Origin of the sequence: Paenibacillus solisilvae (genome assembly GCF_042656405.1) — a bacterium.
Lineage (GTDB): Bacteria > Bacillota > Bacilli > Paenibacillales > Paenibacillaceae > Paenibacillus_Z > Paenibacillus_Z solisilvae.
The window spans coordinates 72,804-130,474 of sequence record NZ_JBHSOW010000028.1; the positions used below are offsets into that span (position 1 = coordinate 72,804).

The following is a 57,671-nucleotide window of genomic DNA, read 5'->3' on the forward strand; positions in this document are numbered from 1 at the left end:
TAACTTGACATTATAGGTGGCACATTTATCACGGAACTTCTTTTTTGTATTATCTGAAGCATCGCCTGCAGTTATAACAAGCTTTGCCTTCCCTTGCTGTACGGTTTTAAGCACGGTTTCATCTCCGGTGACGAGCATTCCCGCCCTCATCGCCATGCCAAGAAGAGATAATGCTTTATGCTTCATCATCATCATCCACCCGATCTTTGCTGGCTATAAACGCCTCTTCCACAGCAATAAAATCCTGTTCGAGTTGGTCGTATATTTCCGCACCTACCGGCTGTTTGAGTGCTCGATCCAGCGCCTTACTCTTCTTGGCCAGTTTAAAGCAGCTCACTTTGCCGCATAAATAGGCGCCCCGTCCCGGTTTCTTGCCTGTCAAGTCGATTAATATCGCACCATCAGGCGTTCGAACGACGCGAATCAGTTCTTTCTTCGGCATCATTTGCTGACAAGCCACGCATTTACGCAGCGGAACTTTTCTAGGTCTCATCGTTCATCCCTCCCCATCCAAGATGCGCGACTAATCGATGGAAACTGAATCCTGATGCATCGTATTCATAGGTGATTTAGGACGGCCGTATTCTTGCTCCGCCTGTGTCTCACTTTTGATATCAATTTTCCAGCCGGTCAGTTTTGCTGCTAAGCGAGCATTCTGCCCTTTAATCCCGATCGCTAGTGAAAGCTGATAGTCCGGAACGATAACACGCGCCATTTTCTCTTGCTCAAACACGATAACTTCAATTACCTTGGATGGGCTTAGAGCATTTGCCACATATTCATCGACACTTTCCGACCAGCGAACGATATCTATCTTTTCACCCTTCAGTTCCGTTACGATCGTTTGCACCCGCATCCCTTTTTGCCCGACGCAAGATCCAACCGGGTCGACCTCGGAATTGCGTGAATATACAGCAATTTTGGAACGAAAGCCAGCTTCTCTGGCAACCGAGCGGATCTCTACTACACCATCGTAGATTTCCGGAACTTCAAGCTCAAACAGCCGCTTAAGTAAACCAGGATGTGTACGTGAAAGAAAAATCTGCGGTCCCTTTGTTGTGTTCTCGACTTTCGTGATAAAGGATTTCACACGATCGCCATGCTTAAACTTATCAGTCGGCATTAATTCGGTTAAAGGTAAAACAGCTTCTACTTTACCCAAATCGATGAACAAATTCCGTACATCCTGACGCTGCACAATTCCGTTGACGATATCTTCTTCTTTATCAATAAACGCATTGTAAATAAGTCCCCGCTCGGCTTCGCGAATACGCTGAGTGACGACCTGTTTAGCGGTTTGAGCGGCGATTCGGCCAAAGTCACGAGGCGTTACCTCGATTTCAGCAACATCGTCCAGTTGGTAATGCGGGTTAATCTCTCTGGAAGCTTCAACCGAAATCTCAAGACGCGGATCCAAAACATCTTCAACTACTGTTTTGCGTGCATAGACTTTAATCACGCCAGTGAACCGATTAATGTCGACCCTTACGTTCTGGGCCGTATTAAAATTGCGTTTATAGCTGGAAATAAGGGCAGCTTCAATAGCTTCCAGCAAGATATCCTTGCCGATTCCCTTTTCCTTCTCTATTTCCGTTAGTGCTTCTATAAATTCCATACTCATTGGAAATAAGTTCCCCCTTTCAATTGGTTCCCTATCGTTATATTCATGCCAAAACCTTCAATTAGAAGACGATGGCTAAACGGGCGCTCGCTAATTTGTCATATGGAATCGAATGCTTCTTCTTACCGATTTCAACCGTCACTTCCTCCCCATCAAAGGAGAGCAGTTTACCTTCGAACTCTTTCAAACCGCCAATGGGCTCATAGGTGGTAAGGAAGACATGTTTCCCGACCGCTTTACGTACATCATCAGGCTTCTTAAGCGGACGTTCCGCACCCGGGGAAGATACTTCGAGGAAATAAGCTTCTGTAATCGGATCATTCTCGTCAAGTTTATCGCTTAGATACTCACTAATCCGGCCGCACTCATCGATATCGATGCTGCCTTCTTTGTCTACAAATACGCGCAGAAAGTAATTGCTGCCTTCCTTTACGTATTCAACATCGACGAGTTCAAATCCATTGTCGTCCAGAAACGGACGTACCATTTCTTCAACGACCGTCTTGATTTTTGATGTGCTCAAAAAAAATGTACCCCCCACTGCAACGTCTCATCGCCGGTACACGGGACCTAAGTTGCAGTTAATTTTATGACCTCAGTCGCTGTTCGAGCGACACGGCTGGTGATCATGCAGACGTAAAAAGGTGTAGACAAAACGTAAAGAGTGGGTTTCCCCACTCTTCTGCGAAAAAGTCGTATCATCAGCATTACCAGAAATATTATACCATAACCATGATGTGGTGACAAGATAGGGGTCGGCGCTGGAGGACTCGCTGACATTGGTCCGCCAAAGTCACGCCAGCGTCCGCTGTTTTGTGACGCTGAGAACTCGCTGACATCGCTGTTCCAAAGTCACGCCAGCGTCCGCTGTTGGAATGGTGATGCCTTGACTAGACTTGGCGGTGCATCACCATTCCAAAGCCGGTTCGTAAACTCTCCGGCTGGCTGTGTCTTTGACTCCGCTTCACTGCTCGTCGGCTCGTTGGGGCGACAGCAGAATAAGAACATCTCTAGAACAGTGACAACTGATTCGACTCCGGGAGACCTCGGAAACAGCCCATTCCGTTCAGTACTTCGATAATGGTTTTGGACGCTTTTGATTTTTGTTGGAAATCCTCTATCGATAGAAATTCGCCGTGATCTCGGGCTGCTGCAATGTTGCGGGCCGCGTTCTCGCCTATACCGCCGATAGCTCCGAATGGAGGAATAATGGAATCACCCTCGATAATAAACTTTGTTGCTTCGGAACGATAAAGATCAACACTTTTGAAAGAGAAACCGCGCGCGGTCATTTCCAATGCCATTTCCAGGAGAGAGATACTGTTTTTTTCTTTCGGCAGCGCCTGGAAGCCTTTCGCTTCAATTTCAATCAATCGGCGCAGGATCGCATCATACCCTTTGCACAGAAGCTCCAAATCAAAATCATCCGCACGGACTGTAAAATACGTTGCGTAATAAGCAATCGGATAATACAGCTTGAAATAAGCTGTACGAACAGCAGAGATAACATATGCCGCGGCATGCGCTTTCGGGAACATATACTCGATCTTCAGGCAGGAATCGATATACCATTGCGGCACTTTGCAGCGCTTCATTTCATCAATCCACTCTGGAGTAAGTCCTCGCCCTTTACGAACGCTCTCCGTAATTTTGAATGCCAGACTGGCATCCATACCTGCTTTATAAATGAGGAATAACATGATATCGTCACGACAGCCGATTACCGTCTTGATTGTACAGGTTCTATTCTTGATCAGTTCCTGTGCATTTCCCAACCATACACCGGTACCATGGGATAACCCCGAAATCTGCAGCAAATCGGCAAAAGTCGATGGTTTCGTCTCTTCGAGCATCTGGCGAACGAACTTCGTTCCCATCTCCGGCACTCCGTAAGTCGCTACAGATGAACGGATTTTCTCCTGAGTTACGCCGAGCGCTTCGGTGGAGCTGAACATGCTCATGACTTTGGGATCATTCATCGGAATAAGCGTTGGATCGACACCTGTGAAATCCTGAAGCATCCGCATCATCGTCGGATCATCATGACCAAGTATATCGAGCTTGAGCAGATTCTCTTCAAAGGCGTGATAGTCAAAATGTGTGGTCTTCCACTCCGCATTCACATCGTCTGCCGGATATTGAACAGGCGTTACATCCTCTACCTCAATATAATCGGGCACAACGACGATTCCGCCCGGATGCTGACCCGTACTCCGTTTAACACCTGTAAAGCCGTTAGCTAAACGTGTAAGTTCAGCTCCGCGCCATTTCTTCCCGTAATCCTCTTCGTATTTCTTGGTGTAGCCATATGCGGTTTTCTCTGCAATTGTACCGATGGTGCCTGCGCGGAAGACATTTTTCGGACCGAACATCTCTTTCGTAAAGTTATGCGCAATCGGCTGGTATTCGCCTGAGAAGTTCAAATCGATATCGGGAACCTTATCCCCCTTGAAACCAAGGAAGGTTTCGAACGGAATATCCTGTCCCTCGCCTTTAAGAGGCTTGCCGCAGTTCGGACAATCTTTGTTTGGTAAATCGAATCCGCTGGGATAACTTCCATCCAGAAACCATTCACTATATTTGCACGCTTCATTAAGGCAGGTGTAATGCGCTGGAAGCGGGTTAACCTCGGAAATACCAAGGAAAGTTGCAACAACGGAAGAACCGACAGATCCCCTTGAACCTACCAGATAGCCATCCCGATTCGATTTTTTAACAAGGCGTTCAGAAATCAAATAGTTGGCAGAAAATCCTGCTTTGATGATCGGCACAAGCTCTTTCTCCAACCGCTGCACAACGACATCAGGAATCGGTTCGCCATACAGCTTCTTTGCAGTCTCGTAGCAGGTGTTCCGCATTTCATCGTCTGCACCTTCAAGAATAGGAACAAAGAGCTTCGGCGGGAACATATCAAAAGGCTCAAATCGCTCCGCTAATTGAACCGTATTCTTGACCACTACCTCGTACGCTCTGGCCTCACCGAGAAAAGCGAATTCTGCCAGCATTTCATTCGTTGTACGGAAATGGGCATCCGGCTTCGTAATATCTTTGAGCGGGCTGAAACCGGTTATCCCATGAATCGTAATATCCCGGAAAATTTTATCTCGCTCATTCAAGTAATGAACATTACCGGTTGCAATGATCGGCTTGCCCAGCTTGTCGCCGATTTCACAAACGCGGCGGATCGCTTGCTCGATCTCAGCACGGCTTGCCACAAAGCCTTTTTCAACGAGATGCATGTAGAAGGTCACAGGCTGAATCTCAAGCACATCGTAATAACGGGCGACCTCCTCTGCCTCCTCCATTGATTTGTTCATAACCGCCTCGAAGAACTCGCCTTTCTCACAGCCAGAGATGATCAGAAGTCCCTCGCGCAAATCATTCAGCTTGCTCTTCGGAATCGTTGCAACTCTCTTAAAATGATCCGTATGAGATATAGATACAAGTTTAAATAAGTTCTTCTTGCCCACTGCGTTAAGTGCATAGATGCAGCAGTGAAACGGACGCATGTTCGATAAGTCAAGACCAACATAATCATTAAGCATCTGCAGTCCCGTTATGTTACGCTCTCCGGCATCTTTAATCAATCCGTATAAAACCCCGCCCAAAGCGATAGAGTCGTCGATGGCGCGGTGATGGTTCTCCAGGCTTACTTTATACTTATCAGATAATGTATTCAGCCGGTGATTCTTCATGGTCGGATGCAGGAATCGGGCAAGCTCCAACGTGTCAAGAACCGGATTATTGACCTCTGGCATACCATGCCGCTTACATGCAGCTTGTATGAAGCCCATATCAAATCTAGCATTATGCGCAACCAAGATAGCATCTTCAATGAAATCGACAAATTCTCGCAGCTTCGGTTCAAGCTCAGGGGCATCTTTCACCATCTCATTCGTTATGTTGGTGAGCTGTTGAATGTTATACGGAATATCCTCATGCGGATTAATGAAAGTAGAGAATCTTCCAATTTCTTTGCCATCCTGCATCTTAACGCCAGCCAGCTCGATAATTTTGTTATTCATAACAGAAAGACCGGTAGTCTCGATATCGAAAACGACATAGACCGCTGTTTGCATAACTTCCGTTCTCGGATTGAGCACCATCGGGATCGAGTCATTAACCACGTTAGCTTCCAGACCGAACAGCACCTTGATGCCATTCTTCTTGGCTGCCTTCGCCGCTTCCGGATAACACTGAATATTACCGTGATCCGTAATCGCGATCGCCTGGTGTCCCCATTTGGCAGCGCGCTTGATATAAACATCAACTGGTGTCACCGCATCCATAGTGCTCATTGTGGTATGAAGATGAAACTCCACGCGCTTCTCCTCGGCATCATCCTTCATTTCTTTAGGAGGGACAACCTCATGAAGATCCGAAGGCATCATGACGAGCTCCGGCTCCTGCATGAACCGGTCATATTCAACACGTCCGCGGGCCTTAACCCATTTGCCGTTGGCCAGTTGGTTGAGTACCTTTACATCGTCCTTCGTCTTAGCAAACATCTTCATGGCAATGGAATCAGTGAAATCAGTCACATTAAAGGTGAACAGCGTGCTTCCGTTGCGCAGCTCCTTCACTTCGAGATTGAAGACCGATCCTTGGACAGTGATTTTCTTCTCTTCTTCAATGATGTTCATGATCGGCACTGCTTCCTCGCGGATGTCATACCCGACGACAAGCCTTACATCGCCTTCTTCAACCGGTGGAGCTTCAGATGCTGAACTGCTCATCATCTGTTCAATAACTTCCCGTTCTTCTTGATCTCGTTTCTGAGCGAACTGTTCGTAAACCTCTTGATTAGACTCTTTTTCGCCTACCAGCAGCTTCACCCGACAATTGCGATTAAATTGCTCGGAGTAAAATTGAACGACCAGTTCGTCAATTTTCTTCTTACGCGCAAGCTCAAGTCCCATATCATCCATCATCGCAAGGGTAACCAGTTCGCCAGCGGCTTCCATCTTCGACTTCCCAAGCCATCCATTTACCGATGGGTTATGCTGCTGCACCCATTCTACAAATGCAGACCAATATTCATGCAGCAGTTCATCGGTCTGAACATCTTCACCATATTGAAATTTAAAAGAGACTTGAGCGATATGAGCAAATTTGGTTTGAATTGTCCTGCAAAAAACACTAAAAGCCGGTAAAGGAACTAAGGACGTTTTGCTGATGCAAAACGTCCATTCCCGGTTGCTCCGGCTTACGATCACTTTATCTATATATCCATCCGCAAAATGCTCGTCCGTCAACTGCTGCGGCAGCTCTGCCTGCTTCATAAGAAGCTCAAAACGATGCCGCTTTTCCCCGGTTTCGTTCATTATTTCCTCCATTATTGTCCAAAAAATAAGATAAAAGAAGGAAGAAGCTTAGTAAGCTCTAGCAAAAACTACTGAATGCTCGGCTTTCTCCCCACACACCAAACATTGCTTCTTTTGCTCAGCAGGCTCAAATGGAATATTACGGCTAGTCGCACCTGTTTCTTCTTTAACCTGTTTCTCGCATGATTCGGAGCCGCACCATCCGGCAATCACGAAACCGCGTTTCTCTTCCATGAGCGATTTCATTTCATCCAATGTTTCCACAGAATGGGAATGATCTGTACGGAATTGCTTCGCACGTTCGAACATGTCCGAATGAATTTCCTCCAGCAAACGTGTAATCTCTGCTGTCAGATCGCTCTGTTGAACGACACGCTTCTCGCCTGAAATACGTGAAACCAGAACCACTTGTCCATTCTCCATATCACGCGGTCCGAGCTCCAGGCGAATCGGTACTCCGCGCATCTCGTATTCATTGAATTTCCAGCCTGGACTGACATCGCTGCGATCGTCAACTTTAACTCGAATGCCCGCCTTCTTGAGCTCAGCATACAGTTCATCTACTCGGCCTACCACCTGTTCACGCGTCTTAGGCGGTCCGATTGGAATCATAATCACTTGTGTTGGTGCCACTTTCGGCGGCAAAGCAAGCCCGCGGTCATCACCATGAACCATAATTAAGGCACCAAGCAGTCTTGTTGAAACTCCCCATGAGGTAGTATGAACGAACTGCTGTGTATTCTCACGGTCCAGATATTTAATATCAAAAGCAATCGCGAACTTGTTGCCAAGGTAATGGGAAGTCCCGGCCTGAACGGCACGGCCGTCTTTCATCATCGCTTCGATGGAATACGTATCAACTGCCCCGGCAAATCGCTCCGAAGGCGTTTTCTGTCCCATTATAACAGGAATAGCTAAGAAATTTTCTGAGAAATCCCGGTAAATGTCCAGCATCTGATTCGTCTCTTCGCGCGCTTCGGTCTCAGTCTCATGAGCCGTATGTCCTTCTTGCCACAAAAATTCAGTTGTTCTTAAGAATGGAAGTGTTCTTTTTTCCCAACGGACCACGTTTGCCCATTGATTGATTAGAACAGGCAGATCGCGATAAGACTGAATCCACTTGGAATACATATGGCCGATAATGGTCTCAGATGTCGGTCGAATTGCCAAACGTTCCTCAAGCTTCTCGCCACCTGCTTCTGTTACCCAAGGAAGCTCCGGATTAAATCCTTCAATATGATCTTTTTCTTTCTGAAAAAAGCTCTCCGGGATGAACATCGGGAAATAAGCGTTACGATGTCCGGTTTCCTTAAATCGACGGTCCAGCTCATCTTTCATATGCTCCCAAATCTCGAAGCCCTCTGGACGAAACACGATACAACCGCGTACCGGCGAATAATCCATTAATTCTGCTTTCTTGATTACATCGATATACCAACGGGAGAAGTCTTCCCCTTGTGGTGTAATCTCCGTCACAAACTGCTTCTCTTTCGCCATGATTAAACTAGTTCTCCCCTCGTACCAATCGCAATATATCGTTATACGTAACGGCCAGCATCAGCAGCATCAGCATTGCAAACCCGATGAAATGCACCATGCTCTCCCGGTTTGGATCCACGGGTCTTCCTCTTACAGCCTCGAGCCCCAAGAAGAGCAGCCGGCTTCCATCCAGCGCGGGAATAGGCAGCAGATTGAAGATACCCAGATACAAACTAAGCAGTGCAACCCATGAAGTCAGCTCGGTTAATCCTTGATCCGCAATTTGACTTGTAACTTGCGCGGTTCGAACCGGTCCACCCAGGTCATCCAGCTTGAAGTTGCCAATAATCAAATTCTTGAATCCGTCAAATATGGTTATGGTCATGTTTTTCATCGCAATACCCGAATATTTGAATGTTTCCAAGAAGGTTACAGGTCTTGTAGGAACAGCGGCTGAAATCCCGATTTTGCCCACTTTCGTTTCCGGATCCGGAAGCGGCGTAATGGTAAAAGAAATCGGTTTGCCATCCCGAACAACGGTGAAAGTAAGCGGGACATTAGCAGATTTCTGAATGATCGAAATCATCTTTTCAGAGTCCGTGCCAATTTTGATCCCATTCACCGAATCAATGGTGTCGCCAACCTTCATTCCCGTCTCTGCTGCAGGCATATCCTTCCCTATGTTGCCAATTAGCAAGCGGTCTGGATTATCTGCTGCAACGCCTGCCAATTGAAAATAAACGCCAAAAAGCACGAATGCCAAAATGAAATTCATTACGGGGCCGGCAAAAATAGCCAATGCACGCTGCCCTACCGTCTTGCTGCCGAACTGACGATCGATCGGAGCAATTTGTGTTTCTCTTCCTTTGCCGATCATGACAGCCTGCGGATGGACGGAATAGGTTTCTGAGATTCCATCAGCAAGAAGCGAAATGCTCAATTTTCTTTCCAAATCAAGATGATCCACTTCGCCGCGTACGACATTGGAACGGTCATCCAAACGATCCAGGTAAATCCTCGTAACTTGATTGTCCTTGACGCGAACAGCAACCGTTTGACCAGTTTGGATCTCTACAAGCTCTGGATCCTCACCTGCCATCCGTACAAATCCGCCTGCAGGAACTAAGCGCAGTGTATACCGTGTTTCGCCGCGTTTTATTGAAAACAGCTTCGGTCCAAAACCGATGGCGAATTCCCTAACCAAAATGCCGGCGCGCTTTGCAAAGTAAAAGTGACCCCATTCATGAATAGTCACGATTACGAAAAAGACCATCACCGTCAAAAAAACAACTTGTATCGTGTGCATCGTATTGTCCTAGCCTCCTGTTCGTAACGGCCTGTACTTAGATTATCATTATTCTCCCGTTCGATACAAGAGAACCGTCACGTTAGATCAATGATGCTTCTTTTCTGGCCCAAGCATCGACCTGAGCAATGGACTCCACATCTGGAACATCTACGATTTGGTGGCGGTTCAGTACTTTCTCAATGACACGCTCAATATCAAGAAACGTAATTTGACCTTCTAAGAAACGGGCAACTGCAACTTCATTGGCTGCATTGAATACGGTTGGCGCCGATTGGCCAGCCCTGCCGCTGTCAAAAGCCATTCTTAGGCAAGGATAACGATCATAATCCATTTCACGGAAATGAAGAGTGCCAAGCTTAGCCAAATCCAAAGAATCAGTCGGTGTAGGGCGGCGATCCGGATAAGTAAGTGCATACTGGATAGGAACTCGCATATCAGGCATTCCAAGCTGAGCGACAATGCTGTTGTCCACAAATTCAACATAAGAATGTATAATGCTCTCCGGATGAAGCAGAACCTGGATTTGATCATAATTCAAGTCAAACAGCCAATGAGCTTCGATGACTTCCAATCCCTTATTTGCCATTGTGGCAGAATCAATCGTAATTTTGGCTCCCATCGACCAATTTGGATGATTCAGCGCTTCCGTGACCGTTACACCTTCAAGCTCAGCTCTTGTACGATCTCGAAATGAACCGCCAGATGCCGTTAGCGTTATGCCTTTTACATCCGTACGATTCTCCCCGTTCATACACTGAAAGATTGCCGAATGTTCACTGTCAATCGGTAACACCTGCACCCCTTTGGCAGCTGCCTGCTTCATCACGATATGACCAGCTGTTACTAGTGTTTCCTTATTAGCAAGACCTATATCCTTACCTGCTTGAATGGCGGCAAGAGTCGCATTCAAGCCGCGACTGCCCATAATTGCCGTTACAACGGTGTCTGCATCAGTCGAAGCTGCAATTTCAATTAACCCTTCTTCCCCGTATAAAATACGGGTCGCAGAGGGAAGCTCCAGCCTTAACTCGTCTGCCAGCGACTTGGTAGAAACACAAACAACTTTAGGGTGAAACTGTTTCGCTTGTGCCACTAACAATTCAAGATTAGAGCCTGCTGCAAGGCCATGTACTTCGTACGCTTCCGGATCATGATGAATCACATCCAATGTTTGAGTACCAATTGAACCGGTTGAACCAAGTATGGTCAGTTTTTTCATCTTATATCTAACCCCCGAGCGGCAGCAGTTGCGTCATAATTAAGAAAGGAAATACGATTATCCAGCTGTCGCAGCGATCAAGAACACCACCATGACCTGGGAGAATGGTTCCTGTATCTTTGATGCCGCGTATCCGTTTATAGGCCGATTGAATCAAATCACCCAACTGTCCTGCGACAGCTGCAATCAGACCGATACCCAGAGCGCGGCCAATTGAAATAATATCCGGATATACGAAAGAAAATAGTACTGCAACAATGAGCGAGAGAACAACACCGCCCAAAGATCCTTCAATGGTTTTATTCGGACTTATGGAAGGCCAAAGCTTGGTCTTCCCAAATGCCTTTCCGCAAAAATAAGCTCCGATATCAGAGGCCCATATCGATCCAAATGCCAAAAAGGTCGCAAGCAGCCCATGCGCCTCGGCATTGCGAACTTCAAACATAGCATAAAAACCATAACCAACATAAAGTACGCCAAGCAGCATTAATGCCGCATCGTCAATCGTCATTTTGTTCTTCGTAAGGACGGTGATCGTCAATACCAGAAACATGAGCAACCAAAACATATGTATCCCATCTGGCTGATGGACATCAAATTCATTCCATGGAAAAAGCAGAACAAGCACCCCTGCAAAACCGATAAGAGATGCTGGATGCTTCCATAATAAACCGTTCATTCTTGTATATTCAAAGAAACCGATCAAGGCGAGTAAGAGTAAAAGTCCATAAAAGAACCACCCGCCAGCAACGGTTAAGGCAACAAATACCGCACCACCGATCAGGCCGGTAATAATACGCTGTTTCAAGTTGTAACACTCTCCATTAGAGCCATTTACAGACCGCCGTAGCGGCGAGCACGCCTTTGATATTCCTGAATGGCTTCGTGAAAATGCTCTTCTGCAAACTCCGGCCAGTAAACATCTGTAAACCACATTTCGCTATAAGCCAACTGCCAGAGCATAAAATTGCTTAGCCGCAGCTCACCGCTCGTTCGAATAAGCAAATCGGGATCCGGCATACCTGCGGTAAGTAAATGGTTGGCTAAATGCGATTCTTCAATTTCATCCGGCTGCAAGTCTCCTGCTTGAACGGAATAACCAATCTGCCGAACGGCTTCAATCATTTCTTTCCTACTTCCATAGTTAAGAGCAAAATTAAGAACGAGACCGGTATTATTAGCTGTTTTACGTATCGCCTCTTCAACCGCATGCAGTGTATGATCAGGCAAATCACCTTTATAGCCCATCATTCTTACTTGTACATTCTTCTCAATCAGTTCATTTAGCTCAATCGACAGAAACTCTTGTGGCAGCTTCATTAAAAATTCAACTTCAGCCTTGGGACGTTTCCAATTCTCCGTTGAAAATGCATAAAGTGTCAGATACTTTACACCTAGCCGTTCAGCAGCCATCGTAATACGCTTGACTGTCTTCATGCCGGAGTGATGCCCGGCCATACGCGGCAGACCTCGACTTTTTGCCCATCTTCCATTTCCGTCCATAATAATCGCAATATGCTGCGGTATGTTTTCAGTATCAAGCGTCTGCGATGTTGTCGCCGGCGCTTTGCTGAAAAAAGCTCTCAGTCGCTGAAACACGTATTCGTCCTCCCACCGCTAACGTCAATTTATGCAACAAACCCCACCTGTCGGAGGGGCCGGTGAGCTTGCATTATACTTCCATGATTTCTTTCTCTTTTGCTGCCAACACTTTCTCAACTTCGGCAACGAATTTATCAGTAGCCTTCTGAACATCATCCTGATGACGGCGTGATTCATCTTCAGAAATATCCGTTTTCTCCAGTTTCTTGATATCATCGTTCGCATCACGGCGGATATTACGGATAGCAACCTTTGCTTCTTCGCCGAATTTCTTAGTCATTTTCACAAGATCTGTACGACGCTCTTCGGTTAGCATTGGAATGCCAAGACGGATCGTTGATCCATCATTAGAAGGAGTTAATCCAAGATCTGATTTCAAAATCGCTTTTTCAATCGCACCGAGTGACGTTTTATCCCAAGGCTGAATAAGCAGTGTACGAGAGTCAGGTGTGTTCACGTTTGCAAGCTGAGCAATAGGAGTCATTGCACCGTAATATTCAACTTGTACGCGGTCAAGGAGAGCTGGAGTAGCTCGACCGGCACGCAGGGTTGCCAAATCACGTTTCAATGCACCAATTGCCTTCTCCATACGATCTTCTGCATTTTTTTTAATCGCTTGTGGCACTAATTGACACTCCCTTTCATGACAATTGTTCCGATTTTTTCACCAAGAACAACACGTTTAATATTCCCTTGTTCTGTAATTGAGAATACAACAAGTGGAATATCGTTGTCCATGCAAAGTGACGAAGCCGTTGAATCCATAACACCAAGATTACGATTGAGAACTTCAAGATAGGTAAGTGTCTCAAATTTCTCAGCGGTCGCATCTTTGAATGGATCAGCGGAATAAACACCGTCAACTTTATTTTTTGCCATCAAGATAACTTCCGCTTCGATTTCTGCAGCCCGAAGTGCTGCGGTTGTATCGGTGGAGAAGAATGGATTCCCTGTTCCTGCTGCGAAAATTACAACTCGTCCTTTTTCCAAGTGACGAATCGCGCGGCGGCGTATATAAGGCTCTGCTATTTGCTGCATGGCAATCGATGTTTGCACGCGTGTCGGTACATCAATTTGCTCGAGCGCATCCTGCAAGGCCAATGAATTCATTACTGTTGCGAGCATCCCCATATAATCGGCAGTTGCCCGGTCGATCCCTTTTGCACTTCCAGCAATACCTCGCCAGATGTTGCCTCCGCCACAGACGATCGCAACCTCGACGTTCAACTCTACAACTTCTTTAACTTGTTCAGCAATAGATGAGATCATTGCTGCATCAATACCATAACCATTATTGCCCGATAGCGACTCTCCGCTTACTTTGAGCACGATACGTTTGTACACGGGTCTTTGCAACGTGGTATACCTCCATCTTTGACCTTGTTCAAAGGCCGCATACTTATTATTTTATATGACTTAGTTAAAAGAAAAGCGGGGCGGAAGCCCCGCCCAGATATGCGCGTTAGGTTTACAGTTTTGCTTGGGACATTACTTCTGCAACGAAGTTGTCTTCTTTTTTCTCAAGGCCTTCACCAAGTTCGTAACGAACGAAGCGGCGAATGGAGATGTTCTCACCAATTGTGCTGATTTTTTCTTTCAGCAAGGTATGAACTGTTTTGTCCGGATCTTTAATGAACGGCTGCTCAAGCAAACAGAATTCTTCATAATATTTGCTGATACGGCCTTCAACCATTTTTTCTACGATTTTCTCTGGCTTGCCTTCGTTCAATGCTTGAGCTTTCAAGATCTCACGCTCTTTTTCAAGCTCTTCGGAGGATACTTCTTCACGGCTCACAAACTTAGGGTTTGCAGCAGCAATTTGCATGGCGATATCACGAGCGAATTCACGGAATTGATCTGTTTTACCAACGAAGTCAGTTTCACAGTTGATTTCCACAAGAACGCCGATGCGGCCGCCAGCATGGATGTAAGATTCAACAGTACCTTCAGTAGCGATACGTCCTGCTTTGTTCGCTGCTGCTGAAAGACCTTTCTCACGAAGAAGGTCAACTGCCTTCGCTACATCTCCATTTGTTTCATCAAGCGCCTTCTTGCAATCAAGCATACCTGCGCCTGTTCTTTCACGCAATTCTTTTACTGCACTCGCACTAACTGCCATGTTGGAAACCTCCTGAATAATTGTGTGATATACGTTGATTCCAAAAAAAGGGCGGTGAGAGGTTAAAAACCTTCTGACCACCCTTTCTTGAACTATCAGAAAGTATTGGACGGCATAGGCCGTTAATTCTTGCTGACTTATTTATAGTGTTAAGCTGTTGTTTGTTCGCCTTGTTGCGATTCTACGATTGCATCTGCCATTTTAGCTGTCAGAAGTTTAACCGCGCGAATTGCATCATCGTTACCCGGAATAACATAGTCGATTTCGTCCGGATCACAGTTTGTATCAACGATACCAACGATTGGGATACCAAGTTTGCGAGCTTCTGCAACAGCGATACGCTCTTTACGAGGATCGATGATGAACAAAGCGCTTGGCAAACCTTTCATTCCTTTAATTCCGCCGAGGAATTTGTCGAGGCGATCTTTCTCTTTACGGAGAATGATAACTTCTTTTTTAGGAAGAACGTTGAAAGTACCGTCTTCTTCCCATTTCTCAAGCGTTTTAAGACGGTCAATACGTTTTTGAATCGTTTGGAAGTTAGTCAGCGTACCGCCGAGCCAACGTTGATTGATGTAGAAGTTGCCGCAGCGTTCTGCTTCTTCTTTCACAGAATCTTGTGCTTGTTTTTTAGTACCTACGAAGAGAATAGTTCCGCCTTCTTCGCCAACTGAGCGAACGAAGTTGTAAGCTTCCTCAACTTTTTTAACTGTTTTTTGCAAGTCGATAATGTAAATCCCGTTACGTTCTGTGAAGATATAACGATCCATCTTCGGGTTCCAACGACGAGTCTGATGACCGAAGTGTACCCCAGCTTCTAGAAGCTGCTTCATGGAAATAACCGCCATCTCTTCAACACCTCCTGTTAAATGGTTTTTTGTGGTTTCCTCCGCCAAAATCATTTTTCGTCAAAACTTCGACCGGGTCGAAGCACCGTTGACGAAATTAATCGGCGTGTGTTTTTAACACCGTCAATTACTATACCATATCTATATGCACTGGTGCAACAGTAATTCACTATGATTGACTGCGATTGTCGAATCCTCGCTATGTATCTTTATTTTTCTGCAACTCGGCTTCCGCTTGTTCCGGAGGTAAAGGTTTACTTGTGATAATTGTCTTTACTTCCTGTAAGGTCGGTCTGCCTTCAAATGAAAAATAGCCTGCGCGTATAATCACTTTACGCATCAGGTTAATGAATGTCTGTTTATTTGAAATGACATCATTCTCAATGAGCAAGTCAGCTGTTTCAGTCACGCTGGAATTAGCAGGGATGCGAAGCACGATCCGCTTGACTTTATTGGTTGTATTCGTTCCTTTCGTATCCAAGGAGCCCGCAGACTTCTCAACAGCCGGTTTGGAGTTTGATGGCTGCTTGCCATTCTGTGGGTTAACGCTATCCTGCTTTGGAAGATTCTCGGCGGATGACTTTGCTTCCTTGGAATCTTCCGCTTGAATAGGGGCACGCTCTTCAGCAATCCGCTTATCCAATTCCGCCTGTGTATATGTAACGGATGTTTGGTTTCCTTTATCGTAATCATCCAAGCTGCTTGCCTGTTTCTCACCGATGAGCATGAGCTGTAGCAGAGCAGCGCCGACGATAATTCCAACACCGAGTCCAAATAGAAATGGCCGTTTATTCATCGCGCCCTGCTTCCTCCTGCTTGGACAATTGGAGAATGAGCTGAACTTCTCCTTTGTTGATTCCTAGTTTTTTGGCAATCGCTTCAATCGACTTGCCATGATTATAGAGCTCAAATAACTCATAATAACGGCTGCGAATCGAAGATTTCTCAGCGGCTGGAGATGACTCTTCTGAATCGACAGCTGTAGTTTCTATGGTGTTTTGAGCCGATGGGCGCTTCTGTGCTTCAACAGAAAGCGGTTTTCCTAACGCAGGTTCTATGCTTGCAGCTGAAGCATACTGGGCTTGTTCTGAAAGTACAGCTTCAAGATCAGCACAACGCTTCTCTAGTTCTTTGATGCGCTGCTCGCTTTTAACAGCATTGGCTTGTGCATCCTGCTGGAACTTGGTAACCAGTTCGACCATTTGCCGATTATCCGATTCCATATTCTCCATAAAGGAATCCAAAGCCGTCTCCATATTCCGTACGGTTTGCGATGGTTGATTTATCGAATCATTTTTCATTGGTGCTGCTTTGCGCGGCAATACAGTAGCGCATACAATCGCAACCGCGCCCAGCAGCATGATGGTCTGCCATGCTTCCATTAATACTCACCTGCTATCGGTATGAAATACAACTAAAGGGAGATGTCGATATGCTTTCCTTTAAAAGGATGCTTCTGTGCTTGTTCCGTCCCGTTATCTGTATCTTGTTGGCCTGAGACAGGTTCGCGATGTTTCTTACGCTTTGAAGGTGAGCTCGCCTCTTGCTGCTGTTGATCCTTAATCTCCATTTTGATGCTTTGCTCGATCGCTGAGTTTTTACCCCGAAGCCGTTCAGTTTGCTTCCCTGCTTCGTTAGCCAAATGGGTCTGATCACTAATCGGCTTGTGCATCGTCTGACTCTGCTGCGCCCCGCTTTCGGGAATACGTGGAATGGACATTTGCAAGTCTATCGACCTGTATGGCATTCGCTCTCCCCCTCAATGACTGCGTTCACCCCATCCCATAATGAGGGATTAATAATACGCTGCTAACACGATATCACCTTCGGAATAGCGGAACGATACACGCTGCGCGGCATCTTTTACGAAACGGGTATAGCGTCCGATGACGACTTTCGTTCCGCCGTAAATCATATTTATCGCATCAACCCTTGCATTTTCGGTATCCTCCAGGGATTTCTCGATCTCAAGTATACGCTCGCGTAAGCCTACTGAAACCAATAAAATCGCTATTGTCGTACCAAGCCATAATTTTTGTTTTTTACCCATCTCATTCCAATACTGGGCGATTCTCGCTCGATATTGGGCAAATTTCTCGTTCACGATTTCACCTCACACTGTTTCTATGAGTGCAATTACATTTGCATCCGCATTATTTCTTGGTAGGCTTCAATTACTTTATTGCGGACTTGTGAGGTTAACTGCAAACTAAGCTCTGTTGTTGAGAAGCAATCATAACTTGCGAAACATCTACATTTCCGAGCAAATATTGATCATTCATTGCCGTTACATTTTGTTCCTGTGAACTTACGCTATCTAGAGCATTTTTCAGAAAGTCTCCAAAGTTTTTTGTCATTTCAGATGGTGACGTTTTGCTTTGTAAAGCTGCCGAATCTGCCAATTTAACAGGCTGAAGCTGATTTAATGAAATCTGGCTAATCAAACGTTATCCCCCCTGCTTCCTTCTCTTATCTGCCGATCTCCAACGCTTTGCTGAACATCCCTTTTGTTGCATTAAGAGCAGTCACATTCGCCTCATAAGATCTTGAAGCTGAAATCATATCAACCATTTCTTTGAGAACATCCACATTGGGCATTTTCACATATCCATTTTCATCCGCATCGGGATGACTTGGGTTATACACGAGTTTAGAAGGAGTAGAGTCTTCCATAATTCTGGTGGCTTTTACACCTGGGGAACTAGAAGTAGAACCTAATTTACTATCTAAAACATCGGAGAAAGACTGCCCTGTAGGCTCGAGTACAACCATTTTTCTTTTGTATGGTTCATAGCGCCCATTAACAAGCCTCCCCCTAGTTGTTTCGGCATTAGCAATGTTAGAGGATATGGCATCCATTCTCAGCCGCTGTGCCGTTAGTGCTGAAGCACTGGCATCAAATCCATTTGAAAGCCTCAAATCTAGCCTCTCCCCTCAATAGCAATTCTCATCATTTTGATATCGTGACTCATTTGTTGGACATAAAAGTTGTAGCTCAATTGATTTTTTGCTAAAAGTGACATTTCTCGATCAATATCGACATTATTTTCGTTATTATTCATCATGCTTGTCTCATCTGTAACCACTTTTGCGTCTGGTATTGACGCTGATGATTGTCTGATTGGAATATGGCGTGAGTTTGTACGGACACCTGCCAATCTAGGCTTCCCGTTCCCCATTCTTTCCTCTAACAGCTCTTCAAACAATACTTCAGAGCGTTTAAACTTAGGCGTGTCTGCATTTGCCACATTGTTAGCAATAACTCGTTGTCTCATCTCAGCAGCATGTAATGCACCTTGAAGGTTGTTAAATCCAGCGCCATTCAACAAATTCACTGACAAACACCACTTTCCATCTAATAATTGTAGTATTCTACATATTTTTCCTTATTCCATCTTTCTTCGACAAAAGATTATTAAAAAAATGAGAGAGATATGTCGACAAATACCAACTGTTTAATATTCCTCAACTTCCTAAATTATTACAATAAGAAAAAAGCCCTATCTTTTTGTAAGATAGGGCTACAGAATTATATGGGTGAAAATCACTTAATTTTATTGTTTGCTCTATTTTTTCTTCTTTTCAAGCTCTTGAAATAACTGGCCGTTTAAGATCTTGATATAGGTTCCCTTCATACCAAGGGAGCGCGTTTCAATCACTCCTGCACTCTCTAACTTCCGCAGTGCATTAACAATGACAGACCTTGTAATACCAACGCGATCAGCGATTTTGGAAGCGACAAGGAGGCCCTCTTTGCCATCAAGTTCATCGAAGATATGCTCTACGGCTTCAAGCTCACTAAAGGATAATGAACCAACTGCAACCGCAACGACTGCACGGCTCCTCGCTTCAACCTCAATTTCATCCGCCCGCTCGCGCAATATCTCCATTCCGACAATTGTAGACCCATATTCTGCAAGAATCAGATCATCATCGTCAAAAGCGGCCGAATCACGCAATAGGACTAATGTCCCTAATCGATCTCGTCCGCCAACGATTGGCACAACGGTCATTTGCTCTTGAAAAGCCATCATGGAAAAAGCTTCACGTATACCTTCATCAGGAGTAACATTGGTCACTGTTTCCTGCATGCTCATAAATCGATCATTACTCTCCTGTGAAAGCCTTAAGTCAGCTGATGGAATAGCGCGCAGCTGTTCATGCTGAAACGGACCTGCAGCAGCACAGCCAAGCACTTTCCCTTTACGACTGACGACAAACACATCCGCTTGTATGGTTGTGCACAGCACCTCCGCCATCTCCCGGAAATTGAGAGCTCCACCTGCCGCGCGCTGCAGAAGCCGGTTTAGCGTTCTCGTTTTTGCAAGTAAAATCATGTTATTGCCCCCTACTTTCCAATCCGATCCCTAACAAAGACAATTTAAAATTTTATTAAAGAGTCTCTACAGGATATATTGACTTAAATCTCTGTTCTTTGCAATATTGCCAAGTTTCTCTCGTACATATTCAGGCGTGATTGTCATTTGATCCAGGGATAGCTCCGGCGCTTCGAAGGATAAATCCTCCAACAGCTTCTCCAAAATCGTATGCAAACGTCTTGCTCCGATATTCTCGGTATTCTTGTTGACATCAGCAGCAATGGAGGCTATCTCATGAATGGCTTCATCCGAGAAATCAATACGTATGCCTTCCGTCTCAAGCAAAGCCGTATATTGAGTAGTTAGTGCATTTTTCGGTTCTGTTAAAATCTTCACGAAATCTTCCAGACTCAAATTGGTCAGTTCTACACGGATCGGGAATCGACCTTGCAGCTCCGGGATTAAATCCGACGGTTTAGCCATATGGAAGGCTCCGGCAGCGATAAACAAGACATAATCCGTCTTAACGGGTCCATATTTCGTTACGATTGTGGAACCTTCGACGATCGGCAAAATGTCGCGCTGCACCCCTTCACGGGATACATCCGGCCCGGACCCTCGGGAGGAGCTGGCAATCTTATCGATTTCATCAATAAAAATAATTCCGGATTGTTCAGCACGGCTGATCGATTCCGAGATTACATCATCCATGTCAATAAGTTTATTCGCTTCTTCCTGTGTAAGAGCTTTGCGCGCTTCCTTCACAGGCAGCTTACGTTTCTTAGTACGTTTAGGCATCAGCTGGCCAAACAGCTCCTGCATGTTCATCCCCATGCCCATGTTATCATTGCCTTGCCCGGAGAGCATATCTAGCATGGAAGGACTGGAATCCTCGACTTCAATCTCGATGATTTCCTGCTCCAGCTTACCCGCTGCCAGCTGCTCTTTCACCTGTTTTCTGCGCTCTAGAATCGACGAATTTTCTTCAGGCTCATCCTGCGCATCTTTATTGGCGCCCGTGTTACCGCCAAATAACATTTCCAAAGGGTTCTTTTGCGTTTTTGGCTTCGCAGAGGATGGAACCAGCATCGCTACGATTCGTTCATTTGCTAAACTTTCCGCTTTATCCCGCACGTTCTCCGTTTTTTCCTGCTTCACCATTCGAATAGCAGTTTCGACTAGATCACGCACCATAGATTCAACATCTCGGCCTACATATCCGACTTCCGTAAATTTCGTAGCCTCCACCTTAACGAAAGGTGCATTAACGAGCTTAGCAAGCCTTCTTGCAATTTCTGTCTTGCCTACACCAGTAGGCCCGATCATCAATATATTTTTCGGCACGATTTCATCCCGCAGTGCTTCGTCTAAACGATTCCGCCGGTAACGGTTGCGCAAAGCTACAGCTACTGAACGTTTGGCTTGCTTCTGACCAATGATATATTTATCAAGTTCCGATACAATTTGCCTCGGTGTCATTGTTTCGTTCGCCATCCATAATCCCTCCACCATAGTCATCACTACTGTTCGCTACTCAATTTCCTCAACAATAATATTGCGGTTAGTAAATACACAGATATCTGCAGCTATCTCAAGGGCGGATTTGACCATATCCTTCGCTTCCAGCTGCGGAGCATGCTGAACGATCGCACGGGCTGCGGCAAGCGCAAACGTACCGCCGGAGCCTATTGCTAATATTCCGTCGTCAGGTTCTATGATCTCCCCGCCTCCTGAAACCAGCAGCATCCCGGAAGCATCCATAACAATCATCATCGCTTCCAGCTTGCGCAGCACACGATCCGAACGCCAATCCTTGGCAAGCTCTACAGCAGCACGCTGCAAGTTGCCGTGGTGCTCCTCCAGCTTACCCTCGAATTTCTCAAATAACGCAATCGCATCTGCTACTGAACCGGCAAAACCAGCTACAACCTGACCTCTGTACAATCGACGGACCTTTTTGGCTTGATGCTTCATGACCATGCTGTTGCCGAATGTTACTTGTCCGTCCCCAGCTATTGCACCTTTGCCATTATGACGAACCGCGCAAATCGTCGTTGCATGAAATTGCATATCCATCCTGTGGGAGCCTCCTTTATTGAGCAGTTCTAAAATAAAAGCAGAAACACCTTCGCAACTTTCTTGCAAAGTAAGTTTCGCAGAAAAATGTAGGGGTCATTCTTATAGGCGTGTCAGAACTATAGTCTCTTATATTTGAAAAAGTGGCTTCACTTCTTATCTTCTAAACGTTAATTTGCTGTTCTTTAAATGCAGCTAATCGGTCAAGCGCTCGGTTTGCGATCGCTTCGTTCTTGTCTTTCTTGCTGCGCATACGCTGCTCTAACGGCGGAAATAAACCGAAATTGGCATTCATCGGTTGAAAATGCTTAAAATCAGCTGTAGTTATATAGTTCGCCATACTTCCAAGTGTTGTATCATGCGGGAACTCGAGCGGTTCCAATCCGCGGGCAAGTCTGCCTGCGTTTAATCCAGCAATCAGCCCGGATGCGGCGGACTCCACATAACCTTCAACGCCTGTCATCTGCCCAGCGAAAAATAAATGGTCACGATTAATCGACTGGTATGTAGCTTTAAGCAGCTTCGGAGAGTTAATAAATGTATTCCGATGCATAACGCCATAACGCACAAATTCCGCATTCTCAAGTCCTGGAATCAACGAAAGGACTCGCTTCTGCTCACCCCATTTGAGATGAGTTTGAAAACCAACCAAGTTATATAACGTGCCGGCTGCATTATCCTGGCGCAGCTGCACGACTGCATAAGGCAATTTACCTGTATGCGGGTTAATGAGCCCCACTGGCTTCATAGGTCCGAACAGTACCGTTTGCTTGCCGCGGCTCGCCATAACTTCAATTGGCATACAGCCTTCAAAGTACTGCTCCTTCTCGAAATCCTTCACTTCCGCTGTCTCCGCGTGGATCAGCGCATCATGAAAAATATTGAATTCTTCTTCCGTCATCGGACAATTCAAATACGCAGCTTCCCCTTTATCGTAACGGGAGGCCAGATAGACTTTACTCATATCGATGGAGTCTTTCTCGAGTATAGGGGCCGCTGCATCATAGAAATAAAAATATTCTTGACCAAGCAAAGCCTGAATTTGGCTTGACAACTTCGGTGCAGTAAGCGGGCCGGTAGCTATCAGAACAATACCCTCCGAAGGAATTTCGGTCATCTCCTCACAGCGAACCTCAATCAACGGATGTTCTTTGAGAAGACTTGTAACATTTCCCGAGAAGCCGTCACGGTCTACTGCGAGAGCTCCTCCTGCCGGTACAGCGTGACGATCTGCGCAATCAAGGATCAAAGAATTCATTCTGCGCATTTCTTCCTTCAAGACACCTACAGCATTGGCTAAACCGTTTGCTCTTAGACTATTGCTGCAAACAAGTTCAGCAAATTGATTCGTATGATGAGCCGGAGTTTTCGTTTCCGGTCTCATCTCGTATAATGTGACCGGTACGCCTTGCGATGCGATTTGCCAAGCAGCCTCACTGCCTGCAAGCCCCGCACCGACGACCGTTACACGTTGAAATTCTGACAATGGTCTTACCTTCCTTTCAGGTGCTTCCATACTATTTATACTTCTTCAAGCGGTTCTTGTTCTTCCGGCACTTCTTCATTGTAATCACATTGCGTGCATTGCAGCCGAACGCCATTCTTATTGCGCTTCTCTACCAGCATACTATTGCACTGCGGGCATGGCTTGCCGGTTGGTTTATCCCATGAGACATAGTCACAACCTGGGTAGTGATCACATCCATAGAAAATGCGGCCTTTTTTACTGCGGCGTTCAATGATTTTACCTTCCTCGCACTTCGGACATACAACCCCGATATCTTTGACGATGGGTTTGGTATTCCTGCATTCCGGGAAGCCGGAACAAGCAAGGAATTTGCCGAAACGACCCAGCTTGTAAACGAGATGCCGACCGCATTTCTCACATATTTCATCGGATACTTCATCTTGGATCTCTACTTCCTTCATTTCTTCCTCAGCTACTTCAAGCCGCTTCTCAAATGAATCGTAGAAATTTGCAAGTACCTTAACCCAGTCTTCCTTGCCGTCTTCAACGTGATCGAGATCATCTTCCATATGAGCTGTAAATTCAGCATCGAGAATTTCCGGAAAAAATTCTTCCATCATTTGAATGACAAGTGTGCCAAGCTCAGTCGGGATAAATTTCTTCTCATCCATTGCTACGTATCCGCGCTTCTGAATCGTTTCTAACGTAGGCGCATACGTGCTCGGCCTTCCTATACCAACTTCCTCCATCATGCGCACGAGACGCGCTTCTGAGTAGCGTGGAGGCGGCTGAGTGAAGTGCTGCTTCGGATCTAACGATTCCCTCGTCGCAATATCATGAACGGCGAGCGGAGGAAGAAACTTTTCCTCTTCTGTAGCGCCGTCATCATTGCCCTCAACATAAATTTTCATAAATCCTTGGAATTTCACTTTCGATCCTACAGCACGAAAAACAGCGGCACCGACCGTGAGATCGACTGTCATCGTATCGAGAACAGCGGATGTCATCTGACTGGCTACAAACCGGTCCCAAATCAGCTTATACAGTCGAAATTGGTCACGGCTGCAAAATTCCTTCATCGATTCGGGATCTCTGAGAACGGATGTTGGCCGGATCGCTTCATGCGCATCTTGAGCATTGCTGTTCTTCTTTACATACACCCGAAATTCAGCTGGTGCAAAGGATGCTCCATATTTTTGTTCGATATAACTCTTTGCTTCTTCTTGAGCGACAGGCGAGATACGGGTAGAATCGGTACGCATGTAGGTGATAAGACCAACTGTGCCTTCCTTACCCAGTTCTACTCCCTCATACAGCTGTTGAGCTACCGACATCGTCTTAGAGGCTCTAAAGCCCAGTTTGCGGGCTGCCTCCTGTTGAAGCGAGCTTGTAATAAACGGAGGCGCCGGATTGCGCAGACGCTCCTTCTCCTTCACCTCAGCTACCGTGAATTCGGAGGAACCCATCGCTTGAAGAACCTCTTGAACATCTTGATTACTGCCCAGCTCCCGCTTCTCTCCGTTTAAAGAATGGAATTTTGCTTCAAAAGAGGCGTTATTATGTTTGAGCTGTGCCGTAATCGACCAGTATTCCTCCGGAATAAACGCATCAATCTCATTCTCCCGGTCGATGATGAGTTTAACGGCCACCGATTGTACACGTCCTGCGGAAAGGCCTTTTTTCACTTTCTTCCACAACAGAGGACTAATCTTATAGCCAACTAAGCGGTCTAAGATACGACGTGCCTGCTGCGCATTCACCAGATCCATATTAATTGGTCTTGGTGTCTTAAAGGCATCTTTAACCGCTTGCTTCGTTATTTCATTAAATACAACGCGGCAGGAATCTGTTTCGTTAATTTCGAGATAGTGGGCTAAATGCCATGCAATTGCTTCCCCTTCGCGATCCGGGTCAGCTGCAAGATAGACTTTTTTTACTTTTTTTCTGGCATCCTTAAGCTCTTTAAGGATACTCCCTTTACCACGAATCGTTATATATTTAGGATTGAAGTCATTCTCGACCTCAACACCGATTTGACTCTTGGGCAGATCCCGGATATGGCCCATCGATGCTTTAACTATGAATTTGCTGCCAAGATATTTCCCGATCGTTTTGGCTTTTGCCGGTGATTCGACAATGACGAGTGAATCTGCCATAGACGCGCCCTCCCCTCTACTTTCATGCTTTACGTTACACTATATATGGAACCGGGATGCTGTTCAATCTTCCGTTTTATAGTTAAATTTATCAGAACTGCGTGTAAAAGTCCAAACGGAAACGCGGAAAGCTCATGCAGCTCGTCTGTAGAGCGCGGTGCATCCTGCAGGAATTCGTAAATGATTGCTTCATCTTTGGTCATAATAGCTTCTTCAGATGATAGGGTTTTCATAATCTTGTTTGAATTCTCAGTCTTCTTCGGGAGCAAGTTGCTGTATTCCTCCAGAATATCCTGAACGGATGAAATGAGCTTGGCTCCTTGACGGATTAGATCATTCGTCCCTGTACTTTTCGGCGAAGAAATCTGTCCTGGGACTGCAAACACATCCCGCGACATTTCCAGTGCTTGATCCGCTGTAATAAGCGATCCGCTCCGCTGGGCCGCCTCAACAACTACTGTGCCAAGAGATAACCCTGCAATGATCCGGTTCCGCTGAGGAAACAGCCCCGGGTGAAATGGTGTTCCAAGCGGATATTCCGATACAATCAATCCACGTTTCACAATCTCCTGATACAAAGCACGGTGTTCCTTGGGATATACCGTATCAACAGGCGTTCCAAGTACGGCAATTGTACTTCCTCTGCCTCGCAGCGCACCTTCATGCGCTGTTCCATCGATTCCTCTTGCCAAGCCGCTGACTACAGTAAGTCCATTGGCAGACAATTGCTCTCCTAGATCTGAAGCTGTTCTGCGGCCGTAGGCCGTCGGAACTCTCGTTCCTACAATAGCTACACAAGGTCGATGTAGAAGTTCTATTTGGCCTATCGTATACAAAACCCAAGGATGCTGTGCGGATTGCTTTAAAAGCTCAGGATATTCCTTATCAAACGGCGTTATAACCGTAATGCCGAGTTCTTCCATTCGCTTGTTTCTATGTTCAATATTTTGACGGTTAAATGCTTCCTTTAAAGATTGAGCTTGTTCCGGACGCAGTCCGACAGATGAGATCCAGGCTTCTGGCGTAAACCGCTCATAACTATGCCATGCACCGAATTGCACTGCTTTACGAATCGTTTGCCAACCAATACCTGGTGTTTCATGCAGCGTGATTAAAATTTCTTTTTGCATTGCTTCATTATTATGCATCTTCGTTCATCGTCCCTTCTTGGATGGAACGACCCGCATTCTTACCCTATTGTGCGCGAGGTAGAATCAGAATGCAAGTCGGCCGCTGTTTGAAAACAAAAAAAGCAACCTTTCGTAACCGCTTCAAGCGATTAAACGAAAGGTTGCTTACCTTCTGTACCTGCTGTATGTTTGTAAAAAACTTAGTGTGTTTTACACTTCTCAAGTAAACCGCGCTCTTCAAGGACACTCACAAGCGTCGAGCCCATTTCCGAAGGGGTTGGTGCCACTTTGATACCGCATTTCTCAAGCGTTGCTACTTTCTCAGCTGCAGTTCCTTTACCGCCCGAGATAATAGCTCCGGCATGTCCCATACGTTTTCCTGGTGGTGCTGTTGCACCGCCAATGAAGCCTACAACCGGCTTCGTCATGTTTGCTTTAACCCACTCTGCCGCTTCTTCTTCCGCGGAACCGCCGATTTCACCAATCATGATGACAGCGTACGTATCTGGGTCATCATTGAAACGGCTAAGAATGTCGATGAATTCGGAGCCTTTCACCGGGTCTCCGCCAATACCAACTGCGGAGGATTGACCGATACCGCGAGTTGTAAGCTGGTGAACAGCCTCATAAGTCAATGTTCCGCTTCGGGAAACAACGCCTACATGGCCTTTCGTGTGAATGTAACCAGGCATAATACCAATTTTACATTCGCCTGGCGTAATAACACCTGGACAGTTCGGTCCGATCAGAACCGTTTTACGTCCTTCCATGTAGCGTTTTACTTTCACCATGTCAAGAACAGGAATACCTTCTGTAATACAGATGACAAGATCCAGCTCAGCATCTACCGCTTCAAGGATTGAATCAGCTGCAAAAGCAGGCGGTACATAGATTACAGATGCAGTCGCACCTGTTTTGGCAACAGCATCTACAACAGTATTGAATACCGGAAGAGATACGACTGTACCGTTCTCAAGTGTGATATCAACGTTTGTTCCGCCTTTGCCCGGCGTTACGCCGCCGACCATTTGCGTCCCGTAATCGAGAGCGCCCTTCGCATGAAACAAACCTGTAGCACCTGTAATACCTTGTGTAATAACTTTTGTATCTTTGCCTACCAAAATGCTCACCCTAATCTCACATCCCCTAAATAAATTCGTAAACCGCTGTGCTATGATGTAATGAAATGGATTACTTCACTAGCTCGACGATTTTTTGTGCACCGTCGGCCATGGAGTCAGCAGCCACGATGTTTAGTCCTGATTCGTTCAACATTTTTTTGCCGATCTCTACGTTTGTACCTTCAAGTCGAACAACGAGCGGGCGGCTTAAGCCAAGCTCTTTGGCAGCTGCAATAACACCGTCAGCAATGATATCACATTTCATGATACCGCCGAAAATGTTAACGAAGATCCCTTTTACTTTTTCGTCGGAGAGAATGATTTTGAAAGCTTCAGTAACTTTCTCCTTCGTTGCACCGCCCCCTACATCTAGGAAGTTAGCCGGGTCTCCGCCGTAATATTTGATAATATCCATCGTTGCCATAGCTAGACCAGCGCCGTTAACCATACAACCGATGTTGCCGTCGAGGGCGATGTAGCTAAGGTCATACTTGGATGCTTGAATTTCTTTTTCATCCTCTTCATCCAAATCACGAAGCTCTTGAATGTCTTTATGACGATAAAGAGCATTGGAATCGAAGTTAAGCTTAGCGTCAAGAGCCATAACATTGCCATCGCCTGTTACAACCAGCGGATTGATCTCTGCAATAGAGCAGTCTTTATCCACAAATGCCGTGTACAGAGCGAGCATAAACTTAGCTGCTTTGTTCACAAGCTCGTTAGGAATATTGATCGCATAAGCAAGCTTCTTCGCTTGGAAAGCTTGAAGGCCGATTGCTGGATCGATAACCTCTTTGAAAATTTTCTCTGGTGAGTGCTCGGCAACTTCTTCAATCTCCGTGCCGCCCTCTTCAGATGCCATCATGACAACACGGCCAGTGCCGCGGTCAACAACGACGCCGATGTAGTACTCTTTCTTGATATCACAGCCTTGCTCAATCAGAAGACGTTTAACTTCTTTGCCTTCTGGGCCTGTTTGGTGAGTGACAAGCACTTTACCGAGAATCTCGCTCGCATATGTGCGCACCTCGTCCAAACTTTTCGCAACTTTAACGCCACCCGCTTTACCACGGCCACCTGCGTGGATTTGCGCTTTTACAACGACTACCGGTGTTCCAAGCTCTTTAGCCGCTTCCACCGCTTCGTCAACAGAGAATGCCACTTTACCCTCAGGTACAACGACACCATACTGTTTAAGTAACTGTTTACCTTGATACTCATGGATATTCATTAAGAAAATCCTCCTATCCGCAGTCAAATCCTACGTATGTACACAAAACACCCTAGCTATTGTAACACGTTTCAACATGGCTTTCCTATTTTTTTCATCAAAATATGTCATCTTTTTTGATATTAGTTTCATCTCAAATTGAGATGGAACATCGTGGATTTACACGATATTTGGATTCATTCCTAGCTATGAACAATATGGTTGAAGGTTTCTCAATCATTTTGCACCCTAATTAGTATAGCCAATGCAAAGTAAAAACTTGCATAGGAACACTTGTTCGTGTTAAATTAAAATCAACCTTTTACTAAGGAGTGTATCTTCATGTTATCCGTCATAGAGAAGATCCAATCGTTTAAAACTTTTATTCCTTTTCTGCATTCTCTGCGCGAGGTTCTGCCGATATATGGAAGGCACCTTTAGAGCTTGGTAAATGGTCAGTAAGCGATGTTATCGCTCACATTCTATTGTGGGATACATACTTTGAACAAGAAGCGATTTCCAAGATAGCTAAGGCTGAAGCATTAACATTAACTAACCTTGAATTTCCCTTCAATCAGAACGCGGTTCTGTATGCTCGTGCTCATCGTCAGCAAGTGATTCTCGATCAGGCTGTTGCAGTGAGAGAGCGGATCATAGATTATCTTGAGAAGCTATCCAATGAAGCCCGTTCACAAGTCTACCTTGATGGAGAAGGACATCCTTTTACTGTTCAACACTATCTGGACGATTTCATAGAGCATGATAATCATCATCGTTCTCAGATCGAACGTCTGCTTGCTTCATAAGCATTCTATACAATAAGCACTTTGGACAAAGAATACATATGTTGACAGGTATTCATGTCTATATTATGATTCGCACATAAGCAGCACTTGATACGGACCCGTGAGGAAGCACCTTCATCCGATTACAATGGAGGTGTTTTTTGTTTTATGTACAGTAACCTGTGTAGTGGAAGTGTTTACGGTGTCGAAGGAAGATTAATCACCGTTGAAGTCGATATCTCAAACGGATTACCTCAAGTTAACGTAGTAGGCCTGCCCGATCCTGCGGTGAGGGAATCCATTGAACGAGTCAGAGCTGCAGTGAAGAACTGCAGTTTCAAATTCCCTATGGAGCGAATTACTGTCAATTTAGCGCCTGCAGATCTGCGCAAGGAAGGCACAGCCTTCGACTTAGCTATTGCTGCCGGGATCTTAACCGCCAGTTCACAGATGGGTGCAGAAGCATTCATCGGCATGCTGGTGCTCGGAGAATTAGCGCTGAATGGGGAGGTGCGGCCAGTCCCTGGCGTTTTGGCAATGGTAGAACAGGCCAAATTAAACGGAATGCGCCGCGTGCTCCTGCCTCGGGCCAATGCGGCTGAAGCTGCTTGCATTGAAGAAATGGAGCTGTTTGCAATCTCACACTTACGTGAATTCTTTGATTTTAGCATGCTGAAGGAACCGAGTTGGTCCTCTTTGCGCTTTTCATCTGACAAGCCGATGATGTCGGATCATACGATGAATGAATCAGAGAAGCAATTCGAGCAGGGGGACTACGGGGATGTGCTTGGGCAGCATCATGCCAAACGAGCACTGCTTATCGCAGCGGTGGGCCAACATAACGTCCTCGTTTTATGAAACATTGTCAAGCAAAGGAATATCAAAAGAAAAGACTCTGTTATTCATGATTTTTGATTTCTGACCAAAAGAAAAAACCGCCCGAACATTAGGCGATTAATTCTGAACTATCGTTCTCGTTAGCGTAGTGTATCGTAGGCATGTCCACCTGACTCAGCTTCTCTGAAAAGCTATTATTGATCACCGTAATATCCTGACAAATAAGCATTCATTTCATCTATATATTTGTTCTTCAAGGGAAATCCACTTTTACAGAGATCAAGCAGCTTCTCTTTAAGTCTTTCGCTTTCTATCATGTAGCTACATATGTACTCGAACTTGTCTGTTTCGATAGGTAGTGCATCAACATTTAAATCCTTATACAAATGATATAATTCTGAAAATACTCCCAGAGTTATTCCAACTGTTTCATCGTATGGCAATTCGGCTGGAATTCCTTTTAGGTTATCTCTTTCAAAAAATTGCTTAAAAGTACTCAGAGGTAAATTAAAATCGATTTGCATATAACCATCAAATGAATAGTTTTCTTCATTTCTTTCCTTCGATAAGTGATTATACTTTCTATCTAATATGTCTTCGTAAGTTAACTTCGTGAGGTTTAATTCTTCATGATTTATTTCACTATAAATCTTCCAGGTGTCATCATGTGAGTTAATCCCTGCATCATCAATTACAATTTCACCTTTATCCTTCTCGATATCTAATCTTAAGTGCATTGAATATGCTACAATATCCTTCTCAAAATCAATCTTCTCAGGTTTATATTTATTACTTAATTCTTGGTATTTCTTCGGCTTAAGCAACTTATAGATATGTTCAATAAAAATAAATTTATCACTACTTACGCGATAACTTTGAATTCCACATAGTGTGTTTATTGCTCTTGCCAAATATAATTTTGAATAATAATTCGTTATCTCTATCCAATGAAGTGCTCCTGAACGATACAGATTCTTCGCTGCTAGATAGTTATAAAAGGACTTATAAAATGCAAATATGGATTCATGTAACAATGTCACTCGTAATAACCTAATATCTTCATGGTCTAATGGAATAATAATTTTCTTGCCGTCAAAATGCTCATTAAAAAACACTTCATCCTTCTTGAAGCTTTCAAACATCATCTTTGGAAAGTGCCATTCTCTGGGGCGAGGGACACCCTTTCTAAACAACCTATAATCGGTATCCTTATAATAATCAATTAATAAATCCCTGAATGTCTGCATGCTTGCACTCCTTTGTTTACGGAAATTTCAGCTAACGTTCTGTTATTCATGACGGTCAACCACCTAAAAGAGCAAAACGAATGGCCACAATGCGGTTGGGTGGTGAGGGCGTTCGTTTGATTACACCCACGGCACTTAGAATATACAATAATTCCATTTTGTTCCACTATATTGCCTGTTAGCTTAAAGATCAACAACTTAAGTTTAGCATTGCCAAAAGAAAAAGACGCCCAAGTTCGCGTCTAAATCCTCATGATGTCGTCGAAGATATTCAATTCATAAGTTATTACCGGATTGGTCTTTGACGATAACCGCTTTTCCTTCTTCGTTATATACGGGACAGTTTCCGAAGTTATTACGAATTTAGAAATAAGGTCAAGGATTTCCTCACGGCTGTACTCATCCTTAACAGTAAGGGCGTCCAACTTTGCTATCTTCGATTCCAGTACTTCAATCTCTTTTATAATATCTTCGTTAGTCCGTGCCAAGGCGTTTATCTGTGATTGTATTGCTTCTTTCTTAGCGTCTATGTCCCGCTTCAACTCGTCAAAAAGTGATTCCTTAACCTGACCTTTAACGACTAAGCGTACTAATGTAGCTTCTTCATTATCCAATTCCGCCATTTCCACGGTCTTAGCGTTCAATTCCTCCACGGCTGGCGCGTCAATGCGATTCTGTAACGCTTCAATTTGAGAACGGAAGGCGTTAATCTGTTTATCTTTCTGCGATGCAAATACCGCTATAAGCCCATTAGTCGCTATGTCGTCAAGCTGTGCGTTAATTGCCGATTCTTGGACGTTGATATTATCGCAATGCTTCGTACCTTTTGTCTTTTTCGTTGAGCAGTTATAAAAAGCCCGCCCTTGGTCAAGATTTCGGGTGTACGAGCTGCCACATTTACCGCAAAATATTTTACCGGCGAGGTCGCTAACACCTTTATGAATGCCTTTTTGATTAACGTAGTTTACCTTACCTGAGCGAATGGCGTTACACTTGTCAAAGAGTTCTTTGCTTATGATAACGGGGACACGGTTCTCGAATACTTGCCACTCATCGGAATCCTTAACCTTTGGCGTGATTTTGTTAAAAACGGTGCCTGTGTTGTATTTGTTACGCACCAACGTACCATAGTATTTTTCATTGGATAACATACGTTTAATGAATGACGGCACAAACGGTTTACCTTGACGAGACCTAATACCGTTTTCCTCTAGGTAATTCATAATGCGGCGTATACCTAAGCCCTCGGCGTACATTTCAAACACTTTGCGAACTACCGTCGCTTCTTCCTCAACGATGGTCAATTCACGCGTATCTTTACTGTATTGGTATCCCCAAATTTTATTATTCGTATAGATCACACCTTTCCGTGCTGATTCTGCAAGACCAAACCGCGTTTTAGCACTCTTGTCGATGCTTTCCTGTTGGCTAAAGTTAAGGAATAGATTAAGCATAAATTCTTTATCAATGCTATCAAATTTCAAGTTTATATCCAAGAAATAAACATGTACGCCCATTTTCAGTAGTTCGCGCAATACATCAATGACTAACACGTTACGGGCTAAACGGCTCGTTCCTTTCACGTGTATTTGTTGAAATTGTGGCTCTCTGTGTGACGCGGTGAAAACGGACTTATTATTATTGATTTTCGTTTCATCAAGCCCCGCGTCGTAGAGCATTCGGGAAAACTCTTCACGACGATTAAGTGAGGTGCCAGTAATTCCACGGTCAGCGTATACGCGATAAAGCGTAAGGTCTTTACTCTTGGAAATCTCACGCTCAAAGTAGCTACGTTGATTCTTAAATGACGTTTCTTGTTCTTCGCTGCCAGTTGATACACGACAATACGCTGCTACCATTATTTTATTTTGTTTGCTTACTGATGGAAATTCGTTTGTGGATACAGCCACCCTTACACTTCCTTTACCGTGATAATGTTTCCATAATTAAATTGGTAACATTATCATTGTTTAGCGTCAATAGGTTGCTCCGTCATTTCTCGCGATCCATCGGAATAGACGATAATTATATAAATGTGCGTCGAGGACTTAATGCGGTATTCAAGCGATATAGTACGGTTACCCTGTGCATTCTTGATGATCGTTGTTGCCATGATGTTCACTCCCCTTTGTTGTGTTAGGCTTTCTGAAAGGGATGTCGTAACGGACAACCGATTTTCACAATACCTTCACTGACTTAAGGAAAGATGGGCACTATTTTCACAACGGGCAACAAAAATAGCCCCCCCTATTATTCAGGAATGGCAGTTCTTGGTTCACAAAGATTCTTCTTACAAACACAGCCTTACTCAAGTTTAATGAAATTATTTAAGTTATTAAGAAACAATTATACTGATGTAGAATGGAATGGAATGATATAATAGATTTGGTAGTTACATCCATAAATATCGGAGGGAGTTTGAAATGCTCAAACCTGATCGATCTATACAACGTTTCTTAATCTCAACCCCAAGTCGTTTAGTCGGGGAGTATATTTCTGACGATTTAATCATAACCCATTCGTGGCAAACAAATCCTCTCATTGAAACAACGATGGAGAACCCTTTCTCCCGAAGCTACTACATGATTTCGTTTAATACACCCGATCCAAGTTATGAGGAAAAGGAAGTCATCGTTTATCCAAAAATTTCTCCGGAACCCCTGCTAGTCTTTTTAAGCGTACTTTTCGGTAAACAGTTTGATTACCATGGGCCATTTGAAACATATGGCACTTTTCATGTACCAAATCTAGTAAGTAATGAAGTAACCAGACATTATAAAATTGGATTTGTTAACCACAGTCCCAGGGCAAACTACAGTATTGCCCTCAACCTTGAACATTTTAAAATCATGCAACCCCTGTTTATTAAAGATTCGGGAGTAGATGAGAAAATATATTCTATTTTTCTCGCTGCCGGTAAGTCCTATCTCCAGGCTATTCAAAGATACGAAAAACAGCCGGATAGCGCGTTTTTAGATCTCATCACATGCGGGGAGATTTTGTCTAACTACTTCGATTATCCCGATGAGGTCATGTTTGATGAAAATTTATTAAAACAATTCTCGACTATAGAGCAAACTGTTGAAGGTGGGGAAGCGATTGTCAAAAATATAAAGAGTAGATTATTTCAAGTTTCTAGGCGCTTTAGACATACCATACTTAATTTGTTGACACCCGAATTTTTCACCAATTCAGAGGTGACTGCAGACGACTACACATTTGCTGCACTAGATGAGGAACATATTGTGAAGAGAATTAACGGTGCTTACCAATTGCGTAGTTCGTACGTTCATACAGGAAGACGCTTTGGTCTAGAGATTATGAATGAAAACTGGGAACGCCAATTTGGTAAATATAGAGTAAAAGGATCAGAAAATGAAAAAAGGTTCATCAAAGCACTTAATGACACTCCGACATTTAAGGGTTTGGAGCGTTTAATGCGATATGTCCTTTTGCGCTTTCTGATTACAAACCACGTAATTACTATACCTCCAGAACCAGCTGTTACAGATGAATAACAAAAATCTCTGGTCTAAGCTGTTACAGATGAACAACCTAAATAGAAGCCCGACAGAACTGGTTATTGTGATCATGGTCACTGCTTCAGGATTGCACCAAAGAATCGCTCGCTTCTGTTTGGTGAAACAACACAACTTAAGTTTGTCCAGTCGATCAGACAACCGACATTGAGGCTGCCCCAGTTTGATATGATGTCGCGGTGGGTTTAATCTAGCTCACCTTTTTTAATTTTGGTTTTTTTCTTAACTTTTCAGAAAATGTCAATTGATGATTCCCCCCCGGATCTCCAACGATTCAGTAGCTTTTTTCCTACCACCGCACCTTCATAGTAAGGCAAAAAATGTTCCCTAAATGAACTTTTCACGGACTGGGGGGTATGGAAAAACGCATCAAAAAACCCCTTTTCCAATGACGGATCAGGGGTGAAACATTACTTATACCATCCTGTTTCTTCTGTACGAGAGCCGATCCAGTTCATGTTTACGAGGGTTTGAAGGTCATTGACAACTCCATGAACACATTCGGATTTCACTACCTCAACAGTTCTCTCAGTATGGTCAATCGATGCACCCTCTCCTGCCTTGAACAGGATGATGGTTAACTTCCCTTTGAACTTCCATGAGCCACGAATGGTCATGTGGTAGCTGTCATTGATTACCTGCTTGATATAATACTCCGATCCATCGGACATGATCTCATAGACAGGTTCATCGTAATTGGTATGCCAGTTTAGGTTGCGTACAAGGTGTTTCAGGTGTTGGTTCGGTTGTTTCATGAGTTGTCTCCTCCTTGGATGTTGGGGTGTTACCTGCTTGTTACCACGTTGTTACCAATTCTGTTACCTCTGTATGTCAGGTCGCTCTAGTGTGTTACCAATGTTACCTGTTTCTCGGAAATCTGTGTTCCCAAGATATATAAAAGGATAAACAACTACATTTCTATTACTAATACTTTTATAATTTATAGGTAACAACGGTTACACCTTAGAGTACCAACACTTTCAGAGGTTACAGATTAAGTAACACTAGGGTAACAGTTAGGTAACAATTATAATGCTGTTGCTCCCTGTTTTAATTGGTATGCCTTGGCTACCTTGCCGTGAACACGAACGGTTGCAACCTCTAGTCCACGCACCTTTTCGAGTGTTTCCTTAAGCATCTTCTTGCTGTGGAGCGTCAGTCCATTCTCGTTCACCCATATCTCATACATGTCATATATCTCTGGAGGACGCATTCCCACAAAATGATCATTGGTGTACCCCTCGATGAACTCCAGTACATTGTTGTTGTCGGCGTGGTACTCCTTGTTATGATCTGCGACGACATCGGGAATGGTGATCTCGGCAGTAGCGTACAACTCTTGGTACATTTCTACGATCAGCTTGACCCAGTATTCCTTGGCTTCCTGCGTTGTCAGCTTTGATATAAATCGTGGGTCTTTCTTGGTCACCTTGCTGAACATTGGCATCCAAACTACACGCCGTTGGTACGATTCACCCTTCTCAAAGGTCTTCAATGCATGGTTGGATGTGAAGATCATTGATGTGGTCAATACAGCATCCTTGGACTGTTTGAACAGCATGCGAGTAGCCACATAGTCACACGTTGCCACGTTCTTCAGACGCTTCATCTGTTCGTGGTCAATCGGTTGATCCTGTATGTCATCCCCAAGATTGAACAGCTTCCCTTGTAGTCCCACAAAATAGCGTTCATCCGCGATCTCCTCAATGGAGTTGGATGCACAATTCTCGTCACCGAACAACATACGAATGATGGTCAGGAGTGTACCCTTACCGTTGCCACCGTCACCGATCAGGACAAAGAACTTGGCGATTTGACGCTTAACCTCGGGGTTCGTGATCAGACCGTGTGCCATCATTTGAAGAATCAATTTGATGTACCCGTGATCTCCCCCTGACAAGTGGGTCAAGTATTCGTCTACGGCACTTACAACCTCGGCATCCTCGTTGTACTCAACATTTACGTAATACGGTGTAAACTCGGAGGAATCGAGGTGATAAAACTTGCCATTGCGTAGAATCCCATTTTTGAACTTGATGTCCCAACCCTCTAGTGGCTGTGGTGTATTGCGTGTACGCTTGGTCAATTGGCGAATGACCTCTTCGACATAATAGGTTTTTTTGTCGGGCAACTCCTCGTAAATCTCCTGCTCAATCTCCTCGGATACATAGCGTGTACCGTTGTACGAATACAATCGATCGTTGTACTTGACAACCTTCAATTTACGCTTCAGACCATCTGCAACCTGTGGCTCTTGATTCTCACCCGCGTTGATCTTTTCATCACGAATGACCGTCAGAAACTCATCCTCCTCCATTGGAGCAGCGAAGATATTTTCGTTGATGAAACGCAGAATCTTCTTGTGATCCTTGAGCGACATAATCTTGAACTTGTGGGAGTGTAGCTTCTGATTCCGTCCGTCACCCTCGTCCAGTCCGTTCATATCTTCCGAGCCTGTGTTACCCTTGAAGAAGTCGGGTAACTCTTCACGAACACCCATATTGTCGATCTGACGAATAGTACCATCACGTTTGATTGTCACGCCGTTGGGACGCTGTTTGACCGTGAATGACTCCACCTTGAACCCAAGTGGGCAAAAGAAATCTGCCTTGTTCCTATAGCCCTTTGGCAACTTGTAATATAGGTGGCATCCCCGACTCGTCCAAACGATCTGAGTCTTGATATCGAATGTTGTGATCAGCTTCTCAATTGTTTTTTTTGGTAAACCGTCAATGTCGATCACGATCTCGTCATTCTTGAGTAAGTATCCGCAATCCTGGAACGATTCGTGGTACTCGGATTGGTCAGCGGTGGGTGATGCGTGTTTCTCTCTTGCTTTGAACTCGATGAACATTATTTTTCAACTCCTCTTTGATATTTTTGTACGCGTCGGGTCGGTGTTGACCTTTCAAAAAATACATTTCGGCAGTGAGAACCCGGCACATTCACCCGGAACTTTCCTTCTCCCCCCTTTCTCTAGTTATTTGTTCTCACACTGTGTCTACCGTTGCGAGAATCCAAAACTCACAAATGATTTTGCAAAAAGTTTCGATCACACACCTTAAGGAAAGATCGAGACGTTTTTCACAATGGATATGTCGTATCGCCCTGACGTTTTTCACAATGGAGATATCGTATCGCCCTTTCGATACTAAGGAATGAAAGCCGAGGGAATTCACAGCCGGGAATGCAAAAAATCCCTTGTCCAACATGCGGAAAGGGATTTGTTGCTTTTTTTCATTGTTTATAACTTTTTGCAACCGAAACGTAACTATCTCAAACTTTCAGCACATCGCTAATAATGACTGCTTCGACTTAATCATGTCCACTTCGGTTCTTGCTTCAGCATCCTCAGTGAACAAGAAATTTTTACTGACATAAGTAAGACTGAGTACAGCAATCCAATCATTCGGATCGGTTCCATACGTTTTTACCGGACCGACGAATTTTGACTGTGGCACCTTTGAGAAGCAGCACCATTTAGTTTCTTTGATTGTCAATCCCGTTATTCGGAAGCGGCTCGTTTGCTAATTGGAATGTTGCTCTCTAGCACTTTTTTGGCGTACTCGAGACCAGATATAAACTCCTTGTGCTCTTGCCCACTATCTTTGAAATTATTTATCTCAAGCTGAAGCTGTTTGACTAGAATCGCTAAAACTCCACCAATTAGTTCATCGTAGCTTCCTCTTGGCTTCATAGTGGAAGTTTTAATGTTCCAACCGTACCTTTTAGCTGTTACTTTCTTACTGTCTATGTCCCAAATAAGTGCAATCAAGCTATCAGCAATTAACTCCTCAATGAATAACTCTATAAGCTCATCTTCGGTTACTTCTTCCCACGGCTTCAGATTCCCCTCGGATTTTTGTAGGAGAAACATATCGTAGTACGGAGTATTTCTTTGTTTGGTCATGTGTCATTACCCTCCTGTTGTTGTACCTAATACGACTTTTAAATTATGCAGGACATCGAGACCCCCGCTGTGGTCAGCGTCAGGATATATTGAAATCTGCACTTCCATGTCATCGACCTCCCAGTTGCTTCAGATAATCAACACCACCACCACCGGTCTTCATTTTTTCCCTGCGCAATTAATATATCATCACCGGCAGCTGTCTTTATTTAGGTCGGTCGATGTCCTGTACCAGGATGTTTTAAAGTCCAATGTGTGCCACGCATCCGAACGGCCCGTCTCAGTGTGATCGATCTATATTCTCCGAATCATCTGGCTTAATTCATAACCTCCACTTACCTCCTTTTCCTTTTAACCAAAAATCGAGACGCAAAAAAGGCTTATTCTACTTCCCAAACATCAAAGTCCATGCCAAATAGGCATATGAAGTAGGAATATAACCCACTCTTTCCTAGTTGCAATCCACTCATTACCTTGTTAATATGACTTCACAACCAAATACGAGACAGACAAATGAAACATCCTCCGGCGATCCAAATATTCCTACCGGAAAGTCCATATCATGCATATGGTTAGCATGGTAGTACTTGGTATTTGGTAAAAGGCTGCAAAGTACCCCCGTGACAAAGGCAATACGGGGATAGCGTACCAGTGAAATGGTACATGAGAGGGTTAATGTGGCTTAGAGTCACAATCAAGTAGTAACTTCCGCTGTTGAGATTTCATTCTACCCACGCTTTTCACGTGCTTTTAACTTCCGATGAAGTGTCATTCGCGATATGCCGACCTCGTCAGCTATCTGTTGCGTAGTCATTCCGCCTTTATCGTATAAATAGAATGCATACTCCACTTTGCTCTCGCTCGTTTCTCTGCGACCTCCTAAACGGCCTTGCGCTGCTGCAACTGCGAGCCCTTCCTTCGTCCGTTCGCTAATTATATCCCGTTCAAATTGTGCGAGTCCGGCGAACATCGTAAACATGAGTTTACCGTGGGCTGTTGTTGTGTCGAGCCATGATTCCTTTAGGCTGCGGAGATTCGCCCCGACCCTTCCTATCTGTTCGACTATCTCAATTAGGTCCTTCGTGGAGCGGGACAGCCTCGATAGGTCCGTTATGATAACGGTGTCCCCTTCACGTAACATTTCGAGCATACGATTAAGCTCCGGCCGTTCTCGTTTGGTTCCGGTGACTTTCTCGAAATAGATGCGGTCGCATCCAGAAGCATCCTTAAACTGCTGCTCTTGACGGTCGAGGTTTTGGTCGATAGTTGAAACGCGCATGTATCCAAAGATCATTATATAACGACTCCCTTCGCTGTTACTTCGATTGTAACATAAACGGTTATGTGTAGGAAGTGTTACAAATATGATTTGTTACAGGTTTTTGTTACAGTGAAAGCCGCATAAACCGGGACCACAGGAGAAGCATTATTTTGAGTAACATATACGGTCGAATTTGTTACACTGTAGGATTCGACTGTCCCCCCGTGATTTTGAATTACCCTCCCGGCAGGAGAACCCCGAAACGGCTTCAGTAATGTATTATTTTTAAATATACAACGGACACAATTACAGGTAAAATATAGAAATCATCAATAGTGAACGATTATTAGAAAAGAGGCTTTTAGAATGAATAATGAAAACAATGTAAATAGTATCGAGATATTGTATAAAGCTCTGGAGGATACCCAAAACACGATTCGTTTTACGGATACAAAAGCTGGTGGAGTTCTTGTTTTATCAGGTGTTTTGGCCGCGTTTTTATCAACAATCAGTAAAGATTATCTAAAATATTTAAAAAATTTGCTTGATCTCAGCAATACTCACCACTGGGGAAATTTCTTTCATTTCATATCTTTGTTAATTTTCTCCGCTGCTTCAGTTTTACTAATTACTGCAGTTTACTTGGCCTTAAAATCAATATCACCGAAAAGCGGGCCTATTGATAGTATTCAGTATGACATGCCCAGTAGAGTACCTAATTTGTTTTATTTATTCGAACTTTCCCCAGCAGTCAATATTCTGAATGTGTTTACTGACAAAGCGGGATATTTTAAACTGCGGGATAAGACATCCATGCTTTTAACCGCCGTGAATGGACTTTCCAAAGAGGATATTAAGACCTTACTGATTTTTGAATTGCAAAAGGTTTCATACATACGAGAACTTAAGATGCAACGTGTAAAAAGATCTATCCACTTGTTGTTGTGGTCCTGTTTCAGCTTTCTTGTATTAGGGATATTCTCATCAGTCATATACTTATACAGTTAACATGCATAAAGCATATAAATTTAGTGAACTACGATGACACAACCTGATTTGTCATCCTTTATAGGAACACAGTAAGCTGATAATACTAACAGCATTATATCTTAGATGTGTCATAGTTAATTTCGGCCGACATTTTTCTCTATTCAAACCTCGTAAGAACATAACCGTCCCCTTGACTTTTAAATCGTATAGGACCTCCTTTAGTCGAAGGCCAGTCATCTTTTACCTTTTTACTTACTAAGACGTTATCATTAGCAGAATCGCAAAGCTTTGCTGCAGTATTAACACAGTTACCGAAAGCCTTTACATCAAATGTTCTATTAGTTCCGACCTTCGTCACAATCACATCACCATGATCGATACCCACACCACAAGTTAGAGGCCATGGAATATCATTCTCGGAGAGGATAGGATTAATAACTTGTTTAATAACTGTCAACAAATCTCGTCCACATGAACCTGCTCTTTGCATCGCATATACCCGGGCCACTCCGGAATTTTTACCGCCAAAAAATGCCATCACTCCATCACCAGCAAAATCCATTGTGAATCCCCCGTAATACTCAATCACATGTGAAACGGCAGGAAAATATGCGTGTAATGTCATAAATGTGTTTGCCGGGCCTATCGTTTGAGCTCGCTTGGTAGATCCACGTATATCAATAAATAGTACTGTAAAATTATCCTCTATATAATCCCCAAATTCCATCAAGCGGGCTTCATAGCCTGGTACTACATCCGAAATAGCATCAGTGGCTTCTGCTAGGTTTTGAAAACTTTTATGCATTATTACATTACGTTTTGCACGATTAAAATGATCCAACGCAATTTTTCTAACTGTTTCTAATTGAATAGCCAAATAATATCCACCTTTATTTACAATTTTTTTTATACCAAGCTTCCATTTCTATATTCACAACATCACCATGGTAGCAAGAACGGCTGTAATTCCGTTGTAGAAGTGCCTTGTTATTATCGTTTAAATTTGATTGGAAAACATCCGATATCATAATAGGACTGTCTTGACTTGTTTTATTACCATAACTACATAATTTAGCTGTTTCGTTAATTACATCCCCCATCCATACTACATCATTTATTCCACTGCCATTGTACCCTGCTTTTATCATAAGCGCTCGCCCGTAATGTAGACCTATTCCTATTTTTATAGCATCGTAGTTTTTCTTTTGAATTTTATAATTTAATACCTTAATCAAACTATTTATTCCAGCTGCAGTACCAAACAGATTGTCAATATTACTTTTTAAAGGAGTATTAAAGACACCAAACACGCAATCCCCTTCAATATTTATCTCTTTGCAGTTTGTGTTGCCATTCATTATCGCAACCATTTCAGAAATATAACTGCGATATAATTTTGCAAGCTTTGGCCTATTATATTTATTAGGCAACTCACTAGAACTCCTTATATCAACATATAACGCAGAACAATTTGTATAAAACCCATTCGTAAATGTAAGCTTGTCTCTTGCTGGGATATCATCAACTTCCGAGTATGAGGAATCCGTGGTGTCAATAACTTCCTGTAAACGATCGTAACTTTTTAAATGGTCATAAATTCGGTAATTGCTCTCCAATTTGAAGTCCCCCAGAAATTTATCACGAATATGAAATAGTTATATTCTACCATAATATCATAAATAATTACCTGAAAAGAGAGAACATCCGAAAATCGGCTATATACTTTGTCAACTTCCTCAAGGACAATCTACCGCTCCTGAAAGCTAACGCCAAACTGGGCGAACTGGTTCATCACAACGCATTCCCTAAAGGGTACATCTAAAAAACAAAGAAAAGGACTTTGGAGTTATTATCCTCCTTTGTCCCTTTTTATGCGCCCATATTCGGTTATCCCCCAACACGGAGTGTCTTATTAGAGATCGTCCCAGTTAAGCAGATTGAAATGCTTCTTGTAATACGAATTGCATTAGCATTTCGCTGTCCTGTTTAGATTGTTCCACTGTTTTTTCAAGTTCATTGCACACTGCCATGTACTGAAAGACTTTTTCAACGATGCGTTTCTGTTCTTCAAGTGGTGGTAGTGGAAAAACTAATTTTGAAATTTCATTTGTGTTAATATTTTTCACACCTGAGGTTGTTCTAATTGGCACCTCGATCTGATTTCTTATTAGCTTCGAGTTAAAAGCCAGCAATAGATAATTAATACTAATAAAAGATTTTGCACATCTTAATCTAACTAAATATCCTGCATAAGAGAATCCGTAGGCATTAGATGAGATACGAGCAATTCTCCCTACAAGAGAAGAACTCCCATTTGAACGAATCATAAGTAAATCGTTTTCTTCTAATGCCAGTTCTTCACGTTCAGATTCAGAAAGGTCAGTATACTTTAAATCGGAAAAGTCAATTCCCCCATTCTTTATATTTGGTATGCGCAAAACTGGTGTATTTCCCGTTTCATACTGACATTTTTTCGATGTTCCATACTTAATTTCATGCAATATATCCTGAAACCTTACCCATTCCCATCCCTGTGGCAGCTCGTATAGAATCTTATCCTCTGCAATCTTAGGTAATGGTTTTTCCTTCTTAATCTTCTTATCATTAATCAATTGTTCTTTCTCAGCCTTAATCTTCTCCAACAATACACTTGCCGGTTCATCGTTCGGGTCTTGTGGAACAAGTTTACCCTGAACGGCTTCTTGCAGAATGGATTGACGTAAATTAGATAATAGTTCTCCCTTTAATTCCATTGAACTCTCTAGTTCATCACAACACAACGTTATATTATAATATTTATCAATATTTTCTAAAGTTTCTTTAAGAACAAAATCAGAATTAATTGTTCCATCTTTTTCACATTGATACAAAAAAGATGCAACTTGCTTTTGAATGTCAAGATCAGGAACAGGTAGGAGCGTATCTTTCACTACTTTCTGGCTTATATTTGGTTGCGCTCCACCAAAACTGCTTGCAATAAATTCTTGCCTTTTTTGTCGAAGAAACCAAAATAAATAATCATTATCAACCTCTCCATTTGGAAAAATAGCACAAACTGCTTGATTTGACGCAGCTTCAAAACCTATAATTCCTGTTTTCCCTACAGTAGCACCATATAAGGCCAAAACCAATGATCCTTTTGGGTATATCTTTGCTGAAGAATTTTTTAATCCTAAGTCGGAAATAAACTCTTCACAACTTGTAATTATTCCATCATTCAATTCACCTGACTTAATCCATGGAATATCCCCATTGTAATATTCGCTCATACTACGACTAGGAGTTCCTCCACTTGTAGAACCAGCAATATCACTTATCTTCTTAATAGTGCTGACTGAAAATAAATGATTAAACACTATCTTTGCTATTGCCACGGAAGTATCTGCCTTTTTATAAAACCGATATATACTCATAATTTATACATAACTCCTCAGTTTAAGTAAAAGTTCTTTAGTTTTATTGTTTGCTTCGAGGAGTCTTTCGACCAGTTCATCGGAAGTGAATGCTTCAGTAACATTGTCTTTCAATGGATTTTTCCAATCCAAATTGTAGTTCCGTTGCTTAATATCGTCTACGCTGACTTTCCATGCATACTCATTTTCAACCCGATCATTCCACCACTGTTTCTCAAGTTCAAACTCTTCCAGTCGCATCGGCTTTGTTTTAGTATAGTTCTTGTACCCCTCTGGCAGCGGATGCTCGAAATACCATAACTCCTCAGTCGGCTTACCCTTTTCAAAGAAAAGTAGGTTCGTATTAATCCCTGTATACGGAGCAAACACACCGTTAGGTAGACGGACAATCGTGTGTAAGTTGAACTCTTCCAGCAGCTTTTCTTTAATCGCTGTCTTCACACCTTCGCCAAACAAAAAGCCATCCGGCAATACAATTCCAGCCCTACCGCCATCTTTAAGTAAATACATCAATAGAACCATGAACAAGTCAGCAGTTTCTTTAGTACGGAACTTTTCAGGAAAGTTCATTTCAATTCCATCTTCTTCAATACCACCAAACGGTGGGTTTGTTACGATCACATCAACTTGATCGATGGGTCGATATTCGCGTACATTTTTCGAAAGTGAGTTGTCATGCTTTATTTTGGGCGCATCAATATCATGAAGGATCAGATTTGTCATCGCCAGCATATGTGGCAGAGGTTTCTTCTCAATGCCCATGATCGTTTCCTGTAAAACTTGGTTTGCTTCAATATTCTTGATTTGTTTTGTATTTTTAAAGTGCTCGATTATACTGGTCAAATAACCACCAGTACCACAAGCGAAGTCAAGAACTTTTTCTCCAAGTTTCGGATTAACCATATCGACTACAAATTGTGTAACTGGTCTTGGAGTATAGAATTCACCGGCATTACCAGCGTTCTGCAAATCCTTGAGAATATTCTCGTAGATATCATTGAACATATGGCGATCTTGCTGCGTGGTAAAATCAACTTCGTTCAGTTTATTGACCACTTGACGCATCAAAGTGCCTGATTTCATATAGTTGTAGGAATCTTCAAATACAGCTTTCACAATAAAAGCTTTTGGATCGCTGTATTCGTCTAGTTCCATTTCTTTTAATTGTTTAAACAATGTATTGTTGATGAAATCGAGAAGATCATCTCCTGTCATTCCTTCATCATTGACTGCCCAATCACGCCAGCGTAATCCATCTGCCACAATTGGTGTATAATCATCACGTATTAATTCCCATTCTTCTTCTTTCGCATCAAATACTTTTAGGAACACCATCCATACTAACTGAGAAATACGTTGAGCATCACCATCGACGCCTGCATCTTTACGCATTGTATCTTGAACAGTCTTTATTATTGCTGAAACCGACATTGTTGTTTATCCTCCCAGAATGCTTCTATGCTGAATAGATTACTTTTTCTAACTCTTTAATAGCAGTCAGGTAACCGTTTTTACCACCGAATCGTTTAACGATTTCAATTGGAGAACCAAATGTTTGGAACTCAGGAATCTTTAATATCTCAATGCTCTCTAGATTCGCAATTCCCTCATCCGCATACTTCTCCAATAACGCTTCTAATACGAGCCTTGCTTGATCGCTATATTTGGCAAAATAATTGCGTTTCTTTACATTCTCGGCTCGTTCTCGGCGTGTGAGAGGTGGCTGATCGAACGCTACATGGCAAATCAGGTCAAAGGGGTCTAAATCCTTCCCCACTTCATCCTGTAGTTCATCAAGTAGTATGCCTTGCTCCTCCAGTTCCTTTAAAACCGCATCTTTCTTCTCAGCATCATTCCATTTAGTTAAAAAATCATTGAGCGAATGATATTCATTTTTCACGTTTTTCTTTGTGTAATCGAGCAAAGATTCGGTAATCAGTTTACCATCTTTGTCGTAATAAAACACGCGATGGTTTAGCACCTTGACCTCAACATTATGCACGTAATATTTGGAAGGTGACTCACCTTCTCCACCACCATTGGGAGGATCACCGAAACCGCCCCCTGGAGGATCGCCACCTTCTCCACCACCTTCAGGATCACCCTCAGGATCACCTTCAGGAGGAATACCGCCGCCTCCTGGAGTCATTATTACAACTGGATCACCATCAAAATCTGGATCGGCAAAAAGTTTAGTAACATTACGGAAATCAATAATCGTAAAGTATAGCTTACCAAAATCTTCTCGAATTCTTGTACCTCGACCTATAATTTGCTTGAACTCAATCATGCTGCTGATATTCGAATCCAAAACGATAAATTGACATGTTTTCGCATCAACACCAGTGGTCATAAGCTTGCTGGTCGTCACGAGAACTGGATAAGGTTCGTTAGCATCGATGAAATTATCTAGCTCTGCTTTGCCTTCTTCGTTATCACCTGTAATCCGCATTACGTACTTGGAGTTCTTAGCGACTAAATCAGCATTCTCATTGACTAGTGCTTGCCGCATACGTTCGGCGTGATCGATGTCCACACAGAAGAAAATCGTTTTTGCCATACGTGATTTGTTAGCCTTCAAGAAATCTGAAACCATTTTCGCAACAGCATATGTACGCTTCTCCAGAATTAGATTCTTATCATAATCCATGATGTTGTACTCTCGATCCTCAATCTGATTGCCATACTTATCACGCTGCCCCTTGACTGGTCGGAATCCTTCAACATCTTTATCAAGCGATACTCTGACTACTTTATATGGAGCAAGGAATCCATCATCGATACCTTGTTTTAATGAGTATGTATAAAGAGGATCACCAAAATAACTAAGATTCGATACTGTTTTCGTCTCCTTAGGTGTTGCAGTTAAACCAACATGGGTAGCCAAATTAAAGTAGTCCAGAATCTCTCTCCAAGCAGAATCTTCTTTTGCGCTGCCACGATGGCACTCATCTATAATAATAAGGTCGAAGAAGTCTCTGGAAAATTCTTTGTAGGCATTTTGAAAATCTTCAGTACCCGATATTCCTTGGTAAAGAGCCAAATACACCTCATGCGCCTTGTCTATTTTACGATTCTTTATCTTCGTCATTTTATCGCCAAATGGAGCAAAGTCATTGGTCATCGTCTGGTCAACAAGTATATTCCTGTCAGCAAGGAAAAGTATTCGCTTCTTTGTTTTGGATTTCCACAAACGATAAATGATTTGAAATGCAGTATACGTTTTACCTGTTCCAGTTGCCATGACAAGAAGGATTCTGTCTTGTCCCTTGGCAATCGCTTCAACTGTTCTGTTGATAGCAATTCGTTGATAATAACGAGGACTTTTCGAGTCCTGAGTAAAATAATAGTCTTCTACAATTGTTTCCTCAGTTTTAGTGTCGATGTCTTTGGCTATCTTATATCGCTGCCACAGTTCTTCAGGTGAAGGAAACTGCGATAAAGTTAGTTCACGCTCAACTGTTCCAGTTGTTACTGTTCGATCATGCTCCAAGAATCCATCACCGTTGGAAGAGTAGACAAATGGAACATCCATTATGTCACCATAATTGATTGCCTGCTGCATCCCTGCACCAATATTGTGCTTATTGTCCTTTGCTTCGATGATAGCAATAGGTATGTTAGCCTTATAGGAAAGGACATAATCCGCACGTTTTTTCACACCACGAGAGACCATTTTCTTACGTACGATAATACGCCCATCTGTAAAGGTATACTCTTCACGAATTTGTTTTTGTACATCCCATCCTGATTGGACAAGAGCTGGCGTAATATATTTGGTGCATATGTCACGTTCTGAGAGGTCTTTTTTATTCATTTTAATCCTCCATTCAACCTGCGAATAATAGTTCTTTAGTCATATTCAATAACGAAACTTGAAACCCCTTTTTTCAGCAATTAATTGCCCAAATATTTCACTATGTAACTGACATAAATTCAACATACTTCGCTTACTTAAATTCAAATATTAACGGTACATGGTCGCTGTTTAACTCTGATAGTAATGCCATACTTTCAATATTAAAATGATTTGACTTGCTGATTAAACTCTCCGATGCAAATATATAATCGATATGATATGGTTTCTTGGGACTATTGTGGAGATACGTATAAACTGTTTCTTTTCCAGTCTCTTCTCCAGACATTTTATGATATACACTTGAAATGTTTTTCTTCATCAGTAATTCTACAACGGTTGAATGATTATTCCTTCTTAAATCATCCCATATCGCATTACTATTGAAATCACCTGCAATGATACATTTCTCGTTAAGTAGGTGTTCATATCTTAAAAGGGCGAGATATAATTGGCCAATATAAGTCTCTTCTTTTCTCATGCTTTTGTTGCCTTTTGTCCAAACGGCAAATAATAAAAACGACTCATCATCATCAGATACGACTACAGGAACTATATACTGAAACTCTTCAGTATAATTCTCATGAATTTTTAAATTGTATTTTTCATTAAGCGAGAAAATTCCTAGCCCTTTTTTACCATCTAACCCAACCCATTTAAAGTCGTTGTAAAAAACTTCATGCTTCTTTTTTGAAAGGTCTTCACATTCTGGAATTACCATAATGTCGGGATTGTACCTGTACATCTTCTTATACTTATTTCGAAAGGCCATTCGACAATTCCAAGATACAATCCTCAACGAAATCACTCTTTCCCATTAAGTTCACTTGAAAAGCATTTAATCATCTTGTTTTACGATCTGCTCGTTTTGCCTTTGCTTCAACCGTTGTCCTGAAAGTAAATCCATATTGCTTCTTATCATCATCAATACCAGAATTAATTACATTGTATATGAATTTGTTACTATATCCATTAAATAGCTCATGCCCTCTAAGGTAACTAAAGCACTCCTGTAGGTGCTTAAATTCTCTTTCTGGAAGATAATTTTCTATAAGAAACACAGGAATCCAATTTGGATTTGACCTGAATTAATTGCCGACACTTACATTCCCCTTTTCACGCAACCGAAGTATTTACATTAATTGTAACACGAAATGTATAAGTACGGCATGAGCACCTTTCTTCATGTCATTATATCAGTTGTAGATAATTCCTTAATTTAAATACACAATTACTACGTATGTAGCTGCCATCGATAACTGTTACTGTATCATTATTAAAATCTGTTATCTTAGTAATACATTCCAATTCACCGGCAAACCAAACTTCAACTTCTGCGTTGCTATTTATATAATTTTGAAATTGTAAATCCGTTTGAATAACTGTTATTTTTCTCAATGAAAACATCCCCTTTTTGAGAAAATAAAAAACACGCATAATAAGGGACTTAGCCCAAATCTATGCGTGCTTCGCATTTTCCGCTCGTATTTTATATGTTTACAATATATTACATTCATCCATATTCATTTGGCTACTAGAGGGATGCCTAAGAAGGAACGGATCATCTCTACCGATTTCATTACTCCTAGAGCATTAGAAAGGATTCAGAATAGAGAATTTCGAGGATTACAATATGAGCACGTAGTACCAAAAAGCGGCTATATTCAGGATGTATGCGAGCGTAAAGCGGAAAACAACACTTTGACAATTGAATTTGTTAAAGACCGATTAAACCAATTTCTTTGATAGAATCAGAGAGAATAGAGCGCCGCCACTATTTTCACATATCGCCGGGAATAGGTACTTCGCTTTTTATAACATTTCCAACGTTAGCTCGAATTTTATTTATCCTTAAACCAAAAATCATAATCATGACCGCAACGTAGCCATTCTTGTCCCCAATCATTACCGAATCCTTCACTAAAATACCACAAGCCCCACCATAATTGCTGGTCAGATTCTTTTTCAAATATTTCTACTCCTAGCGCACCAGTATGCTCACCGGGAGTGTCATTATTGCCAGAATAGAAAAATCCTGCTCCTCCGTTCCCTTTAGGTGAAGTCCATAAATGATACGTATTAGGAGCATGGATGAATTTCTCCCATGCATCACTCTCGGTTCCATAATATTCCAATCCATAATGATTTAAATGGATCACCATGTCATACTTTCCACCGTATGCAATAGAAATATAAGATTTCCCATGCCATTCAGAATTACAAGTTCCAAAATCATCGCAACCACAACGATCGCGGAATTTAGGGTTTTTCGTCGCCTTGTATTCAAATTCCACAGGTGAATCAACAAAAGACGCTGATTGAACGTCACAATATCCGGATGAAAATCCAACTCGATCCTTTAATTTACTCTCTTGCACAAGTAAATTTGTACCCATCATGATGATCTTCTCTCCTCTGCGTTGGGTCTTATAACCTTATTATCTGTAAGAATATTCTTCACGGGGAAGGAATCTGCTGACTTCTTTAATGATCTGCTATGTCATACATATTTATTCGGGAGATATCGTAATTAATTTGACCCCCCTTATTAACTAATTATGCATGACAATGTAACACAATGTCCTTCTTTCTGGACCACCGGGTACCGGGAAAACAATGCTCGTAAGGCGGCTGCCCGGAATTATGCCTCCTCTTGACGAACAAGAAGCGCTGCAGGTTACGAAGATTTACAGCGCCGCAGGAAAGCTTCCAGGAAGCGCTCCGTCTTTGATGAGAGAACGGCCTTTTCGCAGCCCTCATCATACGATCTCTGCTGCCGGATTAATCGGAGGGGGCTCCATACCAAGGCCAGGCGAGGTAACGCTGGCCCATCGTGGCGTCCTCTTTCTTGACGAACTTCCTGAATTTACACGCACAGCCCTTGAGGTGCTGCGTCAACCCCTTGAGGACCGTGATGTAACGATCGCAAGGTCCCGCGCTGTGTTTCGTTTCCCGGCTCATTTCCTATTGGCGGCATCGATGAACCCATGCCCGTGCGGATATTACGGACATGAGACGGAAGAACAACGCTGTCAATGCAGCAGCTTGCAAATAGCCAGATACCGTGGCAAAATCTCTGGCCCGCTGCTGGATCGGATTGATATGCACATTGAAGTACCCCGTCCACTTTCAACGGACGGTCTAAGCGTCGGGATGACTTCAGCACAAATGCGAGCGCTGGTGCTGTCAGCTTATGAACGTCAATCAGCTCGTATCCGCCCAGGAGATCGACCTTTATCTGAGCTGGCCGGCGTCTCGCTTAGAAGGGCTGATCGCTGACGCCAGAAGCCGAGCAAATGCTCCGCATGGCTTTTGACGTGCTTGGTGTCAGTTTACGAGCACATGATCGGATACTGAAACTCGCACGTACCATTGCGGATCTTGATGACTCAAATCATGTAGATAGCCAGCATATTGCTGAGGCAATCGGTTATCGGAGCATGGATCGTAAGCTGGATGCATTATAGATTTACTTAGAAGCGATTGTTGAACCGTTGAAAGTAAACTGCACAAACAAACACACTCCATCTTCGGGGTGTGTTTGACTTTACAGAGTAAATTTAAAAGGCAGCCTCAATATGATTGATCTCGTCTATTTCTGAATTTATCCGATTAATCATTACTGTTATAACATCAAAGCGTACGTGATTACCATGCAGCTTGTTCATTTGCAGAAAAACCTCAGACGTTGTTCGAACTTGATGCTGCTTACGTGCATCTACCGATTCAGCTGCTGTTCCGAAACGACCTCCAGTTGTTCGTGCCCTCACTTCAATGATTACAATCATGGAACCTTGCTTGGCGACGATGTCCAGCTCTCCGGAACGACATCGCCAATTCCGGTGAAGGATTGAATAGCCCTTTGAGAGCAATTGTTCCACTGCCGCATCTTCTCCTTGTAATCCCGCAGCCCTTCTCCTATTTGTCACTCTTCCCAACCTCCGGCACGTTTATCCGATCGATAAACAAAGGATAAAATCTCGGCTACGAGAGCATACAGCTCTGGGGGCACTTCCTGATCCAAATCCAATTTGGAAAGCACTTCGACGAGCGAAGAGTCCTGTTGAATGGGTACTCCGTTTTTAGCAGCCTTCTCCAGAATTGCTTCCGCCAATTTACCCCGGCCTTTTGCAACAACAATAGGCGCTTGATGATCACCTGGTTCATATTTAAGGGCTACAGCTTTTTTCAGCGACAGGGATGAGGAAGTCTGTTGTTCTTCGCTGCGATTGGTATCACTCATGCGCGGATATCAACCCCTCTATAAGGTTTAGAAGACCATTCCGGTGCGGATGCTGCAGGTACAGAGCCCTTTGCATCTGCATCGCTATCCGAATGAACCGTACGGTTGGGCATTGGCTTAGAACGCAGGGTAAGAAGCTTAAACCCAGCTCCTTGAAGGGCTTGCGCCATCTCACCTCGAGAGGATTCCAATAAGTCCGTTATCACTGGATGGTCATTCCAGAGATTTAAACTGACAATCTTATCCACGACCTGAACATCCACAATCGTATCGCCGAGTGTTTTCATCTTTAAATCAAAAAGCAGTCTGCAATTATCCGCATCCAGCTCCCCTTTGCGGCCGCGCCCAGTTTGGATATGAACAGAGGCCGTTTGACTGCCATCCGGGCCTTGCATCGGGATAAACATAGTGACATGTGTAAAAGGCGAACCGGTTCTTTCAGGTGTCAACAGCAGTTGTTGGCCAGTAACATGCTGAACGAGCTGTTGAGCGGTATCTCTAAGTGATTGCGGAACATCGTCACCGGCTGCAAGAGTCAAAAGCGCACTTTTAAAGGTATCCGCTGCTGCTTTGACAGAATCATCTTGAGCTAAAGTAGGGAGCGTCATTCCAGCTTGCAAAAGCTGAACAGCACGTTCCATAGGTACAAAGGATGAGTTACGATCATTATGCGGTACAGTGGCAGCCTGTTCTGTGGCACTTGCCTTTGTATTCAAGTTAGCCTGCTGCCCGGTTTGCAAGCCATCTTCAGTCTGCTCAGAAGATCTGCTGCTATTTTGAATCCCATCCGCTACAGTCGACAGCGCTAATAGGTGCTCATGATCGATACCAAGCCATTTCATCAGCTTACCTACCCAGCCGGAGGAACTGGAGCTGCTTTCCAGTGTATAAGCGTTTGTTGTGCTTGTTTGACTCGGCTCAGCTGCCTGCTCCGCTTGCTGCTGATTGCTTGTTATGCTTGCAAGTACAGAAACAGGATTTATACTTTGTTGACCCGTTTGCCGGACTGACGACGTTGAAACAACCACGGTGTTTTCTGAGACTGGTGCTCTTCCATTTAATAAGGGGATCTCAGCTTCACCAGGAGCAGCCTGTAAGCCCAAAGCTGGCGGCTTCGCACCCCCAAGCTCCGCCATCGCTCCGCTCGGCTTCGCCGCAAGCGCCGCGCCCTGCGCCAGCAGTGCCTGCAGCTTCGCTGCTGCCGCCTGCGCCGCGCTGGTCTGCGGCTTCGCACCGCCAGCCGCCTCTGCGCTCACTGCAGCGCCGCTCCACGCGGCAAGCCCCCGCTCCAGCGCTTCTAACAGCGCATGCGCCGGTGCACCGGAGAGCGACTGCTGCAATGCGCCTACAGTCGCCCCCGTCATCGGCAGCCCGCGCTTAAAAGCCAGCGCAGCCGCCTGCATCCACTGCTGCGTATCGCCGCCTTTTGGCATGGCGGCAGCTGCTTGCTGGAACTGCTTCGCTATTTCACGAGTCAGCACTGCGCCGTCACGACGCAGATCACGCACAAGCTCAGCCGCCCATTTTTGATCGGGAAGAGCCAGAGTTTTCACCCACTCCTTCACGCTCTCTTCTGTAAAAGACGCTGCATGCTGATCGACCATTTTCAATACGAGAGTGCCGCTAGCAGACTGCGGCTGGACCTGCAGCAGGGTGGATTGACCTGGCTGCAGAGCTGTCTCCAGCTTTGCCTGCACCAGCGTTCCATTGATTTGCACCATGGCCTCATTGTTATCCATCATCTGCATGATGACACCACGCACGACCTGCCCGACTTTCAGCTCCAGCGCTTTGCTGTCCCCGGCTTGAACTTCTCCCAGCAGTCCCCTCACCAGCTGTCCGATATTCATATTCATCAAATGCCGCCGCTTCCTTCCCATTGACTCACTGCTGTGCAGCTATCTGCTCGTTCTAATAATCCTGTACCTTTATTATCGGCAATGCGCCTGTGACGATTAACGCTAATATAGAAAAATCGCTCAGAACGCCGAGCGAAGCAGAATGCTTACACCTCAACCGTTCTGAGCGATTATCAAAACAATACCTGCTGCTCGGCAAAAAGCTTTCCCAGGAAAGTTTGCCTGTGCATAGGGCTCGGTCCATATTCAAGCAGCTTCTCTCGATGAAGTTTCGTTGCATATCCTTTATGTATGGCAATCCCATATGCCGGATAGAGGGCTTCCCACTCCCCCAAGCATAAGCGATCACGAGTTACTTTCGCCACAATAGAAGCTGCAGCTATGGATTGACTTCGCGCATCGCCTTTAATAATCGCCAGCTGCGGCAAATCACAATCAACCTTTTCCGCGTCAACAAGCAGGTAATCCGGCTGCACGAGCAGCATCTCCACGCACTGCTTCATTGCAAGTCTTGCCGCTTGCTTAATATTAATCGAATCCACTATACCCGCATCCACTCGTGATACCGACCAGTCAATGGCTTCCGTTGTGATGATTTCATAGAGCTGCTCCCGGCGCTTCTCGGACAGCTTCTTCGAATCGTCCACACCTTCAAGAATTAGCCCTTCCGGCAAAATCACCGCAGCAGCAACGACATCGCCGAACAAACAGCCGCGACCGACTTCGTCGATCCCTGCTATGCTGCAATAGCCCTGCTCCCAGACCGATTTCTCAAATTCCAGCATATTTATCCCCGCTTCCCCAAAACGCCCTGGAGCTCCCATGCCCCACAAGGTTTCCTAATGTCAAAGACGCGCTTTTCAGACTCCCAGCCGCAGCTCGTTCCTTCCCATTAAAACCGATTTACTGCTTTCTCAATTTGTTCCGTCTCTATTCGTTCCCCATTAATTCCTTATTCTCACAAATAAATGGCTTCTCATAATCATCGCTATCAACCCGTCCATTTGTCAATAAGGTATCTGCCGCTTAATAAAAACAGCCTCCTCAAAAAAGAAGGAAGCTGTCCTATTTATACGATATCATCTGGCGTTTCGAGCGTGATCCGTCCGAGATTTCCAGCGCGGAGCTCACGTAAAATAATTCCGGACGCTTTCTCTAAATCCACCCGGCCCCCGCTGATAAGACAGCCCCGTTTCCGACCGATATCCTCCATGACTCGTATGATTTCTTCCCCATCATCGATATCCTTTGGCGGATCCGTTACACCGAATCGTTCGGAGATCGCAGGCCAATACCGCTTGGCCAGCTCTTTGATTGCAAAGAATGCAACATCCTCCACATTCAAAATCTGTTCCTTAATGGCACCCGTCATTGCAAGCCGGAAACCTACCAGCTGATCTTCGAACTTGGGCCACAATATCCCAGGTGTATCAAGCAGCTCCATCTCCGTACCTACTTTAATCCACTGTTGACCCTTCGTTACTCCCGGACGGTCACCGGTCGCGGCAATATGCTTACCTGCCAGTCGGTTAATCAGTGTTGACTTGCCTACATTGGGAATGCCAACGATTAATCCGCGAGATGCACGCGGTTTGATTCCTTTGGAGATCTGCTTCGAAATCTTCTCGTGAAGAAGCTCTTTTACTTTAACCGAGATTTCATTGACCTTTGTACCTGTTGAGGAATCAATCGCGATACTTGTATGTCCCTGCTCGGCAAAATAAGCCATCCATCTCTCTGTAGTCCGTGAATCAGCCAAATCCGATTTATTAAGCAAGATGAGGCGTGGTTTGCCGCCAAGAATTTCCTCGATCATTGGATTGCGGCTGGAAATAGGAATACGTGCATCAAGCAGCTCAATTGCGATATCGATCAGCTTGAGCTTGTCTTGAATTTGTCTCCGCGCCCTTGTCATATGACCGGGAAACCATTGAATTGTCATGCTGTCACCTCTATCCGTGTTTCACAAACTCAACCTTTTTGATCGGCCAGAAAATAACATCTGCCCGTCCGACAATATGACTCATTGGAACATATCCGATAATACGGCTATCTTTGCTTTCGGGACGATTATCCCCAAACGCTAAAATATAACCTTCCGGTACAATATCTGTTGTGAAGTTTTCATTCGGAAAATTCGCTGTCGGCCCATCATTATTAAAGATATGGCCTTCTGCTTTGGCATTGGCAATCGACTGCTTCAAGTAAGGCTCATCGACCTTCTTGCCATTGATATACAGATTATCGCCTTCAAGCTTCACTTTATCACCCGGCACGCCAATGACACGCTTGATGAAATCCCGGCCTTCTTCCGGCACGTGGAACACCACCACTTCACCGTGTTTTGGCTTACGGACCTCATAAATGATTTTGTTCACGATCAGGCGCTCACCTGTGTAGAAAGTTGGCTGCATAGAAGGCCCGTCTACAATAAACGGTGCAAACAGAAAATAACGAATGACGAGCACAAGCAGCGCAGCAATTGCCAGTGCCTTCACCCATTCAAAAACTTCCTTTTGTGCTTTTCCGCCCTTCGGCGGGACAGTCCTTTCAGCACCTGGATGAGTTGCTGTTTGTATATGATCCGTTTGGGATGAATCCACGCTTTCAAGATTTTTCTCATCCTCACGATGCTGTTGATCCATTAATTACACCCTCTTCTATCACAAAATCAGGCTATGTAAAAATAACGAAAGGGACTTGTTTGCGCAAGCCCCCCTCCTTGTCGTA

The 57,671-nt window shown here is 43.8% G+C and carries 52 protein-coding genes and 3 pseudogenes; 5 read left to right on the forward strand and 50 right to left on the reverse strand.

The window, feature by feature from the left end:
- The 29 genes and pseudogenes from ACFPYJ_RS07525 to sucC all read right to left on the reverse strand — a co-directional run.
- On the reverse strand, positions 1 to 189 hold a 189-nt coding region (locus ACFPYJ_RS07525; RefSeq protein WP_379187470.1), incomplete at its 3' end, for a L7Ae/L30e/S12e/Gadd45 family ribosomal protein.
- Positions 176 to 493, reverse strand: a complete 318-nt coding sequence (rnpM, locus tag ACFPYJ_RS07530) for an RNase P modulator RnpM (protein WP_379187471.1) — start codon at positions 491 to 493, stop codon at positions 176 to 178. The genes rnpM and ACFPYJ_RS07525, both read right to left, overlap by 14 nt.
- 30 nt (positions 494 to 523) lie before the next feature.
- On the reverse strand, positions 524 to 1,621 hold the full coding sequence (nusA, locus tag ACFPYJ_RS07535) for a transcription termination factor NusA (protein ID WP_379187472.1): 1,098 nt from the start codon (positions 1,619 to 1,621) through the stop codon (positions 524 to 526).
- Positions 1,622 to 1,682: 61 nt separating this feature from the next.
- Positions 1,683 to 2,144 carry a ribosome maturation factor RimP gene (rimP, locus tag ACFPYJ_RS07540; RefSeq protein WP_379187473.1) on the reverse strand — a complete coding sequence of 154 codons (462 nt, stop codon included), beginning with the start codon at positions 2,142 to 2,144 and terminating at the stop codon, positions 1,683 to 1,685.
- Positions 2,145 to 2,631: 487 nt separating this feature from the next.
- Positions 2,632 to 6,945, reverse strand: a complete 4,314-nt coding sequence (locus tag ACFPYJ_RS07545) for a PolC-type DNA polymerase III (protein ID WP_379187474.1) — start codon at positions 6,943 to 6,945, stop codon at positions 2,632 to 2,634.
- 48 nt (positions 6,946 to 6,993) lie between these two features.
- Positions 6,994 to 8,442, reverse strand: coding sequence for a proline--tRNA ligase (gene proS / locus ACFPYJ_RS07550; RefSeq protein ID WP_379187475.1), 1,449 nt, complete (start codon positions 8,440 to 8,442; stop codon positions 6,994 to 6,996).
- Positions 8,443 to 8,449: 7 nt separating this feature from the next.
- The gene (rseP, locus tag ACFPYJ_RS07555) at positions 8,450 to 9,730 is read right to left on the reverse strand and encodes an RIP metalloprotease RseP (protein WP_379187476.1); all 1,281 of its coding nucleotides are present in this window, start codon (positions 9,728 to 9,730) and stop codon (positions 8,450 to 8,452) included.
- An 82-nt stretch (positions 9,731 to 9,812) separates the two neighbouring features.
- The gene (locus ACFPYJ_RS07560; RefSeq protein ID WP_379187477.1) at positions 9,813 to 10,952 is read right to left on the reverse strand and encodes a 1-deoxy-D-xylulose-5-phosphate reductoisomerase; all 1,140 of its coding nucleotides are present in this window, start codon (positions 10,950 to 10,952) and stop codon (positions 9,813 to 9,815) included.
- A 7-nt stretch (positions 10,953 to 10,959) separates the two neighbouring features.
- Positions 10,960 to 11,760: a phosphatidate cytidylyltransferase gene (locus tag ACFPYJ_RS07565; RefSeq protein WP_379187478.1), complete on the reverse strand. Its 801-nt coding sequence runs from the start codon at positions 11,758 to 11,760 to the stop codon at positions 10,960 to 10,962.
- A 26-nt stretch (positions 11,761 to 11,786) separates the two neighbouring features.
- Complete coding sequence (locus ACFPYJ_RS07570; RefSeq protein WP_379187570.1) at positions 11,787 to 12,539, reverse strand: isoprenyl transferase; 753 nt, start codon at positions 12,537 to 12,539, stop codon at positions 11,787 to 11,789.
- A gap of 85 nt (positions 12,540 to 12,624) precedes the next feature.
- Complete coding sequence (frr, locus tag ACFPYJ_RS07575; protein WP_379187479.1) at positions 12,625 to 13,179, reverse strand: ribosome recycling factor; 555 nt, start codon at positions 13,177 to 13,179, stop codon at positions 12,625 to 12,627.
- Entirely contained in the window at positions 13,179 to 13,910 is a 732-nt protein-coding gene (pyrH, locus tag ACFPYJ_RS07580) for a UMP kinase (RefSeq protein WP_379187480.1), read from the reverse strand. The genes frr and pyrH overlap by 1 nt, the downstream gene beginning before the upstream one ends.
- A 112-nt stretch (positions 13,911 to 14,022) precedes the next feature.
- Positions 14,023 to 14,673 (reverse strand): translation elongation factor Ts, encoded by a 651-nt coding sequence (gene tsf / locus ACFPYJ_RS07585; protein ID WP_379187481.1) that lies wholly within the window; start codon positions 14,671 to 14,673, stop codon positions 14,023 to 14,025.
- 149 nt (positions 14,674 to 14,822) lie between these two features.
- Positions 14,823 to 15,521 carry a 30S ribosomal protein S2 gene (gene rpsB, locus ACFPYJ_RS07590; protein ID WP_379187482.1) on the reverse strand — a complete coding sequence of 233 codons (699 nt, stop codon included), beginning with the start codon at positions 15,519 to 15,521 and terminating at the stop codon, positions 14,823 to 14,825.
- A 199-nt stretch (positions 15,522 to 15,720) separates the two neighbouring features.
- Positions 15,721 to 16,317, reverse strand: coding sequence for a hypothetical protein (locus ACFPYJ_RS07595; RefSeq protein ID WP_379187483.1), 597 nt, complete (start codon positions 16,315 to 16,317; stop codon positions 15,721 to 15,723).
- A complete protein-coding gene (locus ACFPYJ_RS07600) occupies positions 16,310 to 16,903 on the reverse strand; it encodes a DUF6115 domain-containing protein (protein WP_379187484.1) in 594 nt (197 codons plus the stop codon). The genes ACFPYJ_RS07595 and ACFPYJ_RS07600 overlap by 8 nt, the downstream gene beginning before the upstream one ends.
- Before the next feature lie 32 nt (positions 16,904 to 16,935).
- On the reverse strand, positions 16,936 to 17,268 hold the full coding sequence (locus ACFPYJ_RS07605; protein WP_379187485.1) for a hypothetical protein: 333 nt from the start codon (positions 17,266 to 17,268) through the stop codon (positions 16,936 to 16,938).
- A 48-nt stretch (positions 17,269 to 17,316) separates the two neighbouring features.
- Positions 17,317 to 17,508, reverse strand: a pseudogene (locus ACFPYJ_RS07610) (DUF342 domain-containing protein); the annotation flags it as partial.
- Between the two features lie 149 nt (positions 17,509 to 17,657).
- A pseudogene (gene fliE, locus ACFPYJ_RS07615) lies at positions 17,658 to 17,923 on the reverse strand (flagellar hook-basal body complex protein FliE).
- 67 nt (positions 17,924 to 17,990) lie between these two features.
- Positions 17,991 to 18,440 carry a flagellar basal body rod protein FlgC gene (gene flgC, locus ACFPYJ_RS07620; RefSeq protein WP_379187486.1) on the reverse strand — a complete coding sequence of 150 codons (450 nt, stop codon included), beginning with the start codon at positions 18,438 to 18,440 and terminating at the stop codon, positions 17,991 to 17,993.
- Positions 18,441 to 18,442: 2 nt separating this feature from the next.
- Positions 18,443 to 18,856, reverse strand: a complete 414-nt coding sequence (gene flgB, locus ACFPYJ_RS07625; RefSeq protein ID WP_379187487.1) for a flagellar basal body rod protein FlgB — start codon at positions 18,854 to 18,856, stop codon at positions 18,443 to 18,445.
- Positions 18,857 to 19,087: 231 nt separating this feature from the next.
- A complete protein-coding gene (codY, locus tag ACFPYJ_RS07630; protein ID WP_379187488.1) occupies positions 19,088 to 19,858 on the reverse strand; it encodes a GTP-sensing pleiotropic transcriptional regulator CodY in 771 nt (256 codons plus the stop codon).
- 66 nt (positions 19,859 to 19,924) lie between these two features.
- Positions 19,925 to 21,334, reverse strand: a complete 1,410-nt coding sequence (hslU, locus tag ACFPYJ_RS07635) for an ATP-dependent protease ATPase subunit HslU (RefSeq protein ID WP_379187489.1) — start codon at positions 21,332 to 21,334, stop codon at positions 19,925 to 19,927.
- A gap of 36 nt (positions 21,335 to 21,370) precedes the next feature.
- Entirely contained in the window at positions 21,371 to 21,916 is a 546-nt protein-coding gene (hslV, locus tag ACFPYJ_RS07640; RefSeq protein WP_379187490.1) for an ATP-dependent protease subunit HslV, read from the reverse strand.
- A gap of 163 nt (positions 21,917 to 22,079) precedes the next feature.
- Entirely contained in the window at positions 22,080 to 23,402 is a 1,323-nt protein-coding gene (trmFO, locus tag ACFPYJ_RS07645) for an FADH(2)-oxidizing methylenetetrahydrofolate--tRNA-(uracil(54)-C(5))-methyltransferase TrmFO (RefSeq protein ID WP_379187491.1), read from the reverse strand.
- Positions 23,403 to 23,437: 35 nt separating this feature from the next.
- Positions 23,438 to 25,540, reverse strand: a complete 2,103-nt coding sequence (gene topA / locus ACFPYJ_RS07650) for a type I DNA topoisomerase (protein WP_379187492.1) — start codon at positions 25,538 to 25,540, stop codon at positions 23,438 to 23,440.
- 29 nt (positions 25,541 to 25,569) lie between these two features.
- Entirely contained in the window at positions 25,570 to 26,688 is a 1,119-nt protein-coding gene (gene dprA / locus ACFPYJ_RS07655) for a DNA-processing protein DprA (protein WP_379187493.1), read from the reverse strand.
- Between the two features lie 182 nt (positions 26,689 to 26,870).
- On the reverse strand, positions 26,871 to 27,800 hold the full coding sequence (sucD, locus tag ACFPYJ_RS07660) for a succinate--CoA ligase subunit alpha (RefSeq protein WP_379187495.1): 930 nt from the start codon (positions 27,798 to 27,800) through the stop codon (positions 26,871 to 26,873).
- 61 nt (positions 27,801 to 27,861) lie between these two features.
- Entirely contained in the window at positions 27,862 to 29,022 is a 1,161-nt protein-coding gene (gene sucC / locus ACFPYJ_RS07665) for an ADP-forming succinate--CoA ligase subunit beta (protein ID WP_379187496.1), read from the reverse strand.
- 401 nt (positions 29,023 to 29,423) lie between these two features.
- Here sucC and ACFPYJ_RS07670 point away from each other — a divergent pair, with 401 nt between their 5' ends.
- The gene (locus ACFPYJ_RS07670) at positions 29,424 to 29,807 is read left to right on the forward strand and encodes a DinB family protein (protein WP_379187571.1); all 384 of its coding nucleotides are present in this window, start codon (positions 29,424 to 29,426) and stop codon (positions 29,805 to 29,807) included.
- Between the two features lie 147 nt (positions 29,808 to 29,954).
- Complete coding sequence (locus ACFPYJ_RS07675) at positions 29,955 to 30,644, forward strand: magnesium chelatase domain-containing protein (protein WP_379187498.1); 690 nt, start codon at positions 29,955 to 29,957, stop codon at positions 30,642 to 30,644.
- A 173-nt stretch (positions 30,645 to 30,817) separates the two neighbouring features.
- Here ACFPYJ_RS07675 and ACFPYJ_RS07680 read toward each other — a convergent pair whose 3' ends face one another.
- The 3 genes from ACFPYJ_RS07680 to ACFPYJ_RS07690 all read right to left on the reverse strand — a co-directional run bounded on the left by ACFPYJ_RS07680 (position 30,818) and on the right by ACFPYJ_RS07690 (position 33,983).
- Positions 30,818 to 31,870 (reverse strand): hypothetical protein, encoded by a 1,053-nt coding sequence (locus ACFPYJ_RS07680; protein ID WP_379187499.1) that lies wholly within the window; start codon positions 31,868 to 31,870, stop codon positions 30,818 to 30,820.
- A 242-nt stretch (positions 31,871 to 32,112) separates the two neighbouring features.
- Positions 32,113 to 33,780 carry a recombinase family protein gene (locus ACFPYJ_RS07685; protein ID WP_379187500.1) on the reverse strand — a complete coding sequence of 556 codons (1,668 nt, stop codon included), beginning with the start codon at positions 33,778 to 33,780 and terminating at the stop codon, positions 32,113 to 32,115.
- 53 nt (positions 33,781 to 33,833) lie between these two features.
- The gene (locus ACFPYJ_RS07690) at positions 33,834 to 33,983 is read right to left on the reverse strand and encodes a hypothetical protein (protein WP_379187501.1); all 150 of its coding nucleotides are present in this window, start codon (positions 33,981 to 33,983) and stop codon (positions 33,834 to 33,836) included.
- A 310-nt stretch (positions 33,984 to 34,293) separates the two neighbouring features.
- Here ACFPYJ_RS07690 and ACFPYJ_RS07695 point away from each other — a divergent pair, with 310 nt between their 5' ends.
- Entirely contained in the window at positions 34,294 to 35,388 is a 1,095-nt protein-coding gene (locus tag ACFPYJ_RS07695; protein WP_379187502.1) for a hypothetical protein, read from the forward strand.
- A gap of 431 nt (positions 35,389 to 35,819) precedes the next feature.
- Here ACFPYJ_RS07695 and ACFPYJ_RS07700 read toward each other — a convergent pair whose 3' ends face one another.
- The 5 genes from ACFPYJ_RS07700 to ACFPYJ_RS07720 all read right to left on the reverse strand — a co-directional run bounded on the left by ACFPYJ_RS07700 (position 35,820) and on the right by ACFPYJ_RS07720 (position 40,613).
- Complete coding sequence (locus tag ACFPYJ_RS07700; protein WP_379187503.1) at positions 35,820 to 36,164, reverse strand: hypothetical protein; 345 nt, start codon at positions 36,162 to 36,164, stop codon at positions 35,820 to 35,822.
- A 272-nt stretch (positions 36,165 to 36,436) separates the two neighbouring features.
- The gene (locus ACFPYJ_RS07705; protein WP_379187504.1) at positions 36,437 to 38,263 is read right to left on the reverse strand and encodes a phage/plasmid primase, P4 family; all 1,827 of its coding nucleotides are present in this window, start codon (positions 38,261 to 38,263) and stop codon (positions 36,437 to 36,439) included.
- A gap of 430 nt (positions 38,264 to 38,693) precedes the next feature.
- Positions 38,694 to 38,870 carry an MBL fold metallo-hydrolase gene (locus ACFPYJ_RS07710; protein WP_379187505.1) on the reverse strand — a complete coding sequence of 59 codons (177 nt, stop codon included), beginning with the start codon at positions 38,868 to 38,870 and terminating at the stop codon, positions 38,694 to 38,696.
- A gap of 44 nt (positions 38,871 to 38,914) precedes the next feature.
- Positions 38,915 to 39,319, reverse strand: a complete 405-nt coding sequence (locus ACFPYJ_RS07715) for a hypothetical protein (protein WP_379187506.1) — start codon at positions 39,317 to 39,319, stop codon at positions 38,915 to 38,917.
- Between the two features lie 727 nt (positions 39,320 to 40,046).
- A complete protein-coding gene (locus tag ACFPYJ_RS07720) occupies positions 40,047 to 40,613 on the reverse strand; it encodes a recombinase family protein (RefSeq protein WP_379187507.1) in 567 nt (188 codons plus the stop codon).
- Between the two features lie 333 nt (positions 40,614 to 40,946).
- Here ACFPYJ_RS07720 and ACFPYJ_RS07725 point away from each other — a divergent pair, with 333 nt between their 5' ends.
- Positions 40,947 to 41,588, forward strand: a complete 642-nt coding sequence (locus ACFPYJ_RS07725; protein WP_379187508.1) for a Pycsar system effector family protein — start codon at positions 40,947 to 40,949, stop codon at positions 41,586 to 41,588.
- Between the two features lie 139 nt (positions 41,589 to 41,727).
- On the opposite strand, the gene ACFPYJ_RS07730 is transcribed toward ACFPYJ_RS07725, so the two are convergent.
- From ACFPYJ_RS07730 to ACFPYJ_RS07760, 7 genes are all read right to left on the reverse strand, one after another.
- The gene (locus tag ACFPYJ_RS07730; protein WP_379187509.1) at positions 41,728 to 42,447 is read right to left on the reverse strand and encodes an adenylate/guanylate cyclase domain-containing protein; all 720 of its coding nucleotides are present in this window, start codon (positions 42,445 to 42,447) and stop codon (positions 41,728 to 41,730) included.
- 13 nt (positions 42,448 to 42,460) lie between these two features.
- Positions 42,461 to 43,186 (reverse strand): adenylate/guanylate cyclase domain-containing protein, encoded by a 726-nt coding sequence (locus ACFPYJ_RS07735; protein ID WP_379187510.1) that lies wholly within the window; start codon positions 43,184 to 43,186, stop codon positions 42,461 to 42,463.
- Between the two features lie 312 nt (positions 43,187 to 43,498).
- Positions 43,499 to 44,983, reverse strand: coding sequence for a restriction endonuclease subunit S (locus ACFPYJ_RS07740; RefSeq protein ID WP_379187511.1), 1,485 nt, complete (start codon positions 44,981 to 44,983; stop codon positions 43,499 to 43,501).
- Positions 44,984 to 44,986: 3 nt separating this feature from the next.
- On the reverse strand, positions 44,987 to 46,414 hold the full coding sequence (locus tag ACFPYJ_RS07745; RefSeq protein ID WP_379187512.1) for a class I SAM-dependent DNA methyltransferase: 1,428 nt from the start codon (positions 46,412 to 46,414) through the stop codon (positions 44,987 to 44,989).
- A gap of 25 nt (positions 46,415 to 46,439) precedes the next feature.
- Entirely contained in the window at positions 46,440 to 48,800 is a 2,361-nt protein-coding gene (gene hsdR, locus ACFPYJ_RS07750; RefSeq protein ID WP_379187513.1) for an EcoAI/FtnUII family type I restriction enzme subunit R, read from the reverse strand.
- Between the two features lie 133 nt (positions 48,801 to 48,933).
- Complete coding sequence (locus ACFPYJ_RS07755; protein WP_379187514.1) at positions 48,934 to 49,638, reverse strand: endonuclease/exonuclease/phosphatase family protein; 705 nt, start codon at positions 49,636 to 49,638, stop codon at positions 48,934 to 48,936.
- Between the two features lie 1,042 nt (positions 49,639 to 50,680).
- Complete coding sequence (locus ACFPYJ_RS07760; RefSeq protein ID WP_379187515.1) at positions 50,681 to 51,238, reverse strand: hypothetical protein; 558 nt, start codon at positions 51,236 to 51,238, stop codon at positions 50,681 to 50,683.
- A 175-nt stretch (positions 51,239 to 51,413) separates the two neighbouring features.
- Between ACFPYJ_RS07760 and ACFPYJ_RS07765 the strand changes: the two are divergent.
- Positions 51,414 to 52,306: pseudogene (locus ACFPYJ_RS07765) on the forward strand (YifB family Mg chelatase-like AAA ATPase); the annotation flags it as partial.
- 93 nt (positions 52,307 to 52,399) lie between these two features.
- On the opposite strand, the gene ACFPYJ_RS07770 reads toward ACFPYJ_RS07765, so the two are convergent.
- The 6 genes from ACFPYJ_RS07770 to lepB all read right to left on the reverse strand — a co-directional run bounded on the left by ACFPYJ_RS07770 (position 52,400) and on the right by lepB (position 57,586).
- Positions 52,400 to 52,768: a YraN family protein gene (locus ACFPYJ_RS07770; RefSeq protein WP_379187516.1), complete on the reverse strand. Its 369-nt coding sequence runs from the start codon at positions 52,766 to 52,768 to the stop codon at positions 52,400 to 52,402.
- Positions 52,765 to 53,082 (reverse strand): EscU/YscU/HrcU family type III secretion system export apparatus switch protein, encoded by a 318-nt coding sequence (locus ACFPYJ_RS07775; protein ID WP_379187517.1) that lies wholly within the window; start codon positions 53,080 to 53,082, stop codon positions 52,765 to 52,767. The genes ACFPYJ_RS07770 and ACFPYJ_RS07775 overlap by 4 nt, the downstream gene beginning before the upstream one ends.
- Positions 53,079 to 54,941, reverse strand: coding sequence for a flagellar hook-length control protein FliK (gene fliK, locus ACFPYJ_RS07780; protein WP_379187518.1), 1,863 nt, complete (start codon positions 54,939 to 54,941; stop codon positions 53,079 to 53,081). Before fliK ends, ACFPYJ_RS07775 begins: the two co-directional genes overlap by 4 nt.
- A 173-nt stretch (positions 54,942 to 55,114) precedes the next feature.
- Complete coding sequence (locus ACFPYJ_RS07785) at positions 55,115 to 55,726, reverse strand: ribonuclease HII (RefSeq protein ID WP_379187519.1); 612 nt, start codon at positions 55,724 to 55,726, stop codon at positions 55,115 to 55,117.
- 284 nt (positions 55,727 to 56,010) lie between these two features.
- The gene (gene ylqF, locus ACFPYJ_RS07790) at positions 56,011 to 56,883 is read right to left on the reverse strand and encodes a ribosome biogenesis GTPase YlqF (RefSeq protein WP_379187520.1); all 873 of its coding nucleotides are present in this window, start codon (positions 56,881 to 56,883) and stop codon (positions 56,011 to 56,013) included.
- A 10-nt stretch (positions 56,884 to 56,893) separates the two neighbouring features.
- Complete coding sequence (gene lepB, locus ACFPYJ_RS07795) at positions 56,894 to 57,586, reverse strand: signal peptidase I (RefSeq protein ID WP_379187522.1); 693 nt, start codon at positions 57,584 to 57,586, stop codon at positions 56,894 to 56,896.
- Positions 57,587 to 57,671 lie beyond the last annotated feature (85 nt).

What these genes read in the sequence shown, in the direction of transcription:
- rnpM (WP_379187471.1), bottom strand. Translation starts at nt 493, where the DNA reads ATGAGACCTAGAAAAGTTCCGCTGCGTAAATGCGTGGCTTGTCAGCAA.
- nusA (WP_379187472.1), bottom strand. Translation starts at nt 1,621, where the DNA reads ATGAGTATGGAATTTATAGAAGCACTAACGGAAATAGAGAAGGAAAAG.
- ACFPYJ_RS07545 (WP_379187474.1), bottom strand. Translation starts at nt 6,945, where the DNA reads ATGAACGAAACCGGGGAAAAGCGGCATCGTTTTGAGCTTCTTATGAAG.
- proS (WP_379187475.1), bottom strand. Translation starts at nt 8,442, where the DNA reads ATGGCGAAAGAGAAGCAGTTTGTGACGGAGATTACACCACAAGGGGAA.
- rseP (WP_379187476.1), bottom strand. Translation starts at nt 9,730, where the DNA reads ATGCACACGATACAAGTTGTTTTTTTGACGGTGATGGTCTTTTTCGTA.
- ACFPYJ_RS07560 (WP_379187477.1), bottom strand. Translation starts at nt 10,952, where the DNA reads ATGAAAAAACTGACCATACTTGGTTCAACCGGTTCAATTGGTACTCAA.
- tsf (WP_379187481.1), bottom strand. Translation starts at nt 14,673, where the DNA reads ATGGCAGTTAGTGCGAGTGCAGTAAAAGAATTGCGTGAAAGAACAGGC.
- rpsB (WP_379187482.1), bottom strand. Translation starts at nt 15,521, where the DNA reads ATGGCGGTTATTTCCATGAAGCAGCTTCTAGAAGCTGGGGTACACTTC.
- ACFPYJ_RS07595 (WP_379187483.1), bottom strand. Translation starts at nt 16,317, where the DNA reads ATGAATAAACGGCCATTTCTATTTGGACTCGGTGTTGGAATTATCGTC.
- ACFPYJ_RS07600 (WP_379187484.1), bottom strand. Translation starts at nt 16,903, where the DNA reads ATGGAAGCATGGCAGACCATCATGCTGCTGGGCGCGGTTGCGATTGTA.
- ACFPYJ_RS07605 (WP_379187485.1), bottom strand. Translation starts at nt 17,268, where the DNA reads ATGCCATACAGGTCGATAGACTTGCAAATGTCCATTCCACGTATTCCC.
- codY (WP_379187488.1), bottom strand. Translation starts at nt 19,858, where the DNA reads ATGATTTTACTTGCAAAAACGAGAACGCTAAACCGGCTTCTGCAGCGC.
- hslU (WP_379187489.1), bottom strand. Translation starts at nt 21,334, where the DNA reads ATGGCGAACGAAACAATGACACCGAGGCAAATTGTATCGGAACTTGAT.
- hslV (WP_379187490.1), bottom strand. Translation starts at nt 21,916, where the DNA reads ATGGATATGCAATTTCATGCAACGACGATTTGCGCGGTTCGTCATAAT.
- topA (WP_379187492.1), bottom strand. Translation starts at nt 25,540, where the DNA reads ATGGCAGATTCACTCGTCATTGTCGAATCACCGGCAAAAGCCAAAACG.
- dprA (WP_379187493.1), bottom strand. Translation starts at nt 26,688, where the DNA reads ATGCATAATAATGAAGCAATGCAAAAAGAAATTTTAATCACGCTGCAT.
- sucC (WP_379187496.1), bottom strand. Translation starts at nt 29,022, where the DNA reads ATGAATATCCATGAGTATCAAGGTAAACAGTTACTTAAACAGTATGGT.
- ACFPYJ_RS07675 (WP_379187498.1), top strand. Translation starts at nt 29,955, where the DNA reads ATGTACAGTAACCTGTGTAGTGGAAGTGTTTACGGTGTCGAAGGAAGA.
- ACFPYJ_RS07680 (WP_379187499.1), bottom strand. Translation starts at nt 31,870, where the DNA reads ATGCAGACATTCAGGGATTTATTAATTGATTATTATAAGGATACCGAT.
- ACFPYJ_RS07690 (WP_379187501.1), bottom strand. Translation starts at nt 33,983, where the DNA reads ATGGCAACAACGATCATCAAGAATGCACAGGGTAACCGTACTATATCG.
- ACFPYJ_RS07695 (WP_379187502.1), top strand. Translation starts at nt 34,294, where the DNA reads ATGCTCAAACCTGATCGATCTATACAACGTTTCTTAATCTCAACCCCA.
- ACFPYJ_RS07700 (WP_379187503.1), bottom strand. Translation starts at nt 36,164, where the DNA reads ATGAAACAACCGAACCAACACCTGAAACACCTTGTACGCAACCTAAAC.
- ACFPYJ_RS07705 (WP_379187504.1), bottom strand. Translation starts at nt 38,263, where the DNA reads ATGTTCATCGAGTTCAAAGCAAGAGAGAAACACGCATCACCCACCGCT.
- ACFPYJ_RS07715 (WP_379187506.1), bottom strand. Translation starts at nt 39,319, where the DNA reads ATGACCAAACAAAGAAATACTCCGTACTACGATATGTTTCTCCTACAA.
- ACFPYJ_RS07720 (WP_379187507.1), bottom strand. Translation starts at nt 40,613, where the DNA reads ATGATCTTTGGATACATGCGCGTTTCAACTATCGACCAAAACCTCGAC.
- ACFPYJ_RS07725 (WP_379187508.1), top strand. Translation starts at nt 40,947, where the DNA reads ATGAATAATGAAAACAATGTAAATAGTATCGAGATATTGTATAAAGCT.
- ACFPYJ_RS07740 (WP_379187511.1), bottom strand. Translation starts at nt 44,983, where the DNA reads ATGAGTATATATCGGTTTTATAAAAAGGCAGATACTTCCGTGGCAATA.
- ACFPYJ_RS07745 (WP_379187512.1), bottom strand. Translation starts at nt 46,414, where the DNA reads ATGTCGGTTTCAGCAATAATAAAGACTGTTCAAGATACAATGCGTAAA.
- hsdR (WP_379187513.1), bottom strand. Translation starts at nt 48,800, where the DNA reads ATGAATAAAAAAGACCTCTCAGAACGTGACATATGCACCAAATATATT.
- ACFPYJ_RS07760 (WP_379187515.1), bottom strand. Translation starts at nt 51,238, where the DNA reads ATGATGGGTACAAATTTACTTGTGCAAGAGAGTAAATTAAAGGATCGA.
- ACFPYJ_RS07775 (WP_379187517.1), bottom strand. Translation starts at nt 53,082, where the DNA reads ATGAGTGATACCAATCGCAGCGAAGAACAACAGACTTCCTCATCCCTG.
- ACFPYJ_RS07785 (WP_379187519.1), bottom strand. Translation starts at nt 55,726, where the DNA reads ATGCTGGAATTTGAGAAATCGGTCTGGGAGCAGGGCTATTGCAGCATA.
- ylqF (WP_379187520.1), bottom strand. Translation starts at nt 56,883, where the DNA reads ATGACAATTCAATGGTTTCCCGGTCATATGACAAGGGCGCGGAGACAA.
- lepB (WP_379187522.1), bottom strand. Translation starts at nt 57,586, where the DNA reads ATGGATCAACAGCATCGTGAGGATGAGAAAAATCTTGAAAGCGTGGAT.